Here is a 55,552-nt window from a genome sequence, read left to right as displayed (position 1 = left end):
TTCTACGCGGACAAGGTGGGTTTCAAGGTCGACGTGGACGCGCAGGTCGCGCCCGGCATCCGCATCGTGCAGCTGACGCCGCCCGGTTCGCGCTGTTCGATCTCGCTGGCCGAGGGGCTGCCCGGCGCCCCGGGCCAGTCGCGCGCGGAGCCCGGCACGCTCACCGGGCTCCAGCTGTGCGTCACCGACATCGCGGCGGCGCGCGAGGAGCTGGTGGCGCGGGGCGTCGAGGTCAGCGCGGTGCAGCACGCGGGGGCGGAGGGCTGGGCGGACGGCCCCGGCGACGCGCAGTGGAACTCGTTCATGTTCTTCACGGACCCGGACGGCAACGGGTGGGCGGTGCAGGAGGCGCCGGCGCCGCTGTCGGAACGCTGAGCCGTCCGTCGGCCCCGGGCGTTCACCCACGCTTCACCCATCCGGGTGGGAAGTCGCGACACGGGGGTCTCTTGGCGTGTGCATGCTCGCCTCGCACCGTCAGGATCCCCCTGGGTCACCTCTTCCCACCTCGGAGGTCTCACGTGTCCGGCAGATCGTTCCCCGGCCGCACCCGCGGCAAAGCCGTCGCCTCGGCCCTCGCCCTGGCGGCGGCCGCCACCGGCAGCTGGCTCAGCCTCACCGGCACCTCCCCCGCGCAGGCCGCGGCCCCCGTGCCCACCCCGGACCACACGGTCGTCGTGGTCTTCGAGAACCACGCCTACAGCCAGGTCATCGGCGCGTCCGGCGCGCCCTACATCAACAGCCTCAGAACGGGCGGCGCCAACCTCACGGCCTCGTACGCCGAGACCCACCCCAGCCAGCCCAACTACTTCGCCCTGTTCTCCGGCTCGACGCAGGGCGTCACCGACGACAGCTGCTACTCGCCCGGCTTCTCCTCGGCGCCCAATCTCGCCTCGGAGCTGATCGCCGCCGGAAAGACGTGGGGCAGCTACAACGAGGGCCTGCCCAGCCAGGGCTCGACCACCTGTTCCTCCGGCGACTACGCCCGCAAGCACAACCCGTGGTTCGGGTTCAGCAACGTACCGGCGTCCTCGGCGAAGACCTTCGCCCAGTTCCCCTCGGACTTCTCGACGCTCCCCCAGGTCTCCTTCGTCGTACCGGACCTGTGCAGCGACATGCACGACTGCTCGGTCGCCACGGGCGACACCTGGCTGAAGAACGCACTGGGCGCGTACGCCGCGTGGGCCAGGACCCACAACAGCCTCCTGGTCGTCACCTTCGACGAGGACAACCGGCTCAGCGGCAACAAGATCCCCACGGTCCTCTACGGCCAGCGCGTCACCCCCGGCTCGACGTCCTCGACGACGTACAACCACTACGACCTGCTGCGCACGCTGGAGGACATGCACGGTCTGCCGCACGCGGGCAACGCGGCCGGCGCCAAGGACATCACCGGCGTCTGGACCTCATGACATGTACGTAGCGGACAGCCGCGCCGCCGCTCCGGCGGCGCCGACGTCCGCGGAGCCCGCCGCCCGGCCCCGTGCCGGGCGGCGGCGCGCCGTGGGCCCCACCGTGTTCGCGCTCGGCACGGTCAGTCTGATCACCGATGTGTCGTCCGAGATGGTCACGGCCGTGCTGCCGCTGTACCTCGTCGCGGGGCTCGGCCTCAGCCCGCTCGGCTTCGGCCTCCTGGACGGCGTCTACAACGGGTTCTCGGCGCTGGTCCGGCTGGCCGGCGGGCGCTTCGCGGACAGCGGCGGCGGCCGCCACAAGACGGTCGCGGTCCTCGGCTACGGCCTCTCCGCGCTCTGCAAACCCCTGCTCCTGGTCGCCGCCTCACTCCCCCTCATCGGCGCCGTCCTCGCGGCCGACCGCACCGGCAAGGGCCTGCGCACGGCGCCGCGCGACGCACTGATCTCCCTGTCGAGCGAACCGTCGGCGCGGGGCCGGGCGTTCGGCGTGCACCGGGCGATGGACACGGCGGGCGCGCTGCTCGGTCCCCTGGTGGCGTTCCTGATCCTGCGCCACACCGTGGACGGGTACGACGCGGTGTTCACGGTGAGCTTCTGTGTGGCCGCGCTGGGCGTGGTGGTGCTGGTGCTGTTCGTGCCGGGGGCACGGGCGGGGTCACGGGTCGATGCTCCGGACCCGGCTCCTCGATCGCCAAAGGGGCTGAATCTCCGGCTCGGCCGGGGCCATCTGATCAGGCCGACGACATGCGCGACGCTTCTCGGCCTGGCCACCGTCAGCGACGCCTTCGTCTATCTCATCCTCCAGCGACAACTCGGCGTACCTGAGCGGTGGTTCGCGCTTCTCCCCCTCGGGACGGCGGCGGCGTTCCTGCTGCTGGCCGCACCGCTCGGCCGCCTCTGCGACCGCGTCGGCGCCTGGCCGGTCTTCCTCGGCGGCCACCTGGCCCTGCTCACCGTGTACGCCCTTCTCCTCACCCACGCCCACAGCGCGGCGCTGCCCTACGCCGTGCTGCTGCTCCACGGCACGTTCTACGCGGCGACGGACGGCGTCCTCATGGCGGCGGCCTCCGCCGGGCTCCCCGCGGACCGGCGCTCGTCGGGCCTTGCGGTCGTGCAGACGGGGCAGGCGGCGGCGCGGTTCTGCTGCTCCCTCGGGTTCGGCGCGGCCTGGACGGCGTGGGGCGACCGCACGGCGCTGACGGTCGCGGCGGTCCTGCTCGCGGCGTGCGGCGCGGTGTCGTACGCCCTTCGCCCCTTTCCCCGTACGAAAGCGAACGCATGACGACCGGCCTGACCACCCGCGGCAAGCTGATGATCCTGACCGCGGCGGTGCTCGCCCTGGCCGCCGTGGCGACCGCCGCGGTCCTGCACGCCTCGGCGCGCGCCGACCGCAGGAACCAGGCCCGGCCCGGCGGCCCCGCCGTCACCGCGGGCGCGGTCGGGCTGACGCCCCGCACCCCGCACCTGGTCTTCCGCAACATGGCGTGGGGCCCGCACCGCGACGAGCTCGCGTCGACACCGGGGAGCGCCCCTGGGGGCCCGCGCACGGTGACCGCGAGCAGGGTCAAATGCCTCCGCTTCTCCGCGAGTTCGGGCACCGGCATCTGCCTCCAGGCGGTCCACGGCGCCCTCGCCGACACCTACCGGGCCACGGTCCTCGACGCCCGCCTGCACGAGAAGCGGCACTATCCGGTGCCGGGCATCCCCTCACGCGCCCGGGTGTCACCGAGCGGGCGGTACGCGGCGTGGACGGCGTTCGTCGGCGGCGACAGTTACGCAGGCACGAACTTCTCGACCCGTACGGCGGTCCTCGACACGGCCACCGGGAGACTGACCCCCTCCCTGGAGGCGTACCGGATCGTCAAGGACGGGCACCCGTACCGGGCGGCCGACGCGAACTTCTGGGGCGTCACCTTCACCCCCGACGACCGGCACTTCTACGCGACGCTCGGCACGCACGGCAGTACGTACCTGGTCCGCGGCGACCTGCGCGCCCGCACGGTCACCACCCTCCACCGGAACGTCGAGTGCCCCTCCCTCTCCCCCGACGGCACCCGGATCGCGTACAAGAAGCGGGTCCACGGCCTGCCCGTCGACGCGCCCTGGCGCCTGTACGTACTGGACCTGGCCACGATGCGGGAGACTCCGCTGGCCGAGCCCCGCAGCGTCGACGATCAGGCGGTGTGGAGCGACGACGGCCACCTGACGTACGCGCTGCCCGGCGACTACGGAGCCGACCTGTACACGGTCCCGGCCGACGGCACGGGCGCCCCGCACCGACTCCTGGCCGCCGCGGTGTCCCCCGCCTACCTTTGACCGATGGACATGACCCTGGAAGTGATCCCGCTGCCCGTCTCGGACATCGACCGGGCCAAGGACTTCTACGTGCACAAGGCCGGGTTCCGCTGCGACGTCGACCGCGAGCTGATGCCCGGCTCCCGCATCGTCCAGCTGACCCCGCCCGGCTCGGGCTGCTCGATCATGCTCTCCGCGGGGGTCCCCCTCCGCACGGGCACGCCCGCCCCCGGCACGTACCACGGCCTCCAGCTCGTCGTCAGCGACATCAAGGCCGCCCGCGAAGAACTGACCGGGCGCGGCCTCGACGTCTCGGAACCGGTCAGCTTCGGCGCCGACGACGGCGGCACGTTCATGTACTTCACGGACCCGGACGGCAACGGCTGGGCGATCCAGGAGTACCGGCGACGGGCCACCGTGCCGTTGCGGGACGCGCTGTAGGGGCCCGCGCCGGCCACGGCCCTCGCGGGCCCCTCCCGTCGGCGGTCAGCGCGGTGCCCGGATGCCGTCGATGATGCGGGTCCAGTTGTCGCCGCCGTGCCCGTCCTCGATCGCGCGCCGGTAGTGGGCCCGCACGGCCAGCGGGAGCGCGAGGTCCAGCCCGAGCGCCGTGCTGGTCTCGACGATGTGGTCGGAGGTGGCGCCCATCATGGCGACCGTGCTGAGGTCGCCGGGATGCTCTCCAGCATCCAGCGCGGCGCCGGGGCGCTCCTCACCGGCCCGCAGGATGGCACCGATCGAGTCGGCGGAGGAGAGCAGCTCCGGCAGCACTTCCTGGGCCTTCATCCCCGCGGTACCGAGCATCGCGGTGGCGTGCATCAGTGCCGACAAGGTGGTGAGGAACACCGTGAGTTGGGCTTGGTACATCATCTGGGCGAGGCCCGGGTCCGCACCCAGGTACTTCGGTGCACCGAGCAGCGCCAGCACCGACCGGTGGTTCTCCATCACCTCGCCGGGGCCGCTGTAGTAGACGTGGGCCGCTTCCCTGCCGACCATCGGCGCCGGAACCATGACACCGCCGCTGAGGAAGGCGGCGCCGTGGCCCGCTGCCCAGGATGCCGCTTCGCGGGTGCGGTCGGGGGTGTCGGAACTCAGGTTGACCAGGGTGCGGCCGGTCAGCGATGCGGCGGCGCTGTCCAGGATGTCGTACATCGCCCGGTAGTCGGTGAGGCTGAGGAGGACGAGGTCACTCGCTTCGACCGCCTCTCCTGGCGTCGTCGCGAGCGTCGCTCCGTCGGCGACGACGCCGTCGGCCCGGCCGGCCGTGCGGTTCCAGACGGTGACCGGGTGTCCGGCGGCGAGCAGGGTGCGGGTCATCGCCTGACCCATCGGGCCGAGCCCGATCACGGTGGCGGCGCTGCCTTGTCTGATGGTGTGGTGCTGTTCGTCGTTCACCGCTCCATGCTCGAAGAGCGCCACTACTCTGGGAAGTACCTACTATTTTCTGCGGTACTTACCTTTTAGTAAGGGGACCAGGGATGGCCAAGGCGCCGAGGAACGGGCCGTACATCTGCGGCATCGACGCCGCGCTCGACGTGGTGAGCGGCAAGTGGAAGGGGCTGATCCTCTGGGAACTCGACGCCCATGGCGTACGCCGCTTCGCCGAACTCCGGCGTGGTCTGCCCGGGGTGAGCGAGAAAATGCTGACCCAGCACCTGCGGGAGATGGAGGAGGACGGGCTTGTGCACCGGGAGGTCTACGCCGAGGTGCCGCCACGCGTGGAGTACTCCCTGACCGAGCAGGGGCGAACGCTCAACCAGGCACTCGGGCCGCTCGGCGCCTGGGGCGGCGAACGAATGCGCCGCGAAGGCTTCGCCGTGGTGCAGAGCTGACCGACGAGGCCCCCGAGCAGCGCCGGCCAGGACATCAGACATCTCGGCCGGCGACTCAGGGGCCTCTCTGACCTGCGACTACAGCACCGGCAAGTTCTTCCTCAGCTCGAACGCCGTGACGTCGGAGTGGCGCTCCTGCCACTCCTGCTTCTTGTTGCTCGGGCCTCACAACCAAGGCCCAGGTCATCGACCGGGTCTTTTCGCTGTCCGCTTCCGCTTGGCTCGGCCGTCCGTCCGGTGCCATATCCGTGCCGGTGCTTGATCATCCTGCCGCCCCCGCCAGGGCTCGGCGAGCCTTCCGCCGGAAGGCGTTCCCTTCTCACGACGGCCAGGCATCGGCGACGACAAAGGAGATCACCGTCCCGCCGAAGCGGCTGGGTCCTGAGTGCCACGATTCGGCGATCGCGTCGACGAGCAACAGCCCGCGCCCGTGCGCGTCATCGGCGTCCGGATGCCGGAGCCTCACGTTCGCGGGAAAGCCAGGGTTGTGGACGTCGACCCGAAGCGAGGTCTCCTCACGAAACCACTCCACCCGCACGAGCCACGGTTCATCCGCCCGTCCGTACCGGATGGCATTGGTCACCAGTTCCGAGATCATCAATACGCAGTCGTCGACCGAACAGACCGGGTTGTACGGGGCGATGACCTTACGGAACCATCGCGAGCCCGGGATACGGACTCCGGAGCCGGCTGCAGGATCATCACACCGAGACGCGGCGACTCCTCACACGGGTAGCGGTCGATCATGATCGGTCAAGGGCCCAACCTCTAGTCTTGGGGTCATGACGCGGTTGATCGTCGCAGCAGGAGGCGGAGGCGACGCTGTCGCCGCCGCGATGCTTCACACGGCCCTGTACGGGGAGGGCGACCAGGCGGTGATTTTCACGTACGCGTGGGACCGCCTGCTGGTCGACCCGGTACCGGGCCCCCGGAGAGCCGACGACTTCACCGGCCTCGAACCGCTCACCCCGGCCGTCTGGAAGGTACCGGCGAAGGCCCGTCCGATCGCACCGGCCGGTTCCACACTCCCCCGGCTTGCGGCGGAACTCCCGCACACCCTCGCGCTGATCGACCCGCGGCACGGCGCCGAGGGCATCACGCACCAGCTCGAAGACCTGGTCACCCGCCTCAGGCCGACGTCGATCGATCTCCTCGACGTCGGCGGCGACGTGCTGGCCCGGGGCGATGAACCGACGCTGAAAAGCCCACTCGCCGATTCCCTGGCACTGGCAGCGTGCTGCCAGGTGGACGCCCCCGTACGTCTGCTGGTCGCAGGCCCCGGCCTGGACGGCGAGCTGTCGCACCAGGACCTGCGAGGCATACTCGGCCCGCTCGTCCATACCTTCACCGCGGCGGACACGGATCAGATCAGCCGGGTCCTGGAGTGGCACCCTTCAGAGGCAACAGGCATGCTCGTAGCAGCAGCCCGAGGCGTACGCGGCACCTGCGAGGTCCGAGACGCCGGCCTGCCCATCCCGCTCACCGACGAAAGCCCGACGCTCCACGAGGTCGACCTGGACGCGGCGGTGAACCGCAACGAGTTGGCCCGCGCTCTCATGTCGACCAGCACCCTGGACGAGGCGGAGACGCTGAGCAGCGAGGTCTGCGGCTTCTCCGAAATCGACTACGAGCGGAACAAGGCTCTCCGGCTCAAAGAGCAGCACGCGGTGAAGCTCGACACTGAGTCGGTGCTGTCCCAACTCACCCGGTTCGAGGCCGACGCCCGAACCCGCGGAGTCACCCACACGACGTTCCGCCACCTCACAGAGATCCTGCACCTCAGCGGCGCACACCGTGAAGACCTGCGCCGACTCCTCATCGACAGCCGACCGGAGCAGTACGCGGCTCCCTTGTGGAGCCTGAAGCCATGAGCGCGTAAGGAAGCAATCCGGACCTCAACGCGCAGGACGTCACCGGCGACGGCACAGAGGTAGACGTAGCCCCAACCCACGGAACGGCAACGCCAGGCTCTCGACGCAGGTCCCAAGATCTCCGACAAGACCCAGGGCAAGAGGAAATAGCCCGAGCGGATCAGGAGCCTCTGTCTATCGGCCTCCACAGATGTGGGACCTGAGGTGTGCCTATGTTCACGATGCTCGCTTGCGGGGGCGTGACCACCTGTGCCAGCGGCCTGTGAAGAGTCGCTCAACGACCATCATTAGTGCCAGGCTCGCAGCCACGATGCCGCAGCCCTGAAAGAACAGAGTGTTGAACAATGCCTTCTGAAAGGTTATGGCAACTACAAGGGCACCCACTACAAAACCAAGTGCGCCCACGAGTTGGAGTAGAACGTGGAGCGGTGCAAGTGCGTTGCGAACACTCCCATACGACTGAGGCTGTGATTGCTCCCCATGCACGTGCACTGTCACATGTTGATCGCGCCCAGCCTGGTACACACGCCCGTCGCCCTCGGCATGGCCATACATGCTCCGCCGAGAACCTTCCTCGTCACGCCGACCCGCGGCCTTCGTCATCGTCCTACCTAGCGCTCATCGCTCGCTGATGAACTGGTTCCCGCTTGCCTGGTACACCCGGCCGTGATCACTAGCCTCGGCGTTGAAGGTGATGCTCGTCCGGTGTGACCTGGCTTCCGTGAGTCTGGACAGCAAGCCTTCAAACTCTGTCGCGGCGGCCCTGTCCTCCAGGAAGAGCGTCAGCATGCGCCCCTGCCAGGCGGACTGGAGAGCCTGACGGATGGGTTGGGACTCCGTATCAGGAGCGGCCAGCAGTGCAGAACGAGATGTCTCAAGGTCTCGCTCCAGCTCGGCAGCGGAGTCCGGGCGGAATCGACGCCACAGCTCAACGACGCCTGAGCGAAGTGTCTCCCAGCCGTCTGTTGCCATGGCAGATACGACGGCCGTACCACCTGCGCTGGCCAAGGCAATGAGCGTCGGCTCCACGATCTTCCCTCCGTTTGGGTCCAGTGAACCGATGGTAGCGATCAACTCTCGCATGATTCACGGCAATTCAGGTCCATCGCGGGTCGTTGCTGACGACCGCACACCCTGCACGACGAGATGCATCCACTGGAGCGCACCGCGACCTCGCACAGTGACCTCGCACAGTGACTTGCAGTCAGGGAGGGGAGGAGCGTGCCACATGTGTGCCAGATCCTGTAGGAAACCACCGGGAACACGGGAATCAGCCCAGTGGCCAACCGGACGCCGAGACCGTGCCACCGCAGGTCAGCCTGAAAATGGTCGCTCTAGCATCTAAGCTTCCAAAGCCGATGACTTGCCGGCTGACTCGTAACGATCACGCATCGCAACAGCAGTGGCTAGTGCGCCGATGTGATGCTCTCGCCATGTCCAGCGAAAACACCCCAACTGCCGTCAGCAGTCCGGCCGCAGACGCGGCTTTCACTACAAGCCGCCGGGGCCCAACAGCGAAGATCTTGTCCCTAACCGCGGTGATCGCTGTCGCTGTCGGCGCCGGTCTCGGCTACACCCTTACATCCACCTCTCGGTCCGCAGACGCTTCGACGCCTGACAGGACTCCGGTCATTTCCGGGGTCAGCAAGAAAAGCGTCTGCAAGCTCGTGAGTGGTTCGATGCAGCAACAGCTCAGCATCAACGAGGCATCCCCTACGGCCGAGGAAAAGGGTGGTTCCTCCTGCTATCTGATGTTGACGGAGGACGATGCGGATGACCCAGCTGGGTTCATAGTTGCCTTCTACCCCACCGCAGCGTCTTTGCAGCAGACCGTAGACGGCACCGACGTGATCCCGGAGAAGGCTGAGCCACTTCTGATCGAGGGACGTGCCGCCGCCCGCCAAGTCGTGTACGGCGACGATTGGAAGGCTCAACTCACCGCAGACGTCGGAAATGGAGCGATGCTCTACGTCGAACGGTTTGGCCCCAAGGACTTGGTCTCGGAGCGAGAGCTGCGCCGGTCCGTCGAGGACCTTGCCAAGAGCGTGCTCAAGGGGCAGAACGCATGAAGCCAGCAAGTCGGCCGCTCCCTGGGCGACGTCCGATGGCAGTACGGGCTTGGCCTCACATCCGAACCAGTTGCTTGGATGTGGCTGGTCAGTGGTGACCACGGGTGTCGCCCCCGCGCCTCCGCATGCTCGACCGCGAATGCACAGGGCGTCCAGGCCAGCGCCTAAAAGTAGGTCGGCCTGCGTCGCAGCCGCGACTGAGGCTCCCCCAGAGTGGCCGGATAGGCCACTCACGGCCCACACCGGCCCAGGTTCCTGCCACAACACAGTGGGGCCGCCGGTTCTCGACCGGCGGCCCCACTGGTTCTACTGGGCGCGGCAGCTCCTGAGCTGCGCCTACAGCACCGGCAAGTTCTTCCGGAGCTCGAACGCCGTGACCTCGGAGCGGTACTCTTCCCACTCCTGCTTCTTGTTGCGGAGGAAGAAGTCGTAGACGTGCTCGCCGAGCGTCTCCGCGACCAGTTCCGAGCGTTCCATCAGGGCGATGGCCTCGCCGAGGTTCTGCGGGAGGGGTTCGATGCCCATCGCGCGGCGTTCGGCGTCGGAGAGGGCCCAGACGTCGTCGTCGGCGCCCGGCGGGAGTTCGTAGCCCTCCTCGATGCCCTTGAGGCCGGCGGCGAGGAGGACGGCGTAGGTGAGGTAGGGGTTGGCGCCGGAGTCGATCGAGCGGACCTCCACGCGGGCCGAGCCCGTCTTGCCGGGCTTGTACATCGGCACGCGGATGAGCGCCGAGCGGTTGTTGTGGCCCCAGCAGATGTACGACGGGGCCTCGCCGCCCGCGCCGGCCGTGCGCTCGGAGCCGCCCCAGATGCGCTTGTAGGAGTTGACCCACTGATTGGTGACGGCGGAGATCTCGGCGGCGTGCTTCAGCAGGCCCGCGATGAAGGAGCGGCCGACCTTGGAGAGCTGGTACTCGGCGCCCGACTCGTAGAACGCGTTCCGGTCGCCCTCGAAGAGGGAGAGGTGCGTGTGCATGCCCGAGCCCGGGTACTCCGAGAACGGCTTCGGCATGAAGGTCGCGTTGACCCCCTGCTCCAGCGCGACCTGCTTCATGACCAGGCGGAACGTCATGATGTTGTCGGCCGTGGAGAGCGCGTCGGCGTAGCGGAGGTCGATCTCCTGCTGGCCGGGGGCGCCCTCGTGGTGGCTGAACTCGACCGAGATGCCCATCGATTCGAGCATGGTGATCGCCTGGCGGCGGAAGTCCATGCCCACGTTCTGCGGGGTGTGGTCGAAGTAGCCGGAGTTGTCGGCCGGGGTGGGGCGCGAGCCGTCGAGCGGCTTGTCCCTGAGGAGGAAGAACTCGATCTCGGGGTGGGTGTAGAAGGTGAAGCCGAGGTCGGAGGTCTTGGCCAGGGCGCGCTTGAGGACGTAGCGCGGGTCGGCGAAGGACGGGGAGCCGTCGGGCATCAGGATGTCGCAGAACATGCGGGCCGTGCCGGGGGCCTCCGCGCGCCAGGGCAGGATCTGGAACGTGCCCGGGTCCGGCTTGGCGATCATGTCGGACTCGTAGACCCGGGCGAAGCCCTCGATGGCAGAGCCGTCGAAGCCGATTCCCTCGTCAAACGCCTGTTCCAGCTCGGCGGGGGCCACGGCCACCGACTTGAGGAAGCCCAGCACATCCGTGAACCACAGACGTACGAACCGGATGTCGCGCTCCTCAAGAGTCCGGAGCACGAATTCCTGCTGCTTGTCCATCTTCCGCTTCCACCCATCCTTGCTGGTCAGGCCGCTTGCTCCGGGGACGTCGAAGGGCCCGGTCACATCCCACCACACGCCCGTTTCGTACACGTTGCCGACCATGATCGTCCTTGATCGGCCGGTGTCGTGTTCATAGTGCCTGCTGCACCCCCCATGGCCATAGTGCCTGCAGTACGCCGGACCGACGACAGCACCTCCCACGAAGGCCGTCTCGCCCACTACGATCAGCGGGCTCGCCCGTCTCATCCTTTTCCCAGAAGGACATTCCATGGGTTCCGCCAAGAAGACCTCCGCCGCTCCGCACCAGGACCGCCGGGACCGTATAGAGGAGATGCGCCGTGCCGAGCGCGTTCGCGCCCGGCGCGGCCGGATCCTGATCGTCTCGGTGAGCACGGTCGTCGTCGCGGCCCTGATAGGAGTAGGCGCCTGGGCGGTGACGAAGAGTGACGACGACTCCGGGAAGGCCGACGCGAAGTCCGGCTCGGGGGCGTCCGGGCACTTCTCGTACGACAAGGACGGCGTCGGCACCTGGAGCGGGAAGCTCGCCCGCAACCACGTCACCAAGAAGGTCACCTATCCGATGAACCCGCCGGTCGGCGGCGACCACAACCAGGTGTGGATGAACTGCAACGGCGACGTCTACGGCAAGGCGATCGCGAACGAGAACGCCGTGCACGCCCTGGAGCACGGCTCGGTCTGGGTGACGTACAACGACAAGGCCGCCGACGCCGATGTGAAGGCCCTCGGCGCCAAGGTCAAGCAGACGCCGTACTCGCTGATGAGCCCGGTGCGGGACCAGAAGGACCCGATCATGCTCAGCGCCTGGGGCCATCAGCGCACGGTCAAGAGCGCGTCCGACCCGGCGGTCGCGTCCTTCTTCTCGACGTTCGTGCAGGGCAAGCAGACCCCTGAGCCGGGCGCCGCCTGCACGGGCGGCCTGTCCCAGTGAGGCGCAGGACCGGATGGCTGGTCTCCGTGGCCGCGGCGGTCGCCGTGGCCGCGGGGGCGGTCACCTATGCCGCCGCCGACGGGGACAGCGGGCCCGCCGACCTGAAGGTACCGGCGGCCGAGTCCGCGGACGCCGGGTTCGCGCGGGACATGGCCGTGCACCACCAGCAGGCCGTCGAGATGTCGTACATCGTGCGCGACCGCACCAAGGACGTGGAGGTGCGCCGCCTCGCCTACGACATCGCGCAGACCCAGGCCAACCAGCGCGGGATGCTGCTCGGCTGGCTCGACCTGTGGGAGCTGCCGAAGGTGTCGGCGAAACCGCCGATGGCGTGGATGGGGATGGCGGACGCGCCGGCCGGTGAGGACGGCGCGCTGATGCCCGGCATGGCGACCAACACGCAGCTCGGCCGGCTCGGCAGGGCCGACGGGCGGCAGGCCGAGATCATGTTCCTGCGGCTGATGATCGCCCACCACAAGGGCGGGGTGCACATGGCCGAGGGGTGCCTGAAACGGTGTGCGGTCGGGGCCGAGCGGCGGCTCGCGCGCTCCATGGTGGCCTCGCAGCAGTCGGAGATCGACCTCATGACGGGCATGCTGAAGGACCGGGGCGCGACCCCCTGACAAGCGCCCGCCCCTCCGGCCCTGCGGTCAAAACGGTTGATCTCGACCGGACTTGAGATGTCTTGACGTCTTCTTGAGCGATCCATTCCCCCGGCGTGAACGGTTCCTGGCGAGAGTGGGGCCCTCTGCGTGTGCATTACACGTGCACCTGACCCGGGGGCTCCACGAGCCCCTGGGTCCCATGTGACCAGGGGGTTCCATGAGATCCATCCGCGGCGCACGCCGCACCCGCGCCGGCCTGAGCCTGGCAGCGACACTGCCGCTGCTGGCCGGCGCGATCGCCCTCGCCGCTCCGGCCGCCCAGGCCGACACCGGCCGCACCACCCTCACCGGCACCAAGCCGCTGTGGGCGACGGGCGCGGCCGACAAGGGCGCCACCGCCGACGCCGGCCAGGTCACCGCCCGCGTCTACCTCGCCGGCCGGGACGCCGCCGGGCTCGCCGCGTACGCCAAGGCCGTGTCCGACCCGTCGTCCGCCTCGTACGGCAGGTACCTGAGCGCCAAGGAGGCGCAGGCCCGGTTCGGCGCCACGAAGGCGCAGCTGTCCGAGGTCACGAAGTGGCTCGAATCGTCGGGCCTCACCGTGACCGGCACCGCCGCGCACTACATATCCGTGTCGGGTGACGTGGCCGCCGCCGAGAAGGCGTTCGGCACGCAGCTGCACAACTACGCCAAGGGCAAGCACACCTACCGCGCCCCCTCCGGCGCGGCCTCCGTGCCCGGCTCGCTCGACGGCGCCGTACTGACCGTCACCGGCCTGGACAGTGCCCCGCACAAGGCGGACCACCAGGACGAACTCCCGCCGCCGGACGCGGTGTACCGCAACTCCGGCCCGTTCTCCTCCTACTTCGGCTCGAACGTCGCCACGTCCCTGCCCTCCGCGGGCGGCAAGAAGGTCCCGTACGCCGTCAAGGGGTACACCGGCAAGCAGCTGCGCGCCGCCTACGGTGCGGGCAAGGCCACCGGCAAGGGGGTGCGGGTCGCGATCACCGACGCGTACGCCTCGCCGACCATCGCGCAGGACGCCAGGAAGTACGCGGCCAAGCACGGTGACGCGCCGTACGCGAAGGGGCAGTTGAAGCAGGTCCTCCCCGCGGAGTACACCAGGACCGAGGAGTGCGGCGCGGCCGGCTGGTACGGCGAGGAGACCCTCGACGTCGAGGCCGTGCACGCGGTGGCGCCGAAGGCCGACATCACGTACGTCGGCGGGGCGTCCTGCTACGACGACGATCTGCTCGACTCGCTGAGCAAGGTCGTCGACAACCACCTGGCCGACATCGTCTCCAACTCCTGGGGCGACATCGAGGCCAACCAGACGCCGCAGCTCGCCGCCGCCTACGACCAGGTGTTCCAGCTCGGCGCGATCGAGGGCATCGGCTTCTACTTCTCCTCCGGCGACAACGGCGACGAGGTCGCCAACACCGGTACGAAGCAGGTCGACACGCCCGCGAACTCGGCGTGGGTCACCGCGGTCGGCGGTACGTCGCTGGCCGTCGGCAAGGGTGACACGTACCAGTGGGAGACCGGCTGGGGCACCCTGAAGTCGAACCTCTCGGCGGACGGCAAGAGCTGGACCGACTACCCGGGGGCGTACACCTCAGGTGCGGGCGGCGGCACCAGCAGGACCGTCGCGCAGCCCTTCTACCAGAAGGGCGTCGTGCCGAACTCGCTGGCGCGGGCCAATGGCGGCGTCCACCGCGTCGTCCCGGACATCTCCGCGATCGCCGACCCCAACACCGGTTTCCTGGTGGGCCAGACGCAGACCCTGCCCGACGGTTCCCTCGGCTACGACGAGTACCGCATCGGCGGTACGTCGCTGGCGGCGCCGGTGATCGCGGGTGTGCAGGCGCTCGCGCAGCAGTCGCGGGGCGGGCGGGCCATCGGGTTCGCCAACCCGGCGATCTACGACCGGTACGGGTCGCGGGTCTACCACGACGTGACGGACCACCCGGTCAAGGGTGACCTCGCCGTGGCGCGTGTCGACTTCGCCAACGGGGTCGACGCGTCCGAGGGGCTGCTCACGTCTGTACGCAGCCTGGGTGACGACGCGTCGCTGAAGGCGGTCCGGGGTTATGACGACGTGACGGGGGTCGGGTCGCCGGCGCCGGGTTACGTGTCGTCGTACAGTCGCCGCTGATCCCATCCGGGGGTGCTCGGTGTTCGTCCCGGCCGGGGTCGTGTCCTGCCGGGGCGGGCGCCCTCCGCGTCTTCCCGGGGCCCCGGCTCCGGGCGGCGCGGCGGGTTGCGCCGTTCCCCGCGCCCCTGGGAGGTGCCTTCTCGCCTGCCGGGCGGGGGTGGGAGGCCGCTGCGGCGAGCGTCGTGGCTGAGCGCGCAGTTCCCCGCGCTCCTGAGGGGTGCCACCCCCGCCTGCCGCGCGGAGGCAGCCGGGCCACCGCGCCACACGTCGTGGCTGAGCGCGCCGTTCCCCGCGCCCCTGAGATGCGCACTTCGTGCGGCATCTCAGCGGGGCGCGTCCGTGTCCCCGGATGCCGCGGCGCAGCCGCGCATCCGAGGGGCGCGGGGAACTGCGCGAACGGCCACAGCGCACCCGCAGCAGCCGACGGGGCAACGACCCCGCAGACGAAACCGCGCACCGCGCACGCGCCCCGCTGACAGAGAGACTTGCCGCGCGGAGCACCCCGCAGACAACAGAGCCCCCCGCGCGGAGCGCCCCGCACCCCCCGGACGATCAGCCCCGCCGCTCAGGCGACCCGGGTCATGTCCCCCAGGCCCGTGCCGCCCCGTAGCGGCTCCCCGCGGACGAACCGTTCGACCTCCTCCACCGCGTACACGCCGAGCCGCCGCACCTCGCTGCCCTGGGCGCCGGCGATGTGCGGGGTGACCAGCACGTTGGGCAGGGACAGCAGCGGGTGTCCCGGTGGCAGCGGCTCCGGGTGCGTGACGTCCAGGTACGCCGACAGGCGACCCGTTCCGCACTCGGCGGCCAGCGCCTCCGTGTCCAGGAGCGCGCCCCGCGCCGTGTTGATCAGCACGCCGCCGTCCGGCATCAGCCGGAGCATCTCCGCGTTCAACATGCCCCGCGTCGACGGCAGTTGAGGTGCGTGGACGCTGACGATGCCGCTGCGCCGGCACAACTCGGCGAGCCCGACCCGCTCCACTCCCAGCCGCGCCGCCTCGGCCTCGTCGACGTACGGGTCGCACAGCAGCACCCGGTACCCCGCGCAGTCGCCCCGCAGCGCCTCGATCACCCGGCGCCCGATGCGCGACGCCCCGATGACGCCGACGACCCGCGCGTCCGCGCCGGTCCGCTCGGTGAACCCCGGCCACGCCGTCGCGTACCCCGCGGCGGCGGACAGCGCCCCCTTCGCCGCGAAGGTGATCGCTGCGAGGGTGAAGGCGACGACGGGGCCCGCGTTGGCGTCGGCGGCCGAGGAGACGGTCAGCCCGCGCTCCCACACGGCGTCGGTGACGATCGGGCGTACCGATCCGGCGGCGTGCACCACCGCCCGCAACCGGGGTGCGCCCGCGAGGACTTCGCGGGTGAGCGGTGGGCAGTCCCAGCCGGTGACCAGGATCTCCGTGGTGGCGAGCACCCGCGCGGCATCGGGTCCTTCGAGGGCGCCGGTCAGCGGGGCCGCCGCGAGCCGGGTGCCGCGGCCGAGCCGTTCCCGCAGGTCGGGCGGGAAGACCCGCTCCACCACCTGGGCACCCATGGCCAGTGCCGCGGTCGGTCGGTGTGCCGTCACTCGGGTCCACCCCTCGTTGCTGAATCCGTGTAGTCGGAAAAGTTCTGTAACCGGTTACTCACATGCAGCAGGAGGTTAGGCATCCGTGCCGTCCACGGTCAAGGTAGTGGGCGGCCAGTGCGGTACAGAGGGGTTGACCGTTCGTAGTAACCGTTTTAGATTCCGCCTCACCTTGTTCCAACGACGGAGGGGTTCCCGTGCCCACTGTGGCGAAGGAAAGGCCCGCGACCGGGGCGGTGGAGCCCCCGGAGCGGCCTCGAAACGGGTCAACTGACCACATAATCAGGCGTGACACCGCGTGGAAACGGTTTCAGGGCAGTCGTGTGCTGCTTCTGCTCATGGTTCCGGGCGTCCTGTACTTCCTCGTCTTCCACTACGGCGCCTTCGTCGGCAATGTCGTGGCGTTCAAGGAGTACGACCCGTTCGCCGGGCTGTGGGGCAGCCCGTGGGTCGGCTTCGGCAACTTCAGCCGGATGTTCGCCGACCCGGACTTCTGGCACGCGACGTGGAACACCCTCTACATCGCCGTGCTCCAGCTGGTCTGCTACTTCCCGGTGCCGCTGGCGATCGCGCTGCTGCTGCACAGCCTCACCTCCGACCTGCTGCGCCGCTTCGTGCAGTCCGTCGTCTACCTGCCGCACTTCCTGTCCTGGGTGATCGTCGTCGCCCTGTTCCAGCAAGTCCTCTCCGACACGGGCCTGTTGAACAGCTTCCTCGACGACAGCGGCCTGCACACCGTCGACATCATCGGCAACCCGGACGCGTACCGCCCGCTGGTCGTCGCCGAGGTGATCTGGAAGGACGCGGGCTGGGGCACCATCATCTTCCTGGCCGCCCTGATGCAGGTCGACGAGCAAAGTTACGAGGCCGCCGCGATCGACGGGGCCGGGCCCTGGCGCCGCTTCTGGCACGTCACGCTGCCCTCGATCCGCCCCATCGTCGTCCTGCTGCTGATCATGCGGCTCGGTGACATCCTCTCCGTCGGCTTCGAACAGATGCTGTTGCAGCGGCAGTCGGTGGGCCCGGAGGTCGGCGAGGTCCTCGACACCTTCGTCTTCTGGCAGGGCATCATCGGCGGCGACATCGGCTACGCCACCGCGGCCGGCCTCTTCAAGGGCCTGGTCGGCGCGGCCCTCGTGTTCGTCGCCAACCGGATCGCGCACAAGCTCGGCGAGCAGGGGGTCTACAAGTGAGCCGCACATCGACCGCCCCCGCCCGCCCGGCGTGGATGGAGAAGCCGAAGCCCGTCACCAAGGCCGCCAAGGGCCTGGCCGTGATCTTCCTGCTCTGCCTGGTCCTCGTACCGTTCCTGGTGATCATCTCCACCTCCCTCGCCTCCAACAAGGAAGTGGTGGCGGGGGGCGGCTGGGTGCTGTGGCCGACCGAACCGACCCTGCGCGCCTACGAGACCATCCTCAGCGGCGGCATCGTGACGAAGGCGCTCGGGGTGAGCGTCGGCATCACCGTCATCGGCACGCTGCTCTCCCTGGCGTGCACCGCGTTCCTCGCCTACGCGCTCAGCCGCCCCGGTGTCTTCGGCGGCAAGCCGGTGCTGCTGCTCGTGCTGTTCACGTTCCTCTTCCCGCCCGGCATGATCCCCGCGTTCCTGCTGGTGAAGGGGCTCGGGATGCAGAACATGTACGCGGCGGTCATCGCCCCGTGCCTCATCAACGTCTTCAACCTGGTGGTGCTGCGCGGCTTCTTCCAGGGCATCCCCGAGGAGCTGTACGAGGCGGCGCGGCTCGACGGCGCCGGTGACTGGGCGACGTTCTGGCGGATCGCACTGCCGCTGTCGAAGGCCGCGCTCGCCGTCGTCGGCCTCTTCTACGCGGTCAGCTACTGGAACTCGTGGTTCACCGCCTCGATCTACCTGGAGTCCGACCACTGGCCGCTCTCCCAGGTCCTGCGCACGTACGTCATCGGCGGCGCGCAGATCGCCGACACGGGGCTGAGCGAGGCCGGGATGGTCTCGGCGCCGCAGACGACGCAGATGGCCGTCATGGTGATCGCCGTCGTGCCGATCCTGCTCGTCTACCCCTTCCTGCAGAAGTACTTCACCAAGGGCGTGCTCACCGGCGCCATCAAGAGCTGAGCCGCTCCCGCGCCTCGCTCCTCTCCTCAACCTCCTTTGGCCGAAGGGTTCTTCACCATGTCCGCTTCCTCCATGTCGCGCCGCACCCTGCTGCGCTCCGTCGCCGTCGGCGGCGCCGCGCTCGCCGTACCGTCCCTGCTCACCGGCTGCTCGACGGGGAGCGGCGGGAGCGGCGGCTCCGTCGGCAACAAGGGCACGAAGGCGGCGCCCTGGCCGACGTACGCCGCCGCGCAGGGCCCGGCCCCCGACCTCGCGCCGACCGCCGAGGGGGTCCAGGCCGGCTTCCTCAGGTACCCGGAGAAGCTGGTCGAGGCGGTCGCCGAGAAGCCCGGCACCGGCAAGGAGAAGGTCCGGATCATCTCCATCACGTACGGGACGCCGCCCAAGCCCGCCGCGCGGAACAAGTACTGGGCGGCCCTGAACGAGGCGCTCGGGGTCGAGGTCGAGTTCACGGTGGTGCCGGACGCCGACTTCCGCACCAAGATGGCGACGCTCATGGCCGGTGACGACCTGCCCGACATCATCGCGATCGGCGGCGGCTACACGCTGCCGCGCGAGGCCCAGTTCGTGAAGCAGCGGTGCGCCGACCTGACCGAGTTCCTGTCGGGCGACGCCGCGAAGGACTATCCGCACCTCGCGGCCATACCCACGTACGCCTGGGAGGGAATGGGGCGGATCGCGGGGCGGATCCACGGGGTCCCGGTGGAGCGGCCCAAGCCGCAGGACACCCTCTTCCTCAACAAGGAGGCGTACGCGAAGGCCGGGTTCGAGCAGGGCCTGTCGGCGGCGGACTTCGCGAAGGTCGCCAAGGCCGCGACGGGGCACCGCACGTGGGGGCTCGGCGCCTCCACGACCAGCTACTTCGGCTACAAGACGCACGCCATCTGGCACGGCGCCCCCAACGAATGGCGGATCAAGGGCGGCAAGGCCGAGTACTTCGCCGGCAGCGACGAGTTCAGGTCCTCCCTGGAGTACATGGCGAAGCTGCGCGCGTCCGGCGCGTACTACCCCGAGGCCACCTCGGTCTCGCAGGTCGACCTGAAGACGCAGTTCTACAACGGCACCGCCCTGTCGATGACCGACGGCTTCGGCGCGACGATCTCCAACGCGCAGGGCATCAAGGACGCGTACACCCTGGACGTCGCGCAGCCCTACACCGTGGGCGGCGCCCAGCAGTTCCAGCAGAGCCGCGGCATCTTCGGCTACACCGCGCTGAAGAAGGCTCCCAAGGACCGCGTCAAGCTGCTGCTGCGCGTCCTGGACTGGCTGGCCTCACCGTTCGGTTCGAAGGAGTACGAGCTGCTCCACTACGGCATCGAGGGCACGCACTTCGAGCGGGACAAGGACAACAACCCGATCGCGACCGAGCTCGGGCTCGTCGAGTCGAAGGACAACCTGCCGCTGGTCAAGGTCGCCGACGCGCCCCAGCCGCTGTACTACCCGGGGTACGCGGACCTCACGAAGCGGGTGCACGCCTGGCAGCGGAAGGTCGTGCCGATGATGGTGCCGAACGACCGCTGGGGTCTGCAGTCCGACACGTTCAACCGGCAGGGCGCCACGCTCGACCAGATCATCAACGACGGTGTGACCGCGGTGGTGACCGGCCGCAAGAAGCTCTCCGAATGGGACGGCATCTACAAGAAGTGGCTCGCCCAGGGCGGGAAGAAGGCGCTGGAGGAGTTCGGCGAGGAGTACGCGGCGGCCCACTGACCCGGCTGACCGCCGGGGACGGCGCAGGCGATGATGGTGCGGGACCCGCAGGAGGTTCCGCACCATCGGACTTTCGAAGGAGTCAGAGTGGGCGACCGGGCGACGATCCGCGACGTGGCCGCGCGCGCGGGGGTGTCGGTGGCGACCGTGTCCCGGGTCCTGGCGGGCAACTATCCGACGTCGGCCGCCTCGCGGGCGAAGGTGCTGCGCGCGGCCAAGGACCTGGACTACGTGGCCAACGCGCACGCCCGCGCGCTGGCCGGGGCGGGCCGCAAGACGATCGCCGTGCTCATGCTCGACGTGGTGAGTTCCTTCTACGCGGCTGTGGCGCAGGGCGTCGAGAAAGAGGCCGCGCAGCACGACCGGCTCACCCTGGTCGCGTCGACCGGCGCCGACCCGGCCCGGGAGCTGGCGCTGGTGCAGATGATGCGCGAGCAGGCGGCGGAGGCGGTCGTCCTGGTCGGCGGGGTCGTCGAGGACGCCGCGTACCGGGAGCGGATGGCGCAGTACGCGCAGTCCCTGGCGGCCGCGGGGTCGCGTCTGGTGCTGTGCGGGCGGCCCGCGCCCGCGCCCGACGTGCCCGCGGTGGTGGTGGAGTACGACAACGAGGCGGGCGCCCACGCGATCACCAGCCATCTGCTGGGCGCGGGCCACCGCAGGATCGCGCTGATCGGCTACCAGCCGGGCAACACGACGGGCGAGGCCCGGGTGCGCGGCTATCTGCGGGCGCTGGAGAGCCACGGCGTGCCGGCGGCGGACGCGCTGCTGCACGGCATCGGTTTCGGCCAGCTCAACGGCGACGAGGCCATCCGTGACCTGCTCGTCAAGTGTGACGGCAGGCCGGACTTCACGGCGGTCTTCGCGGGTGACGACCGGGTGGCCGCCGCCGTGGTCAGGGCGCTCGGCGAGTACGGGCTGCGGGTCCCGGACGACATCTCGGTGGTCGGCTACAACGACGACCCGGTGGCCGCCGACATGACCCCTGGCCTGACCACGGTGCACATCCCCGGTGAGGAGCTGGGCCGCACCGCCGTCCGCCTCGCCCTCGGCGGGACGGGCAGGACCGGGCAGCAGCGCCAGCTCCTCGGCACGCACATAGTGATCCGCGACAGTGTGCGCCGCCTCACTCCGTAGGGCCTGGCCTCAGCACAGTGCGGGCTAGCGCTGTACGGGCTGGCGCTGTACGGGCTCCCCCCGCGACTCCGCCGGGACGTGGGAGGCGACCAGGCGGCCCTGGGCGGTGGCCGTGGCGCCCCGGCGGTGGTCCACGGCGTAGGCGAGCGCGGCCACGCCGAGACCGAGGACGGCGAGGACGGCGCCGGTCACGGCCGGGGAGGTGACGCCGAGGCCCGCGGCGAGGGCGAGGCCGCCGATCCAGGCGCCGCCCGCGTTGGCCAGGTTGAACGCCGCCTGGTTGGCGGAGGAGGCCAGCGAGGGCGCGGCGGACGCCTTCTCCATCACCATGAGCTGGAGCGGCGAGCCGGTGGTGAACGCCGCCATGCCGAGCAGCAGCACGGCGAGCGCGGCGCTCCACTCCGCGCGCATGAGCAGCGGGAAGAGGGCCAGGACGACGCCGAGCGAGGCCAGGCCGCCGAAGAGGGTGCCGCGCAGCGAGTGGTCGGCGAGGCGGCCGCCCGCCAGGTTGCCGACGGTGGCGCCGACGCCGAACAGGGCGAGCAGCAATGTCACGCTGCCCTCGGCGAACCCGGCGGCGTCGGTGAGCATCGGCGTGATGTAGCTGTAGGCGGAGAAGAGGGCGCCGAACCCGGCGACGGTCGTACCGAGGGCGAGCCAGACCGGGACCGAGCCGAGCGCCTTGAGCTCGCTGCGGACGCCCACCGCGGAGCCATGGCCGTGGTCGGCGGGGACGAGCGCCGCGAGGGCGGCGATGGCGGCCAGGCCGATGGCGCTGACGGCGAGGAACGTGGCGCGCCAGCCGAGCTGCTGTCCCATGGCGGTGGCGACGGGGACGCCGACGATGTTGGCGACGGTCAGGCCGAGGAACATCAGCGAGACGGAGCGGGCCTTGCGCTCGGGCGCCACGAGGGAGGTGGCGACGACGGCGCCGACGCCGAAGAAGGCGCCGTGCGGCAGGCCGCTGACGAAGCGGGCGAGCAGCAGGGAGTGGTAGTCGGGGGCCACGGCCGAGACGGCGTTGCCGACGACGAAGAGCACCATGAGGCCGATCAGGACCCGGCGGCGCGGCATGCGGGCGGTGACCGCGGCGAGCAGCGGGGCGCCGATGACGACGCCGAGCGCGTACGCGGAGACGAGGTGTCCCCCGGCGGGGATCGAGATGTCCAGGTCGTTCGCGACGTTGGGCAGCAGACCCATGATCACGAACTCGGTCGTGCCGATGCCGAAGGCGCCCACAGCGAGGGCGAGCAGGGCGAGGGGCATGAGGAATCGTCCAAAGAAAGTGGGGGCGGGGCAGGGACCGTACGCGGAGCGGTGACGCCGAGCGGCGACGCGGATAAGTTTACGTACGGAACAAAGTCTCCCGCGCCCAGTATTCCGCGAGGTTAAGACGCCGTGAAACTCAGAAGGCGGATGTCACAGCGCGACGCGGGCCGCGATCGGCAGATGGTCGCTGCCGGTCTCGGGCAGCGTCCACGACGCCTCCGGCTCCACGCCCCTGACCATGATCTGGTCGATCCTGGCCATCGGGAACGCGGCCGGCCAGCTGAACCCGAAGCCGCTGCCCGCGGCGCCCTGGGTGGAGCGCATCTGGGCGGTGACGGCGTTCAGGGCACGGTCGTTCATCGTGCCGTTCAGGTCGCCGAGCAGGATGACCTTGCCGAGCGGCTCGTCGGAGATGGCCTCTCCCAGCGCGGTCGCGCTCTTGTCGCGCTGGCTGGCGGTGAACCCGGAGTTGAGCTTCACGCGCACCGAGGGCATGTGCGCCACGTAGACGGCGACCTTCCCCTCGGGCGTCGCGACGGTGGAGCGCATGGCGCGGGTCCAGCCCAGCTTGATGTCGACGGGCCGGGTGGCGGAGAGCGGGTACTTGCTCCACAGCCCGACGGTGCCCTGGACCGAGTGGTACGGATAGGCACCCGCGAGCGCCTTCTCGTACGTCGGCAGCGCCTGCGCCGTCAGCTCCTCCAGGGCGACGACCTGCGCCCCGGACGCGGCGACGTCCTTCGCGGTGCCGGCCGGGTCGGGGTTGTCGGCGTTGACGTTGTGGGTGGCGACGGTGAGATCACCGCCGCTGCCGTGCTTGTCGGTGAGCAGCCCGCCGAAGACGCTGAGCCAGACGATCACCGGCATGAGCAGCGCGACCAGGGCGGTCGCCGACTTCCGCACCAGGGCCAGGACCAGCAGCACCGGGATGAACAGGCCCAGCCACGGCAGGAACGTCTCCGTCAGGGAGCCGAGGTTGCCGATGGTGTTGGGGATCTGCGCGTGCAGCAGCATGACGAGTGCGAGCAGCACCGCGAGAACCGCGAGGACGACGCCGCGGCGCCACAGCCCCCGGTCGGTACGGAGCCGGCGCCCCAGACGTCGGAGCCGAACGCCCGCCCCGGTGCGCCCGGATCCGTCGCCGTCTCCCCTGTCGTACGCCTGCGCCATACCGTCGTCGCCTCACTGCCGTGCCCGCCGTCCCTGCCCGGAAAACCCTAGGCGATGTTCGGCGGCTTTCTGTCCCGTCACTCCCCGTCGGGCGGGTCTGTGACGGCCGTACGGGCACGAGGACGAGCGGGGCGGCGTCCGGAGTTCCGAACAAGAGGCCCGCAAGGGCTTCCTGTGACGAAACGCTCACATTCAGCTCCGTCGGTCCCCCGGGTTCAAAGACAGGCTCTCAGTCCGGCGAGGGCGAGGTCGACGATCCGCTCGGCGAGATCGTCGGCGAGGGGCGAGTCGGTGCGCATGATGCTGCGCAGCAGCATCGGTCCGGTGAGGAGGTCACCGGCGAGTTCGACATCGGTGCCGGGAGGCAGTTCTCCGTCGGCGACACCGCGCCGCAGTACGTCGTGCATGACGCGCCGGCGCGGGTCGATGACGAGCTCGTGGTACGCGTCCCAGAGCCTGGGCAGGGTCTTCATCTGCGCGAAGACGTTGTGGAGCAGGACCGATCTGCGCATGCTCAGGCCGCGCCTGCGCAGGTGCTCCAGGAGGCAGACCAGGTCGTCGCGCAGGGAGGTGCCGGGCAGTTCGGGGTCGGGCACCTCGATGGAGCGCAGGACCTCGACGAAGAGGGCTTCCTTGCCGTTCCAGCGCCGGTAGATGGTGGCCTTGCCGACACCGGCGGTGCGGGCGATCCGCTCTATGGACAGCTCGGCGAGGGGGACGCCCTCCTCCAGGAGTTTCACCACGCCCTCGACGATGGCCTGCTCCACGGCCTCGCTGCGGGGGCGGCCCCGGGCGGGCGGCTCCGCGCCGGGCGGCGGCGTGGGCGAGCCCGGGGCCCCGTGCCGTCGCGCCTGTCGCTCGGCCCGTTCCGTGTCCACGCCCTCCGCCTTCCGCCACGGCCCCGGAACCCGGCGGTCCGCCTGGTCCCGGGGCGATTGTCTCAGCGCTTCCCGGCTGCCCGCCCGCGCGGGGCGCCGGTCAGTGCTCCGCGCCGATCCTCTCCGGCTCGCCCTGCGGCTCGGTGGGCGCGGCCGGGGTCCGGCCCGGCAGGAACAGGGCCGTGACGACGGCGCTGACCAGTGCGACACCCGCGCCCCACAGGGCGGTGACGTGCATGGCGTGCAGGAAGGAGTCGTTGGCCGCGCCGACCAGGCCCTGGGCCCGCGGCCCGAGCTTCTCGGCGACGCCGAGCGTGGCCTCGATCGAGCCGGCCGCCGTGTCGCGCAGGTTCGGTGGCAGCGCCCCGAGCTTGTCCTCGATGCCGCTTCGGTAGGCGGTGGAGAGCACCGAGCCGAGCACGGCGATCCCGAGCGCGCCGCCGACCTGGCGGAAGGTGTTGCTCAGCGCGGACGCCGAACCGGCCTTCTCGCGCGGCAGCGCCTGCATGATCACGACGCTGGTCGGCGTCATGACGTGCGCCATGCCCGTGCCCATGAGGAAGAAGATGACTTCCAGGAGCCAGATCGGGGTGTCCGCGTCGAGCGCGGTGAAGGCGGCCAGCATGCCCGCGAGCAGGACGAGCCCGCCGGTGGTGGTGGCCCGGACACCGAGCTTGTCGACGACGATCCGGGCGCGCGGCGCGAAGATCAGCTGGGCCGCGGCGAGCGGCAGCATCAGGGCGCCGGTCTGCAGCGGCGTGTATCCGCGCACGCTCTGGGTGTAGAAGACCGAGAAGAAGGTGACGCCCATCAGCGCGAAGAAGACCAGCGCGATGGCGGCGATCGCGGCTGAGAACACCTTGTTCTTGAAGTAGTCGATGTCTATCGACGGGTGGTCGCTGCGCTTCTCGTACAGGACGAACCCGACGAGGACGACGAGTCCGGCGACGATGGTGGCGAGCACCTGGGGGCTGGTGAAGTCGCCCTCGTCGCCGCCCTTGATGATGCCGTAGACGAGCAGGACGAGACCGACCACGGAGAGCACGACGCCGACCAGGTCGATCCGGCCCGGCTTCGGGTCCCTGGAGTCGGGCACGAGCACGATCATCAGGACGACGGCGAGGATCACGATGGGCACGTTCACGAGGAAGACCGAGCCCCACCAGAAGTGGTCCAGGAGCAGTCCGCCGGTGATCGGGCCGATCGCGATGGCGAGGCCGACGCCGCCCGCCCAGATGCCGATGGCCTTGGGCTGCTCCTCGCGCTCGAAGACGTTCATGAGCACGGCGAGCGTGGCCGGCATGACGAAGGCGGCGCCGAGGCCCATCACCGCGCGGAACGCGATGAGCTGGACCGGCGAGCCGGACTCGGCGGCGAGCGCCGAGCCGATGCCGAAGACGACGAGGCCCCCGACGAGGACCTTCTTGCGGCCGAGGCGGTCACCGAGCAGGCCCGCGGTGAAGAGCAGGCCCGCGAAGACGAGGGTGTAGGAGTTGATGGCCCACTCGAGCTCGCTCTGGGTGGCGCCCAGGCCGGTGGGTGCGGGTGTCGAGATCGTCTTGATCGCGACGTTCAGGATGGAGTTGTCGAGGACGACGATCAGCAGGCTCAGCATGAGCACGCCGAGGATCGCCCAACGGCGGCGGTGCACGGCCTCCGGTATACGGGGAGCCGCGGGGACGGCAGGACTGGTCATACGTACGATGCTAGGGGCGTTTCGATACGGCCCCGTCTCGTATTGGAACCCCTGGGCAAATCCTTGCCGAGGCTTTGCCCAGCGGGGGGCCTGGCGCGGAAGCGGCACGCGGTGCCACCATGGAGGCGATCCGGGGACGCCGTCAGGGCGCCTCGAGACGAATTGAAGGAGCCGTTGCGATGACGCAACTCCAGGCTGCCCAGAAGCCGGCCGACAGCAGCAACCCCAAGGCGCTGTACGGAGGCAAGGGCACCCGCCGCATCACCGTCCGCGATCTCTCCCTCGCCAAGGAGCGGGGCGAGAAGTGGCCGATGCTGACCGCGTACGACGCGATGACGGCGTCGGTCTTCGACGAGGCCGGCATCCCCGTGATGCTGGTCGGCGACTCGGCGGGCAACTGTCATCTCGGGTACGACACCACGGTCCCGGTCACCCTGGACCAGCTCACCATGCTCTCGGCCGCGGTCGTCCGCGGCACCAGCCGCGCGCTGATCGTCGGCGACCTGCCCTTCGGCTCCTACCAGGAGGGCCCGGTACAGGCGCTGCGCTCGGCGATGCGGCTGGTGAAGGAGGCGGGCGTCGGAGCGGTCAAGCTGGAGGGCGGTGAGCGCTCCCACGAGCAGATCAAGCTCCTCGTCGACGCGGGCATCCCGGTCATGGCCCACATCGGCCTCACCCCGCAGTCCGTCAACACGCAGGGCTACCGGGTGCAGGGGCGCGGCGAGGAGGCGGCGCAGCAGCTGCTGCGCGACGCGAAGTCGGTCCAGGACGCGGGCGCGTTCGCCGTCGTCCTCGAACTGGTCCCGGCGGAGCTGGCCGCGGAGGTCACCCGCGTCCTGCACATCCCGACGGTCGGCATCGGCGCGGGGGCGGCCACGGACGCGCAGGTTCTGGTCTGGACGGACGCGCTCGGACTGACCGGCGGCAAGATGCCGCGCTTCGTCAAGCAGTACGCGAATCTGCGTTCCGTCATGTCCGACGCGGCCAAGGCGTTTGCGGAGGACGTGGTCGGCGGAACGTTCCCCCTGGAGGAGCACGCCGTGCACTGACCCGGTGCGCCTCCCTGAGCCACAGCGGCACCAACGCGGCCCGTCGATCTTCCCCCGTCGACGGGCCGCGGCCGTTCTCCCGTCAATCTGTCGGCGATATATCGGCAGCGGCGCTCCGCTGTCGGCCCGCTGTCGGTGACTTGTCGGTGGCGGCTGCCACCTTGGTCGGCATGACGCGAATCGACAAGAACCCCGACCCCGGCACGGACGGCCGCCCGGTGGCCGTGTCCGTGCGGGGACTGCTCAAGCACTACGGCTCGACCAAAGCCCTGGACGGCGTGGACCTGGACGTGCACGAGGGCACCGTGATGGGGGTCCTCGGCCCGAACGGCGCCGGCAAGACCACCCTCGTCCGCTGCCTGTCCACCCTGATCGTCCCCGACTCCGGCACCGCGGTCGTCGCCGGCTACGACGTGGTGAAGCAGCCCCGGCAGCTGCGCCGCGTGATAGGTCTCACCGGCCAGTACGCCTCGGTCGACGAGAAGCTCTCCGGCCGCGAGAACCTGTACATGATCGGGCGGCTGCTCGACCTGTCCAGGAAGGAGGCGAGGGCTCGCGCCGACGCGCTCCTGGAGCGGTTCTCCCTCACGGACGCCGCGGGCCGCCCCGCCAAGACGTACTCCGGCGGCATGCGCCGCCGCCTCGACCTCGCGGCGTCGATGATCGGCCGCCCGCACGTCCTCTACCTGGACGAGCCGACGACCGGCCTCGACCCCCGTACCCGCAACGAGGTGTGGGACGAGGTCAAGGCCATGGTGCGGGACGGCGTGACCGTGCTCCTCACCACCCAGTACATGGAGGAGGCCGAGCAGCTGGCCTCCGAGCTCACCGTCATCGACCGCGGCAGGGTCATCGCGAACGGCGGCATCGAGGAGCTGAAGGCGAAGGTCGGCGGCCGCACCCTGCGGATCCGCCCGGCCGACCCGCTGGAGCTGCGCCCCCTCGCCCACGCCCTGGACGACATGGGCCTGACCGGCCTCGCCACGTCCGCCGTCGACACCGAGTCGGGCACCGTACTGGTCCCGATCCTCAGCGACGAACAGCTCACCGCCGTCGTCGGCGCGGTCACCGCGCGCGGCATCACGATCGGCTCGATCGTCACCGAACTGCCCAGCCTGGACGAGGTGTTCCTCTCCATCACCGGCGAGAAGGCGTCCGCCCCGCAGGACGCCCGCCCCGAGCTCGAGGAGGTCGCCGTATGAGTACGACCACCCTGTCCCCCGCGACGGTCACCACCATCCACGTCGACGCCGACCCCCGGATCGGGCTCCGCGACCACGTGCGCCACACCACCGCCCTGATCCGCCGCAACCTGCTGTGGATCAAGCAGGACCCGGAGTCGATGTTCGACGCCGTGCTGATGCCGGTCGTCTTCACGCTGCTGTTCGTGTACGTCTTCGGCGGCTCGATCGGCCAGTCGCTCGGCGGCGGTCAGGACGCCTACGTCCAGTACGTGATCCCCGGCATGGTCGCGATGATGAGCATGAACATCGCGCAGGGCGTCGGCACCGGATTCAACGAGGACTTCCACAAGGGGATCATGGACCGCTTCCGGTCCCTGCCCATCGGGCGGGCCTCGGTCCTGATCGCCAAGATCTCGGTGGAGCTGCTGCGCCTGCTGGTCGCCACCACGGTCCTGATGATCGTCGCGGTCCTCGTCGGCTTCGACATCGAGAACTGGGCCGGTCTGTTCGGAGCGGTCGGTCTGGCCGCGCTGTTCGGCTCCGGGATCATGTGGATCTTCCTGGTCCTCGGCGTGACCATGAAGAACGCCCAGTCCGTGCAGGCCATGGGCTTCCTGGTGATGATGCCGCTGCAGTTCGGCTCCTCGATCTTCGCGCCGACCCGGTCGATGCCGGGCTGGCTGCAGAACTTCACCGAGTACAACCCGATGTCCGGCCTCGCGGACGCGGCCCGCGGCCTGATGGTCGGCGGCCCGGTCGCCCACGGCCTGTGGGTCACGCTCGCCTGGACCGCCGGTCTGACGCTGATCATGGCGCCCGTCGCGATCCGCAAGTTCACCAAGAAGAGCTGAATCGGGGGGCGGGTGCGCCGGCCGGTTCGCGTCACAGCAGGGCGGTGGCCTCCTCCACGGAGAGGCCGCCGCCCTCGGCGTACGCCCGCTCGTACGCGTCGTCGTCGAGCGGCGCCCGCACCGCCGCCTCGGTGTCCGACCGCCACAGGCGCTCCATCGAGGACCGGTGGTGCCCGGCGGGCAGCGCGGCGTCGGACGCGCCGACGAGCCGCGCGGCGAGGTCCGCGTCGCCGGGGCCGCCGCGCTGCACGACCCCGCGCGCCGCGGTGAGCAGGTGCAGCGCCGCCAGATTCGGCGTGATCACCGAGGCCAGCGGGTCCCTCGCGAGTGCCAGGGCCTTCGCCGCACCCGCCACGGCGTGCTCGGTACGACCGTCGATGGCGTCGAGCATCGCTTCCATCCCGGCGCTCATGCCGAAGAAGAAGACGATCTCCGCCACCTTGAACTCGCTGTTCAGCGCCGCGAGGTGCTCCCGCGCCTCGGCGGTGCGGCCGGTGCTCGCGAGCCGGCCGACGAGGAACATCCGGGCGGCGGGCCGGGCCTCGTTCGTGTGCCGCCTGCTGGTGTGGAGGGCCTCGCGCAGCAGCTGTTCGCCGCGCTCGCCCTCGCCCTGCTCGATGTACACCTGGCCGAGCCTGACCTGGAGGATCGTGGCCTGCGCGTGGGCGCCCATGCTCTCGGCGACGCCCCGGGCGCGGGTGTAGTCCGCGGCGGACTCCGCGTACCTGCCGAGCTTCTCGTGGTTCTCGCCGCGCGCGGACAGCGCCTCGGCGACGCCCCATTCGTCGCCGAGCCGGGTGAACAGGGCCAGGGCCTCGTCGGCGTCCTCGCAGCCGCGGGCCGCCGTGACGCCGCTGTTGGCCAGCATGTTGGCCCGCAGCTGGAGGACGAGCGCGAGTTCCCACTCGTAGCCGAGGGCGCGGCAAGTGCGCACGGTCACGTCGGTGAGGTCATGCATGAGGTCGAGATCGCCGGTCAGCAAGACCGCGAAGTACCAGATGTTTCCCGGCGGGCGGCAGGCCTGAGGCAGGTCGGCACGGTAGGACTCGCGGATGACGCGCAGCCTCGCCTGCCCCTCGGGCGACTGCCACCTGGCCATCTCCATGTCCATGTAGCCGAGGCCGGCGATGTGGACCTGGCGGCGGGCCTCCTCCAGCAGTTCGCCGGTGAGCGGCGGCGGGGTGTCGGTGCAGCGCTGGTACACCGGCGGGGCGGGGCGCGCCGGTCCCGCGAACGGGTCGGGGCCGAGCGCCGCGGTCTCCCGCGTCCAGGAGCGGGCCTCGCCGCGCAGGTCGCGCATCTGCCAGAACCAGGCCAGCGACAGGACGAGGCTGAGCGCCTCCTGCTCGTCGCGGGCCGCGACGGCGTGGCGCAGGGCGGTGCGCAGGTTCTCGTAGTCACGCTCGATGCGGGCGACGGCCGCGCGCTGCCCGTGGCCGCGCAGCAACGGGTCGGTGGTGCGGGCGAGTTCACGGAAGTACGTGAGGTGGGCCCGTTCGGCGCCGGCGCGGTCACCGGCCTCGTCGAGGCGGTCGCCCGCGTACTCGGCGACGGTCTCCAGGAGCCGGTAGCGCATCGCCCCGTCGTCGCCGTCGGGCGCGGCGACGACGAGCGACTTGTCGACGAGGGAGGCGAGCACCTCCAGCGTGTCGGGGCCGCACACGGCCTCCGCGGCGGCCAGGTCGCAGCCGCCGCTGAAGACGGAGAGACGGGCGAGGACGGAGCGCTCGGGCGCCTCAAGGAGGTCCCAGGACCAGTCGACGACGGCCCGCAGCGTCTGTTGACGGGGCAGCGCGGTGCGGGCGCCGGAGGTCAGCAGCCGGAACCGGTCGTCGAGCCGGTCGGCGATCTGGCGCGGGGTGAGCATCCGCAGCCGGGCGGCGGCCAGCTCGATGGCGAGCGGCAGCCCGTCCAGGCGGCGGCAGATCTCCTCGACGGCCGCGGCGGTCTCGGCGGAGTGCCCGACGGTGAACCCGGGCCGCACCGCGGCGCCCCGCTCCCCGAAGAGACGCAGCGCGTACGGCTCGGGCAGCGGCTCGACCGCGTACAGCAACTCGCCCGGTACACCGAGGGGTTCGCGGCTGGTGGCGAGCACGGTGACGCCGGGGCAGCGGGCCAGCAGATGCTCGGCGAGGGCGGCGGCGGCGCCGATGACGTGTTCGCAGTTGTCGAGGATGACCAGCATCCGGCGGTCCGCGCAGTGCTCGACGAGCCGGACGAGCGGATCGTCGCCCTGCCGCTCGCCGACGAGGCGCAGCTCCTCCGCGCCGGCGCCGCGCAGCACCGTCTCGCGCGCGCCGATCGCGCTGACCACGGCCTCCGGTACGGCGTCCGGGTCTCCGACGGGGGCGAGTTCGGCCAGCCAGACGCCGTCCGGCGCCGAGCCGGCCAGCCCTTCCGCCGCCTCCTGCGACAGGCGGGTCTTGCCGGCGCCGCCCGGCCCCAGCAGCGTGACCAGGCGGACGCGGCCGAGCTCCGCCCGGATGGCGCCGATGTCGTCGCCGCGCCCCACGAACGAGGTGAGGCGGGCCCTGAGGTTGCCGGGCTCCGGGGCCGGGTCGCCCGGCCGGGGCCCGGCGCTCCCGGGCAGGGCGGCGGGCTCCAGCAACTCCTCGTGCAGGGCGCGCAGTCCGGGCCCCGGGTCCGTGCCGAGCCGGTCCGCGATCCCGCGCCGCACCTCCTCGTAGGCGGCCAGCGCCTCGGCCGTCCGGCCCGCCTCGCGCAGCGCCCGCAGCCGCAGCGCCTGGAGCGGTTCGTCCAGCGGGTGGGCGTCGCACAGGGCGGTCAGCTCCGCCAGCGCCTCCTCGGCCTCGCCGAGCGCGAGCCGGGCGGCGAGCCGGGTGCGGCGCGCGTCGAGGTGGCGGGTGTCCCAGCGGGCGGCGTCGGCGGTGCGGTCGGGGAGGTCGGCGAGGGCGGGCCCGCGCCACAGGGCGAGCGCCTCGTCGAGCAGGTCGGCGGCCTTCGCCGGATCGCCGTCCGTGAGGGCGCGGGCGCCGTCGGCGGTGAGCCGCTCGAACCGGAACAGGTCGATGTCGTCGCCCGAGGCGGTGAGCCGGTACCCGCCGTCCACGGAGACGATCGCGTCGGCGCCGAGCGCCCGCCGCAGCCGCCCCACGAGGGCCTGGAGCGCGCCCGGCGCGTCGGCCGGTGGCTCGGCGCCCCACACCTCGTCGACGAGCAGGCCGGTCGGCACGGGCCGGCCGGGCCGCAGGGCGAGCACGGTGAGCAGGGCGCGCAGCCGCGCCCCGCCGACGGGGACGGCCGTGCCGTCGTCGGAGAGTGCCTGAGTGGTGCCGAGGATGCGGTAGCGCACGGGCCCCATTGTCCCCGCTGTCCCGCGGACGGGACGCCGGGGACGCGGCGGACCCGCTCCGGCGCCCGGAACTACGGGCGCACCGCTCCACGTTCCCCGTGCGGGGCGGGTACGTTCGGTGACGCCCCAGACCAGCGACCCCCGGGAGCTCCGCCCCATGACCACCGCCACATCCCGACGCGGCGACAGCCGGATCAGCCCCGTCTTCCTCGGCATCGTCGCGGTCGCGGCCGTGTCCGGCTGGGCGGTGTGGACGGACTACGCCTCACAGCCCGGCTTCGCCGTGTTCCTCTTCGTGACGGCGGCGTGGATCGTCTCGCTGTGCCTGCACGAGTACGCCCACGCGCGCACGGCCCTGCACAGCGGCGACCTCTCGATCGGCGAGAAGGGCTATCTGACCCTCAACCCGCTGAAGTACACCCATGCCCTGCTCAGCATCGTGCTCCCCGTCATCTTCGTGATCATGGGCGGGATCGGTCTGCCGGGCGGCGCGGTCTTCATCGAGCGGGGCCGTATCCAGGGCCGCTGGAGGCACAGCCTCATCTCGGCGGCGGGCCCGCTGACGAACGTGCTGTTCGCGGTCGTCTGCACGGCCCCGTTCTGGCTGCACGCGCTGGACGGGGTGCCGGACACGTTCCGCTACGCGCTCGGGTTCCTGGCGCTGTTGCAGGTGACGGCCGCGATCCTGAACTTCCTGCCGGTGCCGGGACTCGACGGGTACGGGGTGATCGAGCCCTGGCTGTCGTACAAGGTCAGGCGGCAGGTGGAGCCGTTCGCGCCGTTCGGTCTGCTGGCCGTCTTCGCCGTCCTGTGGCTCCCCACGGTCAACGAGTACTTCTTCGACGCGGTGGACGCGGTGCTGCGCGGGCTCGGCGTGAACGAGTGGGACACGTACTGGGGGCGCCAGTTCTACCAGTTCTGGGACGGCACCCCGCAGATCCAGACCTTCACACAGCCGTAGTCGTGCCCGGCCGCCGCGCCCGCTCGGCCTTGGCCCTGCGCACGTAGAACCACGTCATGTTCGACGTGATGCCCGCGATGAGGACCCACACGATCCCGAGGAGGCTGCCCTCGACGAAGGAGACCACCGCCGCCGCGACGGCGAGGACGCAGACGACGAGGGCGAAGAGTGCGATGCGGGGCATGGGGTCGGCTCCAATACGGCACGGCTCGGTGTTCGCCGACCAGTGTCCCCCATGCCCCACTGACGCAGGAAGGCGCCCTGAAGGTCACGGAAAGTTCTCAGAGGTCCGTGATGCGCAGCCCCGCGTGTGCCTTGTAGCGGCGGTTGACCGAGATGAGGTTCGCGACCAGGGACTCGATCTGGTGGGCGTTGCGCAGGCGGCCCGCGAAGACGCCGCGCATGCCGGGGATGCGGCCGGCCAGCGCCTGGACGAGGTCGGTGTCGGCGCGGGCCTCGCCCAGCACCATCACGTCGGTGTCGATCTCCTCGATCTCCGGGTCGGCGAGCAGCACGGCCGACAGGTGGTGGAAGGCGGCCGTCACCCGGGAGTCCGGCAGCAGGGCGGCGGCCTGCTCGGCGGCGCTGCCCTCCTCGGGCTTGAGCGCGTACGCGCCCTTCTTGTCGAAGCCGAGCGGGTTGACGCAGTCGATGACGAGCTTGCCCGCGAGCTCCTCGCGCAGCGCCTCCAGGGTCGCCCCGTGCCCCTCCCAGGGCACGGCGACGATCACGATGTCGCTGCGCCGGGCGCACTCGGCGTTGTCGGCGCCCTCGATGCCCTCGCCCAGCTCGTCGGCGGCGGCCGCGGCGCGGTCGGCGGCGCGGGAGCCGATGATCACCTTCTGGCCGGCGCGGGCGAACCGGTAGGCGAGGCCCTTGCCCTGCGGCCCGGTGCCGCCGAGCACGCCGACGACGTGCCCGGACACGTCGGGCAGGTCCCAGGGGTCCTTGGCCGGGGCCTTCGGGGCGTTCGCTGCCTTGTCCTGCGCATTGTCACTGGAAGTCATGGAGCGACCTTACTCAGCGCTCCGGCGCCGGTGAGCGCGGCCACGGGGACGCGGCGGAGGGAGATCGTCCCATACGCGCCGGAGGCCGCGCACCTCCTCCTGAGCCCGACGGACCGCGCCCGTGAGGCGACCCGTTCGGGCGGTCTTCCCGCGAACGGCCCAGGCGCAGGCGTCACTTGAGGCACCATGCGGCTCCATGGACGCCGTACGAGTAGCACTGCTGCGCGAGGTCCTCGCCGGGACCGAGTGGCCCGCCGCCACCCGTCGCTTCGCCGGGGCGCTGCGCTCCTCGGTGTCGGCGCACGGCGGCGGGCTGCTCCTGGTGGGCTCGGCGGCGTACGAGCCGTGGCATCTGGCGGCGCATCTGGTGGACGAGGCGGCCTGGTCGGGCACGCCCGAGCTGGCGCCGACCCTCGTCCGGCACGCGGCGCGCCCCGACGACCCGGCGCATCTGGCCGTCGGGCTCGGCCGGCTCGCTGCGGCCCGGCGCGGCGAGACGCTGCTCGTGGTGGCGCCGGACGCGGTGGGCGCGCCGCTCCTCGAACGGGTGCATGACGCCCGTCGGGCCGGCGCGACGGTCCTCGCCCTCGACGCCGGGCCCGCGGGCAACGGGGATCTGCACGCGATGGCCCACGACAACCTGACCGTGCCCGGCGACACCGACCTCGACCTCGACACGGTGCAGCACCTGGTCAGCGCGGCGGCCGGGGAGAACGGCGGGCACACGGCGCGCGGCCGGCGCGGCTTCCGTGACCGCCTCTCCCGGCTGGCGGACCATCTGACGGCGCCGCCACCGCCGCGCTGGTGACGGCCCGGACGGCCAGGGTGCTACGCCCCGTCGTCCTCGCCGCGGGCCGACGCGTCGTGCCACCGCGGGTCGTTCTCCCACTGGAGGTCCTTCTCGCGTGCGGTGGCCATCGCCCGCTCCGCCTCCCCGCGGGTCGCGTACGGTCCGAACCGGTCCTTGGCGGGGCACTCGGGCCCCTCCTCGACCTTGTGGTGCTCCAGGCAGTAGAACCACTCGCCCGGCTTCCCGACGGTCCGCTTCTTGAACAGGGCCACGGCCGACTCCTCTCCTCAGAACGCTCAGGGCCATGGTCCCCCACGGCCGCTCGTTACACTCGCTGGCATGTCTGGCCAGTCGACGCAGTCGTCACCCACCGTCCTCGTACCGGGGGAGCAGTCCCCCGTCCGTTCCGTGCCCGGGAACATCCGGCGCCCCGAGTACGTCGGCAAGCCCGCGCCGACCCCGTACAAGGGTCCGGAGGTCCAGACCCCGGAGACGGTCGAGGCGATGCGCGTCGCGGGCCGGATCGCCGCGCGGGCGATGGCCGAGGCCGCGAAGGCGATCGCGCCGGGCGTCACCACCGACGAGCTGGACCGGATCGCGCACGAGTACATGTGCGACCACGGTGCCTACCCTTCGACGCTCGGATATCGCGGCTTCCCCAAATCGCTGTGCACAAGCATCAACGAGGTGATCTGCCACGGCATCCCCGACTCCACGGTGCTGCGCGACGGCGACATCATCAACCTCGACGTGACGGCGTACATCGGCGGCGTGCACGGCGACAACAACGCCACGTACCTGGTGGGCGAGGTCGACGAGGAGTCGCGGCTGCTCGTCGAGCGGACCCGGGAGTCCCTGGAGCGGGCGATCAAGGCCGTGAAGCCGGGGCGCCAGCTCAACATCATCGGCCGTGTCATCGAGTCGTACGCCAAGCGCTTCGGGTACGGCGTGGTGCGTGACTTCACCGGGCACGGCATCAACTCGTCGTTCCACTCGGGGCTCATCGTCCCGCACTACGACAGCCCGCACGCGACGACCGTGATCCAGCCCGGCATGACCTTCACGATCGAGCCGATGCTGACGCTCGGCACGTACGAGTACGACATGTGGGCCGACGGCTGGACCGTCGTCACCAAGGACCGCAAGCGGACCGCTCAGTTCGAGCACACGCTGGTGGTCACGGAGACGGGCACGGAGATCCTGACGCTGCCGTAGCCGCACCCGCCACCGCCCCTCGCAGGAGCCCGTCCCGACCCGGGGCGGGCTCCTCGCGTACGCCGTCCGGGGTTCCGCCGGTCAGGAAACCGGGTACGTTTTTACCGACACGATGTCGGGAACGCTGCTATCTTAGGTAAGGCTAAGCTACCTAGAACCTGCCGGCGGAGGCCCCATGGACCCCTCGTTCTCCACTCTGATCCGCACCGCCTCGCACGAGCAGCACACCGAGGCCGAGACGTCGACGTTCATGGGCGACCTGCTCGGCGGCGCCCTCGGAGTGGACGCCTTCGCGCGCTACACGGAGCAACTGTGGTTCGTCTACGCGGCACTTGAGAGCGGAGCGGAGCGGCTGGCGGACGACCCCGTCGCGGGCCCCTTCATACAGCCGGAGCTGCTGCGCCTGCCGGCGCTGGAGCGCGACCTCACGCATCTGCGGGGCCCCGGCTGGCGCGAGGAGGCGTCGGCGCTGCCGGCCACGGCGGCGTACGCGGCGCGGGTCGCGGAGTGCGCCGCGTCCTGGCCGGCCGGTTACGTGGCCCACCACTACACGCGCTACCTGGGCGACCTCTCCGGCGGCCAGATCATCCGGGACAGGGCGGAGCGGGCGTGGGGCTTCGCGCGCAAGGGCGACGGCGTGCGGTTCTACGTGTTCGAGGAGGTCGGCAATCCGGCCGCGTTCAAGCGGCGGTACCGCGAGTCGCTCGACGCCATCGCCGTGGACGAGCTGGAGAAGCAGCGCGTGGTGGCGGAGTGCAAGGCCGCCTTCGCGCTGAACACGGCGGTGTTCCGGGCGCTCGGCGAGGAGTTCTCCGCCGCCGCGTAGGCACGCTCACGCCAGCAGCCGCACCCGGCCGCCCACCTCGACGAAACCCTCCGGCTGCGGCGCCGTCAGGAGCTGGGAGCCGCGGCCCTGGCGGATGTTGAGGGCCCGGTCCAGGCGGGCCGTCAGGAGGAGCGCGGCCGCACCCGTCGCCTCGTCCTCCTCGATGCCGTCGTCGCGGCCGGGGAAGGCGCGGGCCCTGATGCGGCCCGCCGCCTCGTCCTCCCAGGCCCACGCGTACAGCCACTCCCCCGGCGGTGGCACCGCCAGCGCGTCCACCTCGGCGGCCGATCCGTACTCGCGCAGCGTGCGCGGCGGAGCCCACTCGGGGCGCGCCTCGACCCAGCTGAACTCCCCGTCGAGGCGGGCCCCGACGATGCCCGCGGGCACCACCAGTTCGGCCACGTCGAGCAGCCAGGCGGCGCCGACGCAGGGGTGCCCGGCGAAGGGCAGGCGCAGCGTCGGCGTGTAGATGTCGATGACGCCGCGCTCCGGGTCGTCGACGAAGACGGTCTCGCTGAAGCCCGATGCGGCCGCGAAAGCCTGCCGTTCCTCCCGGCCCGGGAGGCGGGATCCGTCCCGTACGACGCCGAGCGCGTTGCCGTGACGGCCGTCGGGTCCGCAGAAGACATGCAGTACGTCGTGGTCCACGGGGGAAGTGAAGCATGCTCAGGGCGTTTCGACGGACTCCGCTTGACCACCCTTTGACCGTTCCCTGGGTCGCCCGAGGGTCGTCCGTATCCCTGCCGCGATTAGGCGGTTCGTGTGAGAGGTGAATCACGGGACGAGCGGGTAGCAGTAAGGCAAGCCTCATATAAGTTAGGGCCGCCTTTGTACCAGCTGTGTACTTCCTTGGAGCCCGCATGCGAGCCGTACGTCTCTCCGCCGCCACCGCCGTCGCCACGGTGGCAGCCCTGACCGTCGTCACGGGGTGCACCGAGAAGAGCGACGCCAAGGGCGGGTCCGGCGCCGTCGAGGTGACCGCCACCGACGACGGCTGCAAGGTGTCGAAGACCCGGTTCCCGTCCGGGCACGTCGAGTTGGCCGTGGAGAACAAGGGCTCGCGCGTCACCGAGGTCGAGATCCTCTTCCCCGACGACCGCATCGTCTCCGAGCGCGAGAACATCGGCCCCGGCACGAAGCACACCCTGACCGCCGAGGTGAAGAGCGGTGCCTACCGCATCGCCTGCATCCCCGGCATGAAGGGCAAGGGCCACCGCCAGGACGTGACGGCGACCGGCGGCAAGGCCGCGAAGCGCGACCCGCGCCTCGACGCCGCCGTCGCCGCGTACCGCCAGTACGCGCAGGAGCAGGCCGACGAGACGCTGCCGAAGGTGAAGACCTTCACGGACGCGGTCCGCGACGGCGACGTGCAGGCGGCCAGGAAGGCGTACGCGCCCTCGCGCATCGGCTGGGAGCGCACCGAGCCGGTCGCCGAGTCGTTCGGCACCATCGACCCGAAGGTCGACGTGCGCGAGGACGGGCTGGAGGAGGGCCAGGACCCGAAGACGGACTGGACCGGCTGGCACCGCCTGGAGAAGGCGCTGTGGCAGGAGAAGAAGATCGGCGCGCGGGAGAAGCAGCTGGCCGGTCTGCTCGATACGGACCTCAAGAGCTGGCAGCAACGCGTCGGCAAGGCCGAGATCACCCCGACCTCGATGGCCAACGGCGCCAAGGAGCTGCTCGACGAGGTCGCCACCGGCAAGGTCACCGGCGAGGAGGAGCGCTACTCGCACACCGACCTCGTCGACTTCAAGGCCAACGTCGAGGGCGCCGAGAAGGCGTACGGCCTGCTGAAGCCGGTCGCCCGGGAGAACGACGCGGCGCTGACCAAGGAGCTCGACAAGCAGTTCGCGGCGCTCGACAAGCTCCTCGACACCTACCGCGAGGACCCGAAATCGTACGAGTTCACCTCCTACGACAAGGTCGGCAAGGCCGACCGCAAGGAGCTGTCCGACGCGGTCAACGCGCTCGCGGAGCCGCTGTCGAAGCTGGCCGCCGCGGTCGTCAAGTAGGCGCCGCATGAACGCGGAACAGGCACAGAACAACGCGGAACAGGCAGCGAACACAGAGGACGTCGCCATGACGGAGAACTCCCCTGCCCCGTCCCGGCGTGCACTGCTCACGGTCGGCGGCGCCGGGCTCGCGCTCGGCGCGGCCGCCGCGGGAGGCGCCGTCGCGCTGACCCGGTCCGACAGCGACACCATGGAGCCGGCGGCCGAGTCGGGCGGGGCGGTGCCGTTCCACGGCGCGCACCAGGCCGGCATCGCGACGCCCGTGCAGGACCGGCTGCACTTCGCGGCGTTCGACGTGAAGACGGACGACCGCGAGGAGTTCGTCCAGCTCCTGAAGGACTGGACGAAGGCCGCCGCGCTGATGACCGAGGGACGCCCGGTCGGTGAGGGCGCGTACGGCGGCCTCGCCGAGGCACCGCCGGACGACACCGGCGAGGCGCTCGGCCTCGATGCGGCGCGGCTCACGCTGACGATCGGCTTCGGGCCCTCCCTCTTCGACACGTACGGGAAGACGTTCGGGATCTCCGGGCGGCGGCCCGAGGCGCTCGTGGAGCTGCCGAAGTTCCCCGGGGACAACCTCGACAAGGCCCGCAGCGGTGGCGATCTGTGCGTGCAGGCCTGCGCCGACGATCCGCAGGTCGCCGTGCACGCCATCCGCAACCTGGCCCGCATCGGCTTCGGCAAGGTCGCCATCCGCTGGTCGCAGCTGGGCTTCGGCAAGACGTCGTCGACGACGCCGGACGCGCAGACCCCGCGCAACCTGATGGGCTTCAAGGACGGCACCCGCAACATCGCGGGGACGGAGACCGACCGGCTCGACCAGCACGTGTGGGTCTCCGACGAGGGGTGGATGAAGGGCGGCTCGTATCTCGTCGCCCGGCGCATCCGCATGAACATCGAGACGTGGGACCGCACGTCGCTCCAGGAGCAGGAGGACGTGTTCGGCCGCGACAAGGGCGTGGGCGCGCCGGTCGGCAAGGCCGGGGAGCGCGACGAGCCGTTCCTGAAGGCGATGAAACCGGACGCGCACGTGCGGCTCGCGCACCCCGACTCCAACCACGGGGCGACGATCCTGCGGCGCGGCTACTCGTTCACCGACGGCACCGACGGCCTGGGCCGGCTTGACGCCGGGCTGTTCTTCCTCGCGTACCAGAAGGACGTGCGTACGGGGTTCGTCCCGGTGCAGCGGAGCCTGGCGGGGAGCGACGCGCTCAACGAGTACATCCAGCACGTGGGTTCGGCGGTGTTCGCGGTCCCGCCGGGGGTGCGGGACGGCAAGGACTGGTGGGGCCGCGGCCTCTTCGAGAGTGGGGCCTGAGGAATGTTCGCGAACTATCTGATCGGGCTGCGCGAGGGGCTGGAAGCGAGCCTCATCGTCTGCATCCTCATCGCGTACCTGGTGAAGACGGGCCGCAGGGACGCCCTGCGGCCCGTGTGGCTGGGCGTCGGCGCCGCCGTGCTGCTGGCGCTGGCGTTCGGCGCGGCCCTGGAGTTCGGCTCGCAGGAGATGACGTTCAAGGCGCAGGAGGCGCTCGGCGGTTCGCTGTCGGTCGTCGCCGTGGGCCTGGTGACGTGGATGGTGTTCTGGATGCGGCGCACCGCCCGGCATCTCAAGAGCGAGTTGCACGGCAAGCTGGACACGGCGCTGCGGGCGGGCACGGCCGCGCTGGTCGTCACCGCGTTCCTCGCCGTCGGCCGGGAGGGCCTGGAGACGTCGCTGTTCGTGTGGACGGCGGTGCACGCCACCGGCAACGGCACGATGGAACCGGTGGCCGGCGCGCTGCTCGGCCTGGCCACGGCGGTGCTGCTCGGCTGGCTGTTCTACCGCGGTGCCCTGCGCATCAATCTGGCGAAGTTCTTCACGTGGACCGGCGCCATGCTGGTCGTCGTGGCCGCGGGCGTCCTGGCGTACGGCTTCCACGACTTGCAGGAGGCCGACTTCATCGGCGGCCTGAACCACCTGGCGTTCGACATCAGCGGCACGATCGCCCCCGACGGCTGGCTCGGCACGCTCCTGAAGGGCGTCCTCAACTTCCAGCCGGACCCGACCGTCCTCCAAGTCGTCGTCTGGCTCGCGTACTTGATCCCGACGCTGGCGATCTTCCTCGCCCCGCCGGGGCTGCTCTCCCGCAGGGGCGCGGCGTTGGGCGCTTCTTCTTCCCGGTAGGGTTCGGCCCCGGGAAGGGGAAGGTGAGAACAACGTCATGAGCGAGGTCAGGATCGGGCTCGGCAGGCCCGCCGCCGCGGCGGCAGCGGCGGTCGTGCTGTCCCTCACGGCGAGCGGCTGCGTGACCGTGCACGGGGAGCTCGAAGTCGTGCCCACGACCACGAAGGCGCAGGCCGCACGCGCCCTGGACACCTTCGTCGCCGCCTACAACAAGGCGGACAAGACCTACGAGCGGACCGCCGACGCCGCGTACGTCACCGGGGCGCTCGGCGCGATCGACGCGGCCAAGCTGAAGGCGGGCCGCACGGTGAACCCGGGCGGCAACCCGAAGTACACGCCGCTGAAGCTCACCGACTCGCACTTCACCGTCCCGAAGAAGGCCGGCTGGCCGCGCTGGTTCGTCACGGACAGCGCCAACAACCGGGTCGCCGGGTCGCGCTGGGTCATGGTCTTCACCCGCGACTCGGTCGACGAGCCGTGGGCGGTCTCCTATCTGACGCTGTTCCGCGGCGACACCCTCCCCGGCTTCGAGAAGGACCAGGACGGCTGGGCCGAGGCCGTCACCCCGGATGCCGAGGGGCTCGCGATGCGGCCGGGCGACCTGAGCGAGAAGTACACCGGGTACCTCAGGGACGGCGGCGCCGGGTTCGCGGCGGGGCCGTACACCTCCGAGTGGCGCGCGACGCGCAAGAAGAACGAGTCGCGCCCCGGCCTCTCCACCCAGTTCATCGACGAACCGCTCACGTCCGGCGACTACGCGCCCGTCGCGCTGCGCACCGAGGACGGCGGGGCGCTCGTCTTCTTCACGACGCGGCGCTACGAGAAGCAGACCGCGTTCGCCGGCAGCGATCTGCCCGCGATCAGCCCGAGCGTGAAGGCGCTGATGACGGGGGACGCGAAGCAGGCGGCGACGTACGGGTACGTGTCGAACCAGACGGCGCTCGTCCCTGCGGGGGGCTCCGCCGGGGGTGGGGTCCGGGTGCTGAACCGGGTCGAGGGGATCACCCACGCCGAGGGGTCCTGACCGGGTCCTGACCGGGTCCTGCGCCGCCGCGCGGGGCTGTCATGGGGGCCACGGGGCTCCGCCCCGGACCCCGCTCCTCAAACGCCGGAGGGGCTGGAGTGGGGTGCCGGAGGGGCTTGATCGATGAGGTGGGCTTGATTCGTGGCGTGCCCGAGTGGTTTACGGCCACGCCGACTCGTAGTCCGGCTCCGCTCCCGCGTGGCGGGCGCACGCGTCGGTGAGCGCCTCCAGCAGGGTCAGCGGGTCCGGCAGCGGGTGCTCGGGGCCGCGCAGCCACGTCACCGAGCGGCCGGCGGGGAGCCGGGCCGGCGGGACCAGGACGTAGGAGCCGCGGCAGTGCCAGCGCATGCCCGGGTGCTCGTCCATGGTCTCGGGGTGGCAGTCCAGCTCGCAGGGCCACCACTCGTCCTCGTCCTCGGGCGTGCCGCGCGTCGCCGTGAAGAAGAGCATGCGGTCGCCGCCGGACTCGGCGACGGGGCCCACGTCGATGCCCCTGGACAGCAGCCGCTCCAGCGCCTCGCGGCCGGCCTCCAGCGGTACGTCCAGGACGTCGTGGACCATGCCGGTCGCGGTGATGAAGTTGGCCTGCGGCTGGTGCCGGGCCCAGCGCTCGACCTGGGCGCGGTCGGTCGTGGACTGGGTCTGCCAGGCGAAGGAGACGGGGTGCCGGCCGGGCGTCGGACAGCCGACGCGGTTGCAGGAACATCGGTAGTCGGCGGGGTGGGCGGCCGGGGCGAGCGGCAGCCCGGCGGCGGCAGCGGCGAGCAGCAGGGATTCGCGATCCTCGTCGGCCCGGGTCTCCTTGGGGCCTCTGGCCGACTTCAGCCACTGGGCGAACCTGCCCAGGCCCGAGCGTGCGCTGTCACCGTGCTCCGCGCCCATCTATCCCCTTGCCACACCATCGCCGTCGAGCCGGGTGCCGGATGGACCCCGGGCCCCCATGGTCCCACCATCCCGCCTCCGGAGAGGCCACAGGGTGTCATTGCCCTATTTACACCTAATTGCGGGCCTACCGTGGGCACCATGGTCACTCTTGCCGCCAGGACCGTGCCGGTCGTCGGCCTCACCGGCGCCCTCTCCCTGGCCGTTCTGGCCTTCGCGCCCCCGCTGCGAGGGGGCGGCGGGCCGGTCGTGGTGGAGTCCCTGCCCCGCATCACGTACACCGCGCACCGCGGCGGCGCCCTGGAGGTGCCGGAGAACAGCATGTCGGGGCTGGCGGCGGCGTTCGCGCGGGGCACCGCGCCGGTTCTCGACTTCGATACGCGGATGCTGCGCGACGGCACTCTGGTGGTGATGCACGACCCGACGCTGGACCGGACGACCTACTCGGCGGGGCCGGTCGACGCGCTGGACCGGGCGCAGTGGCGGAGCGTGCTGCTGCGGCCCGCGCCGTCGCTGCCGGGCATCTGGCTCCCGGAGCGGCCGCCGACGGTCGCGGAGGTGCTCGACCGGTTCGGCGGCCGGACCGTGCTGATGCTGGAGGCCAAGGACCCGGCGAGCCTCGTCGGGCTCGCCCGGCTGATCCGGGACCGCGGCCTGACCCGCTCGGTGCTGGTCAACTCCAACAGCCCGGTCGTCGCCGAGCGCGCGCACCGGCTCGGCCTGATCGCCCAACTGTGGCGCTCGGCACAGCAGATGAGAGCCGACCGGCCCGAGCTCTGGGCCCGGTACGTCGACGTGCTGGACATGGATTACGCGGCGCGCGACGCGGATCTGGTGCGGGCCGTCCGCTCGGGGGTCCCGCGCGTGTGGGCGCACACCGTGAACACGCCGCGGGACCGGGACCGGGTACTGCGGCTCGGCTGCGACGGGGTCATCACCAACGCGCCGGGCCTGCTCACGGCTACGCCGGTGACTTCTTCGGGCGGGCGCTGATCCCGTAGAGGGCGTACTCGACGAGCTTGTCGGCGTACGCGTGGTCGAGCGGGCCGGTGCACTGGAGCCAGCGCTGGGCGACCGGCGAGACGAACAGGTCGCGGGCGACGGCCGGGTCGACCTCCGCGCGGATCTCGCCCGCGTCCTGGGCGGCGCGCAGCCGGGCGGCGTACAGATCGAGCCCGGGCATGAGGAGCCTGGTGATGAACGCCTCGGCGAACTCGTGGTCGGCGACCCCCTCGGCGGCGAGCGCGCGGGCCGGGGCCTCGAAGCGGGGGTCCTTGAGCTCGTCGATGGTGGCGCGCAGCACCAGCTTGAGGTCGGTCTCCAGATCGCCGGTGTCGGGCAGGCCGGTCGCGGCGACGGGGACGGGGTACTTCTCGGCGGCGGTCCTGGCGTTCTGCTCGTTGAGGTCGAGGAACGCCTCCATGAGGACCTCGGCCTTCGACCCCCACCAGCGGTAGATCGTCTGCTTGCCGACGCCGGCGCGGGCGGCGATGCCCTCGATGGTCGTACGGGGGTAGCCGATCTCGCCGACCAGGGCGAGGGCGGCGTCGTAGATCGCACGGCGCGAGCGCTCGCTGCGGCGGGCCGAGTCGGGGGCCGTCTTTTTCGGGGCGCGGCTGGACGTGTCAGACATGGTTCGAATGTAGCAGCGGCGAGGCGAGACGTACCGTCTTGGACTGGGGCGGAAGGGGCGGGAGGGGCGTGACCGGCGGCGCCGGCCGTGGGGCGTGATCCGGTCCGCGAACCACCCGTTCGGTGCACATCCCCGAGGGCTCCTCCGACCGCACCATGGGCCCAACAGACCCTGCGGTTGTGAGGAGCCCTCATTGCGTAATCCGCACTCCGGCCCACGGTGCGCCACACCCCGGCGCTACCTCATGTGCCCACCGGCGCACTTCAAGGTCACCTACTCGATCAACCCGTGGATGGACCCGGCGAAACCCGTCGACGTCCCGCTCGCCGTCGCCCAGTGGGAGGTGCTGCGCGACCGGTACCGCGCGCTCGGCCACACCGTGGAGGTGCTCGACCCGCGGCCCGGACTGCCCGACATGGTCTTCGCGGCCAACGGGGCGACCGTGGTCGACGGGCGGGTGCTCGGGGCGCGGTTCGCCCACCCGGAGCGGGAGGCGGAGGCCGCCGCCCACCTCGACTGGTTCCGTGCCCACGGGTACGCCGAGGTGCACGAGCCCGTGCACGTCAACGAGGGCGAGGGGGACTTCGCCGTCACCGCCTCCTATGTGCTGGCGGGGCGCGGGTTCCGGGCGTCGCCGCTGTCGCACGGGGAGGCGCAGGAGGTCTTCGGGCGGCCGGTCATCGGGCTCGATCTGGTGAACCCGCGCTTCTACCACCTGGACACCGCGCTCGCCGTCCTCGACGACAGCGCGGACGACGTCATGTACTACCCGGCCGCGTTCTCGGCGGGGAGCCAGGACGTACTGCGCCGGCTCTTCCCCGACGCCCTGATCGCCGACGAGCCCGACGCGGTCGCCTTCGGCCTGAACTCGGTGTCGGACGGGCGGAACGTGGTGATCCCGCAGGGCGCCGTCGGCCTCTTCGGGCCGCTCAGGGAACGCGGGTTCGTGCCCGTCGCCATGGACCTGTCGGAGCTGCTGAAGGGGGGCGGGAGCGTGAAGTGCTGCACGCTCGAACTCCGCTAGCGGGGCCGTCCCTCCGGCCCGTGCCACGAATCGCCCCAGTCCGTGTCACGGGCCTCCTTGTACAGCGCCCCGTGCTTCTTCGTCACCGTCGTCCGGGTCAGGCCGCCCTCGGCTCCGCACAGGTCCAGGAGTACCTGGCCCTTGCGGAGCTGGGGACGGCGGATCACCCGGGCCTCGGCGGGCGCCGGGGGGAAGCGGGTGGCGGCGACGTAGGAGAACTTCTCGTCCTCGTACGCCAGCGATCCGCCCTTGACCTGCCGGTGCAGGGAGGAGCGGCTGACCCGGGCCGAGAAGTGGCACCAGTCCTCGCCCGGCGCGATCGGGCAGGGGGCGCTGTGCGGGCAGGGGGCCGCGACGTGGAAGCCGGCGGCGATCAGCCGGTCGCGGACCTCGATGATCCGGGTGTAGCCGTCGGGGGTGCCGGGTTCGACGACGACGACGGCGCCGCGCTCCGGGTGCGCCGCCCGCACCGCCGCGTCGACGACCGCCGCCCGGTCGGCGTCGGTGAGCTCCTTCAGCACGTACGAGATGGTGACCAGCTCGGCCGCGGGCAGCTCCTGCGCCGTCCCGATACGGGCCCGGCCCCACCACACTGACTTCGCCAACTGCCCGTCGGCTGCGGCCAGTTCGCGGCCGAGCGCCAGGGCGGGTTCCGACCAGTCCAGGACCGTGGTCGGGCGGGACCCGGGCAGCGCCGCGCGGGCCGCCCACACCGCCGCGCCCGTCCCGCCGCCGATGTCCACGTGGCCGCCGGGCGACCAGCCGGCCGGGGCCGCGTCGCGGAGGGCGTCGAGCGCGGAGCGGACCGCCTCGAACGTGGCCGGCATCCGGTAGGCCGCGTACGCCGCGACATCCGCCCGGTCGCGCAGGATCGGCGCCCCGGTCGGGGTCGTGCCCCGGTAGTTCGCGATGAGCCGCTCCACGGCGCGGGCCGCCTGCGTGGGCGGGAGACCGTCGAGGAGGCCGGCGAGGGCCGAGCGCAGGGTGTCGGCGGGTTCGGTGGGGTCGGTCGGGGCGTTCACCCGGTTGATTTTAGAGGGCGCGGCCCTACCCTTAGGACCCCGGCGGGCCCGTCACCGCGCGGGCCAGGTGGGTCGCGGCGGCGGCGCGGGGGGCGCTGTCGGCGGGGCGGCGGCGCGGGTGGACCGTGTTGGCGAGCAGGACCAGGAACGTGTCCGTCTCCGGGTCCATGACGAGGGACGTGCCCGTGAAACCGGTGTGTCCGGCCGCCCCGGCGCCCGCCAGCTCGCCCATGAACGACGCGTCGTCGACGCGGAAGCCGAGCCCCGGCGCCGCCAGCATCAGGTCGACGAAGTCGGGGCCGAGGATGCGGGCGGTGCCGTACGAGCCGCCGTTGAGCAGCGTGCGGCAGAGCACCGCCAGGTCGTGCGCCGTGGAGAAGAGACCCGCGTGGCCCGCGACGCCGCCGAGCGCCCAGGCGTTCTCGTCGTGCACCTCGCCGCGCAGCATGCCGCGGTCGGCCTTGGCCCAGGGGCGGCGCTGGTCCTCGGTGGCGGCGGCGCCGGGCCGCGGCCCGTACGACGTGGCGGTCATGCCGAGGGGGCGGGTGATGCCCTCGCGGACGAGCACGTCGAGCGGGCGGCCGGTGAGGCGCTCCAGGAGCTGCTGGAGCAGCAGCATGTTCAGGTCGGAGTAGCGGTACTCCCCCGGCTTCGACGACGGGGCCTCGGCGCGCAGCAGGGCGAGCCGGGCGGCCGCGTCCGGGGCCTCGTACAGCGGGAGTTCGGGGCGCAGGCCCGAGGTGTGGGTGAGGAGCCGGCGGACGGTGAGCCCGGCTTGCGCGGCGGCGGTGAACTCGGGGAGGTACGCGCCGATCCGCGCGTCGATGCCGAGGGTGCCGCGCTCGATCTGCTGCACGGCGGCGACCGTGGTGAACAGTTTGGTCAGCGAGGCGAGGTCGAAGGGCGTGTCGAGGGTCATGGGGACGCGGGCGGCGGCCGGGAGTTCGACGCCCCGGTCCGTGGTCCCGTCGTACGCCGTGTACCGCAGCGCCCAGCCGCAGGCGGCCTCGGCGGCGATCACCGGGCCGCGCCCGGCGAGCAGCACGGCCCCCGCGCACCAGGGGCGCGGGCCGTCGGGGAGCGTACGCACCCCGTGGACGAGGCGGGCGACCTGCCCGGTGTCCAGGCCGGCCCGCTCGGGGGTGCCGGGCCGCAGTCGTGGGGAGCTCAGCGCCCCGTCACCTCCCCCGTCGCCCTGGCCGCGAGCTGCCAGGGGCGGCACAGTGCCAGGAAGGCGACGACCGCCGCCAGGCCGCAGACGAGCTGCACCAGGGCCATCGGTACGGCCGTGCGCTCGCCCGCGATGCCGACGAGCGGCGAGGCGACCGCGCCGATCAGGAAGGAGGAGGTGCCGAGCAGGGCGGACGCGGAGCCGGCGGCGTGCGGGGTGCGCAGCAGCGCGAGGGCGTTGGTGTTGGGGGTGGCAAGGCCCATCGAGGCCATCAGCACGAAGAGTCCGGCGGAGACGGGTACGACGCCGAGCTCCTGCGGGGCGCCGAAGACACCCGTGGCGACGAGGAGCAGGAAGGCGGCGGCGACGACGATCAGCGAGAGGCCGACGGTGAGGACCTTGTCGAGGCTGACGCGGCCGACGAGGACCTTGCCGTTGAGCTGGCCGACGGCGATCAGGCCGATCGAGTTGAGCCCGAAGAGCAGGCTGAACGTCTGGGGCGAGGCCCCGTAGATCTCCTGGATCACGAACGGGGAGGCGCTGATGTACGCGAACAGCGCGGCGAACGCGAAGCCGCCCGCGACCATGTACCCGGTGAAGACGCGGTCGGCGAGCAGGGACCGCATGGTGCGCAGCGCTTCGACGGTGCCGCCGGAGTGCCGCCGCTCGGGCGGCAGCGTCTCGGGCAGGAACCTGCCGACGAGCGCGGTGAGGGCGATGCCGATGAAGGTGAGCACGACGAAGACGCCGCGCCAGTCGGTGACGCGCAGGATCTGCCCGCCGATGAGGGGCGCGACGACCGGGGCGACGCCGGATATCAGCATCAGGGTGGAGAAGAAGCGGGCCATCGCGACGCCGTCGTAGAGGTCGCGCACGACGGCCCGGGCGATCACGATGCCGGCCGCGCCCGCCAGGCCCTGGAGCAGGCGGAAGGCGACGAGCAACGCGGCGTCCGGCGCGAAGGCGCAGATCGCGGTGGCGGCGACGTACACGAACAGGCCGATCATGAGCGGTCTGCGGCGGCCCCACTTGTCGCTCATCGGGCCGACCACGAGCTGGCCGAGGGCCATGCCGGTCAGGCAGGCGGTGAGGGTGAGCTGGGCGGTGGCGGCGGAGGTGTGCAGGGCACCGGTGACCTCGGGCAGCGCCGGGAGGTACATGTCCATCGACAGCGGCGGTACCGCCGTCAGGCCGCCGAGCACCAGGGTGACGAGGAGGCCGGTGCGAACGGCCGCCCTGGGTACGGGGATCGGGGTCCCGGCCCGGGCGGGCGGCGCCTGCTCGGCGACGTTCCTGGTGCTCCCGGTACTTCCGCTCTCCGCCATCCCGTTGCCCCTCGTTCCCTTTCGTCTCTCCCGGCCGTACGTGCGATTACCTATGCTCTCAGCTCGGCGCAGTGGTCGTAACCAACAACTGAGGTGGCAGTGATGGCTGGGGAACGCGTGCGGTGGGGGATTCTTGCGACGGGTGGGATCGCCGCGTCGTTCACGGCGACGCTGCTGGATCTGCCGGATGCCGAGGTGGTGGCGGTGGCGTCCCGGAGCGAGACGTCGGCGAAGGCGTTCGCGGAGCGGTTCGGGATCGACCGGGCCTACGGCGACTGGGCCTCCCTCGCGGCCGACGAGGACGTCGACGTGGTCTACGTGGCCACGCCGCACGCCGCGCACCGGGAGGCGGCCGGGCTCTGTCTGGAGGCGGGGCGCGCGGTGCTGTGCGAGAAGGCGTTCACGCTGAACGCGCGCGAGGCCGCGGAGCTGGTGACGCTCGCGCGCTCGCGCGGCCTCTTCCTGATGGAGGCCATGTGGATGTACTGCCATCCGATGGTCCGGCGCCTCAAGGCCCTGGTCGACGACGGGGCGATCGGCGAAGTCCGCACCGTGCAGGCCGACTTCGGGCTGGCCGGCCCGTTCCCGCCCGCGCACCGGCTGCGGGACCCGGCCCAGGGGGGCGGTGCGACCCTGGATCTCGGGGTGTACCCGGTGTCGTTCGCGCAGCTGCTGCTCGGCGAACCGTCCGGGGTGAGCGCGCGGGCGGAGCTCTCCCCGGAGGGCGTGGACCTGCAGACCGGGATGCTGCTGTCCTGGGCGGGCGGGGCGCAGGCCGTGCTGCACTGCGCGATCAATTCCGGTACGGGGGTGACGGCGTCCGTGACGGGCTCCGCGGGCCGGATCGACGTGCCCGCCGGGTTCTTCTATCCGGAGCGGTTCGTCCTGCACCGGGACGGCCGTGACCCCGAGGAGTTCATGGCCGTGCCCGAGGACGGGCCGCGCGACTCGATGCGGCACGAGGCGCTGGAGGTCATGGGGCGGCTGCGGGCCGGGGACACGGAGTCGCCGCTGGTGCCGTTGGAGTCGTCGCTCGCGGTGATGCGGACCCTGGACGCGGTGCGCTCCGCTGTGGGGGTCAGGTATCCCGGGGAGCGGTGACGGGGGTTCGTTTTCGGGTGCGGGTCCGGTGGGGCTTCTCGCGCAGTTCCCCGCGCCCCTGGGGCATGCGGCTCCGCCGCGTGGGCGCGACCAGCCACGACGAGAGCCGCACCCGGCGTCGATACCGGTCAGGCCGGGCGCAGCCCCTGGTCGCCGACCTCGGTGACGAAGGACGCCGCCGTCGTGATGCCGGCCCCCGGGACGGTGACCGCCGAGACCGTCTTGAAGTCGGCCCGCGCCTCGGACTCCCCGAGCCCCACGGTCACATAGCCCCGCCGCCCGTTGAAGAACTTCATGTGCGGATTGGCCCTGGTGTACGTCTCCCAGGTGGCGGGCCGCTCCGCCCCGTCCTTGCCGGAGGCGATGGAGGTGGCGACGATCTCGGTGCCGAGGGTGCGCGACGCCGGGTCGGCGAAGTCGGCCTTGATGTCGAAGGCGTACCCGACGTGGACGTCACCGGTGAGGACCATGAGGTTCTCGACGCGGGCCGCCTTGGCCCCGGCGAGCACCCGGTCCCGGGAGGCCCGGTAGCCGTCCCACGAGTCCATCGACAGCTTCGCGTCGGCGTTCAGGTCGAGCCTGCGCTCGGAGAAGGTGACCTGCTGCGGCACGACGTTCCACAGGGCGCGCGAGCGGCGCCAGCCGTCGATGAGCCACCGCTCCTGCGTGGCGCCCGTGATGGTGCGCGCCGGGTCGTCGGACTCGGGCCCGGGCGCGTGGGCGGTGTCGCCGTAGGCCTGGTTGGAGCGGTACTGGCGGGTGTCGAGGATGTCGAACTGGGCGAGCCGGCCCCAGACGAGGCGGCGGTAGAGCTGGGCGTCGGGCCCGGTCGGCAGCTGGGGGCGGCGCAGCGGCTGGTTCTCCCAGTACGCGCGGTAGGCGCTGGCGCGGCGCAGCAGGAACTCGGCCGGCGGGTCGTCGTTCTCGGAGATGTCGTCGGCGTAGTTGTTCTCGGTCTCGTGGTCGTCCCAGGTGACGACGAAGGGGTGCGCGGCGTGCGCGGCCCGCAGGTCGGGGTCCGACTTGTAGAGGGCGTAGCGCAGCCGGTAGTCCTCCAGGGTCACGGTCTCCCGGGCGAAGACGCCGGGCAGGACGCGGTCGCTGTACTTGCGGGCGCCGCCCGCGGAGTCGACCGCGTACTCGTAGAGGTAGTCACCGAGGTGGAAGACGACGTCGACGTCGTCCTCGGCGAGGTGCTTGTACGCGGTGAAGTAGCCGTCGTGGTACGCCTGGCAGGAGACGGCGGCCAGCGTCAGCTGCGACACGTGGCCCAAGGCGGCGGGCGCGGTGCGCGTACGGCCGGTCTCGCTGACCCAGCCGCCGACGCGGAAGCGGTAGTAGTAGACGCGGCCCGGCGCGAGGTGTTCGACCTCGACGTGCACGGAGTGGTCGAACTCGGGGTGCGCGGTGGCGGTGCCACGTCGGGCGACGCGCCTGAAGTGTTCGTCGTGTGCGAGTTCCCAGCGCACGTCGACGCGCTGGGCGGGCAGGCCGCCGCCGGCCTCGTACGGTTTCGGGGCGAGCCGGGTCCAGAGCAGTACGGATCCGGGCAGCGGGTCGCCGGAGGCGACGCCGAGGGTGAACGGGTCGCTGGTGACCTTGCGGGCGTCCAGTTCGGCGGCGGCCGCGGCACCGGCGGTGGGGAGGTTGGTGGCGAAGGCGAGCGCGGCGGCGGCGCCGGTGACGGTGAGGAACCTGCGGCGGCCCAGGTGCTGGGCCGCGGCGCGGAGATCAGGTGTGTGCTGCGGAACGTATGACATGGAGCCCCTCCCCTGACTGCGGATGTCGTCCGCCGTCCTGTCGTGTGCTGTCCTGTCGTGTGCTGTCCTGTCGTGTGCTGTCAGGGGAATTCGAGCGGGCCGGGACGACGCTTGCCTGTCGCGTACACAACAGCCACATGGCGGATCGGTGATCTCCGGGTGCCCGCGCCGCCCGTACGCTGCGGCCCCATGGACGATCAGCGAACCGCGGGGACACCCACCGCACAGACGACCACCGCAGGACCGAGGAGCGCCGTGGTCACCGGCGCCGGCTCCGGCATCGGCCGGGCCGTCGCCCTGGAACTGCTGCGCCGTGGCTGGCGCGTGGCGCTCGCCGGGCGCCGCACCGAGGCCCTGGCGGAGACGGCGGGGCTCGCGCCGGACGGCGACTCCCTCACCGTCCGCACGGACGTGTCGAGCCCCGGGGACGTGACGGCGCTGTTCGGCGCCGTGCGCGACCGGTTCGGCCGCCTCGACCTGCTCTTCAACAACGCGGGGACGTTCGGCCCCGGCGGCGTGCCCGTCGAGGAGTTGGCGTACGACGCGTGGCGGCAGGTGGTCGACACCAACCTGAACGGGGCCTTCCTGTGCGCGCAGGCGGCGTTCCGGCTGATGAAGGAGCAGGACCCGCAGGGCGGGCGGATCATCAACAACGGCTCCATCTCGGCGCACACGCCCCGGCCGCGTTCGATCGCGTACACGGCGACGAAGCACGCCCTGACGGGTCTGACCAAGTCGCTCTCGCTGGACGGCCGTCCGTACCGCATCGCCTGCGGGCAGATCGACATCGGCAACGCGGCGACCGACATGACCGAGCGCATGCAGGCCGGGATCCCGCAGGCCAACGGCGAGCTGGCGGCGGAGCCGGTGATGGACGTGGCGGACGTGGCCCGCACGGTGCGGCACATGGCCGAGCTGCCGCTGGAGGCCAATGTGCAGTTCGCGACGGTTCTTGCCACGAACATGCCGTTCATCGGCCGCGGATAAGCCTTTCGAGCCGGCCTTTCGGGGCCGGCCTTGCGGAGCCACTTGCTTGAGATCTAAATCTCCACAAGCGGAATAGTTCCTGCCCCCTCAATACCGGACACCGCGCCCGTATGCTCGGCTCCTCTCCACGAGAAATTCACATTTGGAGTGCATCTTGCGCATACGTTCCGCGGCTCCGGCCGCCCTCGCCGCAGCCGCCCTCGCGGGCTCGCTGCTCGCCGCGTCCCCGGCCTCCGCCGCCGCGCACCAGGGCGGGCTGCACCTCGGCTACATCCAGTACGACAGCCCCGGCTCCGACCGCGGCAGCAACAGCTCGCTGAACGCGGAGTGGGTGAACATCCACAACAACTCCCGCGCCGCCGTCCAGCTCAAGGGCTACAAGCTGAAGGACACGACCGGCTACACGTACACCTTCGGCAGCTACAAGATCGGCGCCGGCAAGACGGTCAAGGTCCGCACCGGCAAGGGCACCAACGCCGCCGGCGTCCGGTACTGGGGCCGTGGCTCGTACGTCTGGAACAACACCGGCGACAAGGCCCGCCTGATCAAGCCGAGCGGCGCGCAGCTCGACTCCTGCTCCTGGAGCCGTCTCGGCTCGGGCGGGGTCAGCTGCCACTGAGCCACCACGAGGGGGGGAGGAAGGGGCATCCGCGCCGTGCGCGCGGGTGCCCCTTCCGCATGCACGCCCCTGCCTGGCCGGTGCCGCTCCTGCCTGGCCGGTGCCGCTCCTGCCTGGCTGGTGCCGCTGTGAAAATTCGGGTGCGGACGCCCGGGGCCGGGTGAGAATGCCCGCATGACCGATGACGACGTGCTGCGCTACACCGCCTTCACCACCAGCCCCGCCGGAGGCAACCCGGCCGGGATCGTGCTCGACGCCTCCGCCCTCGGCGACGACGCCATGCTGAAGATCGCCGCCGATCTGGGCTACAGCGAATCCGCGTTCGTGACGCCCGGCCCGCCCGGGAGCGGCGAACGGGCCCACACCGTGCGCTACTTCAGCCCCAAGGCCGAGGTCCCGTTCTGCGGCCACGCCACCGTCGCCACCGCGGTCGCCCTCGCGGAGCGCCGGGGCACCGGCGACTACCTGTTCCACACCCCGGCCGGCGAGGTCCCGGTCACCGTCGACCGGTCCGGCGACGTGCTGCGCGCGACCCTCACGAGCGTGGAGCCCCGCATCGAGGAGGTCAGCGGCGAGGACCTCACCGAGGCGCTGGCCGCCCTCGACTGGCCGGCCGCCGACCTCGACGCGGCCCTGCCGCCCCGCATCGCCTACGCCGGGGCCCGGCACCTCGTCCTCGCCGCGGCCACCCGCCAGCGCCTCGCCGACCTCGACTACGACTTCGACCGGCTCGCCGCGCTGATGCACCGGCTCGACCTGACGACCGTCCAACTGGTCTGGCGGGAAGCCGAGTTCACCTTCCACGTACGGGACCCGTTCCCCGTGGGCGGCGTCGTCGAGGACCCCGCCACCGGCGCGGCCGCCGCGGCGTTCGGGGCGTACCTGCGCGAGCTGGGCCTGGTCCCGGCGGCCGCCGCGCTCACCCTGTACCAGGGCGCCGACATGGGCCGCCCCGGCGAGCTGGCGGTGACGCTGCGGGAGGGCGACCCTCGGGTGCGGGTGAGCGGCACCGCCGTACCGATCCCGTAGGGACCGTGCCCCGGGGCTTCCGGCCCGGGCTCGTCCTGCCCGGTCAGGTCCGGGCCGGTCAGGTCCGGGCCTGACCGGGCAGGACGAGCCCGGTCAGGCCCGGCCCAGGATCTGCTCGATCTGCGCCAACCCCGCCCGGGTCCGCAGCCCATGGGCGAGCGCTCCCACCTTCTCCTCCGCCCTCTCCAACAC

51 protein-coding genes and 2 pseudogenes (1 of these 53 cut by a window edge) are annotated in these 55,552 nt (G+C 71.4%); 32 read left to right on the top strand and 21 right to left on the bottom strand.

What is annotated here, in order from left to right:
- The 5 genes from ACZ45E_RS32620 to ACZ45E_RS32600 form a co-directional block, all read left to right on the top strand.
- On the top strand, positions 1–375 hold the 3' portion of the coding sequence (locus ACZ45E_RS32620) for a VOC family protein (RefSeq protein ID WP_468227799.1). 60 nt of this gene lie to the left of the window's left edge; 375 of the gene's 435 nt are visible here — the last part of the coding sequence; the start codon falls outside the window, past its left edge; the stop codon is at positions 373–375.
- Positions 376–518: 143 nt separating this feature from the next.
- Complete coding sequence (locus ACZ45E_RS32615) at positions 519–1,409, top strand: alkaline phosphatase family protein (RefSeq protein ID WP_468227796.1); 891 nt, start codon at positions 519–521, stop codon at positions 1,407–1,409.
- Between the two features lies 1 nt (position 1,410).
- A complete protein-coding gene (locus tag ACZ45E_RS32610) occupies positions 1,411–2,694 on the top strand; it encodes an MFS transporter (RefSeq protein WP_468227793.1) in 1,284 nt (427 codons plus the stop codon).
- Entirely contained in the window at positions 2,691–3,728 is a 1,038-nt protein-coding gene (locus ACZ45E_RS32605; RefSeq protein WP_468227792.1) for a TolB family protein, read from the top strand. The genes ACZ45E_RS32610 and ACZ45E_RS32605 overlap by 4 nt, the downstream gene beginning before the upstream one ends.
- A gap of 3 nt (positions 3,729–3,731) precedes the next feature.
- On the top strand, positions 3,732–4,148 hold the full coding sequence (locus ACZ45E_RS32600) for a VOC family protein (RefSeq protein ID WP_468227789.1): 417 nt from the start codon (positions 3,732–3,734) through the stop codon (positions 4,146–4,148).
- Between the two features lie 45 nt (positions 4,149–4,193).
- Here the strand turns inward: ACZ45E_RS32600 and ACZ45E_RS32595 are convergent, their stop codons facing one another.
- Positions 4,194–5,102 carry an NAD(P)-dependent oxidoreductase gene (locus ACZ45E_RS32595; protein WP_468227786.1) on the bottom strand — a complete coding sequence of 303 codons (909 nt, stop codon included), beginning with the start codon at positions 5,100–5,102 and terminating at the stop codon, positions 4,194–4,196.
- Positions 5,103–5,185: 83 nt separating this feature from the next.
- On the opposite strand from ACZ45E_RS32595, the gene ACZ45E_RS32590 reads away from it, so the two are divergent.
- Entirely contained in the window at positions 5,186–5,539 is a 354-nt protein-coding gene (locus ACZ45E_RS32590) for a winged helix-turn-helix transcriptional regulator (RefSeq protein ID WP_468227783.1), read from the top strand.
- Between the two features lie 78 nt (positions 5,540–5,617).
- On the opposite strand, the pseudogene ACZ45E_RS32585 reads toward ACZ45E_RS32590, so the two are convergent.
- Together ACZ45E_RS32585 and ACZ45E_RS32580 are read right to left on the bottom strand one after the other, a co-directional pair.
- Positions 5,618–5,695, bottom strand: a pseudogene (locus ACZ45E_RS32585) (glutamine synthetase); the annotation flags it as partial.
- Positions 5,696–5,858: 163 nt separating this feature from the next.
- A pseudogene (locus tag ACZ45E_RS32580) lies at positions 5,859–6,241 on the bottom strand (ATP-binding protein).
- A gap of 80 nt (positions 6,242–6,321) precedes the next feature.
- On the opposite strand from ACZ45E_RS32580, the gene ACZ45E_RS32575 reads away from it, so the two are divergent.
- The gene (locus ACZ45E_RS32575; RefSeq protein WP_468227782.1) at positions 6,322–7,410 is read left to right on the top strand and encodes a DUF1152 domain-containing protein; all 1,089 of its coding nucleotides are present in this window, start codon (positions 6,322–6,324) and stop codon (positions 7,408–7,410) included.
- A 618-nt stretch (positions 7,411–8,028) separates the two neighbouring features.
- Here ACZ45E_RS32575 and ACZ45E_RS32570 read toward each other — a convergent pair.
- Positions 8,029–8,484, bottom strand: coding sequence for a hypothetical protein (locus ACZ45E_RS32570; RefSeq protein WP_468227779.1), 456 nt, complete (start codon positions 8,482–8,484; stop codon positions 8,029–8,031).
- 359 nt (positions 8,485–8,843) lie between these two features.
- On the opposite strand from ACZ45E_RS32570, the gene ACZ45E_RS32565 reads away from it, so the two are divergent.
- Positions 8,844–9,479, top strand: a complete 636-nt coding sequence (locus ACZ45E_RS32565; protein ID WP_468227776.1) for a hypothetical protein — start codon at positions 8,844–8,846, stop codon at positions 9,477–9,479.
- A gap of 336 nt (positions 9,480–9,815) precedes the next feature.
- On the opposite strand, the gene ACZ45E_RS32560 is transcribed toward ACZ45E_RS32565, so the two are convergent.
- On the bottom strand, positions 9,816–11,177 hold the full coding sequence (locus tag ACZ45E_RS32560; protein WP_468227984.1) for a glutamine synthetase family protein: 1,362 nt from the start codon (positions 11,175–11,177) through the stop codon (positions 9,816–9,818).
- 271 nt (positions 11,178–11,448) lie between these two features.
- Here ACZ45E_RS32560 and ACZ45E_RS32555 point away from each other — a divergent pair, with 271 nt between their 5' ends.
- The 3 genes from ACZ45E_RS32555 (at position 11,449) to ACZ45E_RS32545 (ending at position 14,889) form a co-directional block, all read left to right on the top strand.
- Positions 11,449–12,129, top strand: coding sequence for a DUF3105 domain-containing protein (locus ACZ45E_RS32555; RefSeq protein WP_468227774.1), 681 nt, complete (start codon positions 11,449–11,451; stop codon positions 12,127–12,129).
- Positions 12,126–12,752 carry a DUF305 domain-containing protein gene (locus ACZ45E_RS32550; RefSeq protein ID WP_468227771.1) on the top strand — a complete coding sequence of 209 codons (627 nt, stop codon included), beginning with the start codon at positions 12,126–12,128 and terminating at the stop codon, positions 12,750–12,752. Before ACZ45E_RS32555 ends, ACZ45E_RS32550 begins: the two co-directional genes overlap by 4 nt.
- 199 nt (positions 12,753–12,951) lie before the next feature.
- A complete protein-coding gene (locus ACZ45E_RS32545) occupies positions 12,952–14,889 on the top strand; it encodes a S53 family peptidase (RefSeq protein ID WP_468227768.1) in 1,938 nt (645 codons plus the stop codon).
- A gap of 565 nt (positions 14,890–15,454) precedes the next feature.
- On the opposite strand, the gene ACZ45E_RS32540 is transcribed toward ACZ45E_RS32545, so the two are convergent.
- Positions 15,455–16,426, bottom strand: coding sequence for a hydroxyacid dehydrogenase (locus tag ACZ45E_RS32540; RefSeq protein ID WP_468227981.1), 972 nt, complete (start codon positions 16,424–16,426; stop codon positions 15,455–15,457).
- Positions 16,427–16,797: 371 nt separating this feature from the next.
- Here ACZ45E_RS32540 and ACZ45E_RS32535 point away from each other — a divergent pair, with 371 nt between their 5' ends.
- The 4 genes from ACZ45E_RS32535 to ACZ45E_RS32520 all read left to right on the top strand — a co-directional run bounded on the left by ACZ45E_RS32535 (position 16,798) and on the right by ACZ45E_RS32520 (position 21,395).
- Positions 16,798–17,652 carry an ABC transporter permease gene (locus ACZ45E_RS32535; protein WP_468227979.1) on the top strand — a complete coding sequence of 285 codons (855 nt, stop codon included), beginning with the start codon at positions 16,798–16,800 and terminating at the stop codon, positions 17,650–17,652.
- A gap of 35 nt (positions 17,653–17,687) precedes the next feature.
- On the top strand, positions 17,688–18,551 hold the full coding sequence (locus ACZ45E_RS32530) for a carbohydrate ABC transporter permease (RefSeq protein ID WP_468227977.1): 864 nt from the start codon (positions 17,688–17,690) through the stop codon (positions 18,549–18,551).
- A gap of 57 nt (positions 18,552–18,608) precedes the next feature.
- Positions 18,609–20,261: an extracellular solute-binding protein gene (locus ACZ45E_RS32525; protein ID WP_468227764.1), complete on the top strand. Its 1,653-nt coding sequence runs from the start codon at positions 18,609–18,611 to the stop codon at positions 20,259–20,261.
- An 87-nt stretch (positions 20,262–20,348) separates the two neighbouring features.
- Positions 20,349–21,395, top strand: a complete 1,047-nt coding sequence (locus tag ACZ45E_RS32520; protein WP_468227762.1) for a LacI family DNA-binding transcriptional regulator — start codon at positions 20,349–20,351, stop codon at positions 21,393–21,395.
- A gap of 24 nt (positions 21,396–21,419) precedes the next feature.
- On the opposite strand, the gene ACZ45E_RS32515 is transcribed toward ACZ45E_RS32520, so the two are convergent.
- The 4 genes from ACZ45E_RS32515 to ACZ45E_RS32500 all read right to left on the bottom strand — a co-directional run bounded on the left by ACZ45E_RS32515 (position 21,420) and on the right by ACZ45E_RS32500 (position 26,408).
- On the bottom strand, positions 21,420–22,661 hold the full coding sequence (locus ACZ45E_RS32515) for an MFS transporter (RefSeq protein ID WP_468227760.1): 1,242 nt from the start codon (positions 22,659–22,661) through the stop codon (positions 21,420–21,422).
- A gap of 153 nt (positions 22,662–22,814) precedes the next feature.
- Entirely contained in the window at positions 22,815–23,834 is a 1,020-nt protein-coding gene (locus ACZ45E_RS32510) for an endonuclease/exonuclease/phosphatase family protein (RefSeq protein WP_468227757.1), read from the bottom strand.
- A 215-nt stretch (positions 23,835–24,049) separates the two neighbouring features.
- On the bottom strand, positions 24,050–24,712 hold the full coding sequence (locus ACZ45E_RS32505; RefSeq protein WP_468227755.1) for a TetR/AcrR family transcriptional regulator: 663 nt from the start codon (positions 24,710–24,712) through the stop codon (positions 24,050–24,052).
- Positions 24,713–24,812: 100 nt separating this feature from the next.
- Positions 24,813–26,408, bottom strand: coding sequence for an MFS transporter (locus tag ACZ45E_RS32500; RefSeq protein WP_468227752.1), 1,596 nt, complete (start codon positions 26,406–26,408; stop codon positions 24,813–24,815).
- A gap of 179 nt (positions 26,409–26,587) precedes the next feature.
- Here ACZ45E_RS32500 and panB point away from each other — a divergent pair, with 179 nt between their 5' ends.
- The 3 genes from panB to ACZ45E_RS32485 all read left to right on the top strand — a co-directional run bounded on the left by panB (position 26,588) and on the right by ACZ45E_RS32485 (position 29,492).
- Positions 26,588–27,457, top strand: a complete 870-nt coding sequence (gene panB / locus ACZ45E_RS32495; protein ID WP_468227749.1) for a 3-methyl-2-oxobutanoate hydroxymethyltransferase — start codon at positions 26,588–26,590, stop codon at positions 27,455–27,457.
- Between the two features lie 170 nt (positions 27,458–27,627).
- A complete protein-coding gene (locus ACZ45E_RS32490; RefSeq protein WP_468227747.1) occupies positions 27,628–28,659 on the top strand; it encodes an ATP-binding cassette domain-containing protein in 1,032 nt (343 codons plus the stop codon).
- Positions 28,656–29,492, top strand: coding sequence for an ABC transporter permease (locus tag ACZ45E_RS32485; protein WP_468227744.1), 837 nt, complete (start codon positions 28,656–28,658; stop codon positions 29,490–29,492). Before ACZ45E_RS32490 ends, ACZ45E_RS32485 begins: the two co-directional genes overlap by 4 nt.
- Before the next feature lie 31 nt (positions 29,493–29,523).
- Here the strand turns inward: ACZ45E_RS32485 and ACZ45E_RS32480 are convergent, their stop codons facing one another.
- A complete protein-coding gene (locus tag ACZ45E_RS32480) occupies positions 29,524–32,814 on the bottom strand; it encodes an AfsR/SARP family transcriptional regulator (RefSeq protein WP_468227742.1) in 3,291 nt (1,096 codons plus the stop codon).
- A gap of 148 nt (positions 32,815–32,962) precedes the next feature.
- Here ACZ45E_RS32480 and ACZ45E_RS32475 point away from each other — a divergent pair, with 148 nt between their 5' ends.
- A complete protein-coding gene (locus tag ACZ45E_RS32475) occupies positions 32,963–33,766 on the top strand; it encodes a site-2 protease family protein (protein ID WP_468227739.1) in 804 nt (267 codons plus the stop codon).
- Here ACZ45E_RS32475 and ACZ45E_RS32470 read toward each other — a convergent pair.
- Entirely contained in the window at positions 33,753–33,950 is a 198-nt protein-coding gene (locus ACZ45E_RS32470) for a hypothetical protein (RefSeq protein WP_468227736.1), read from the bottom strand. The genes ACZ45E_RS32475 and ACZ45E_RS32470 overlap by 14 nt on opposite strands.
- A gap of 97 nt (positions 33,951–34,047) precedes the next feature.
- Positions 34,048–34,773: an NADPH-dependent F420 reductase gene (npdG, locus tag ACZ45E_RS32465; RefSeq protein ID WP_468227734.1), complete on the bottom strand. Its 726-nt coding sequence runs from the start codon at positions 34,771–34,773 to the stop codon at positions 34,048–34,050.
- Positions 34,774–34,969: 196 nt separating this feature from the next.
- On the opposite strand from npdG, the gene ACZ45E_RS32460 reads away from it, so the two are divergent.
- Entirely contained in the window at positions 34,970–35,581 is a 612-nt protein-coding gene (locus tag ACZ45E_RS32460) for a hypothetical protein (protein WP_468227731.1), read from the top strand.
- Between the two features lie 20 nt (positions 35,582–35,601).
- Here the strand turns inward: ACZ45E_RS32460 and ACZ45E_RS32455 are convergent, their stop codons facing one another.
- Positions 35,602–35,835, bottom strand: coding sequence for a hypothetical protein (locus tag ACZ45E_RS32455; protein ID WP_468227728.1), 234 nt, complete (start codon positions 35,833–35,835; stop codon positions 35,602–35,604).
- Positions 35,836–35,902: 67 nt separating this feature from the next.
- Here ACZ45E_RS32455 and map point away from each other — a divergent pair, with 67 nt between their 5' ends.
- Together map and ACZ45E_RS32445 are read left to right on the top strand one after the other, a co-directional pair.
- A complete protein-coding gene (gene map / locus ACZ45E_RS32450) occupies positions 35,903–36,778 on the top strand; it encodes a type I methionyl aminopeptidase (protein ID WP_468227724.1) in 876 nt (291 codons plus the stop codon).
- A gap of 175 nt (positions 36,779–36,953) precedes the next feature.
- A complete protein-coding gene (locus tag ACZ45E_RS32445; protein WP_468227721.1) occupies positions 36,954–37,604 on the top strand; it encodes a biliverdin-producing heme oxygenase in 651 nt (216 codons plus the stop codon).
- Positions 37,605–37,610: 6 nt separating this feature from the next.
- Here the strand turns inward: ACZ45E_RS32445 and ACZ45E_RS32440 are convergent, their stop codons facing one another.
- The gene (locus tag ACZ45E_RS32440; RefSeq protein ID WP_468227719.1) at positions 37,611–38,252 is read right to left on the bottom strand and encodes a PhzF family phenazine biosynthesis protein; all 642 of its coding nucleotides are present in this window, start codon (positions 38,250–38,252) and stop codon (positions 37,611–37,613) included.
- Between the two features lie 212 nt (positions 38,253–38,464).
- Here ACZ45E_RS32440 and efeO point away from each other — a divergent pair, with 212 nt between their 5' ends.
- From efeO to ACZ45E_RS32420, 4 genes are all read left to right on the top strand, one after another.
- Positions 38,465–39,616 carry an iron uptake system protein EfeO gene (gene efeO, locus ACZ45E_RS32435; protein WP_468227716.1) on the top strand — a complete coding sequence of 384 codons (1,152 nt, stop codon included), beginning with the start codon at positions 38,465–38,467 and terminating at the stop codon, positions 39,614–39,616.
- 67 nt (positions 39,617–39,683) lie between these two features.
- On the top strand, positions 39,684–40,934 hold the full coding sequence (efeB, locus tag ACZ45E_RS32430) for an iron uptake transporter deferrochelatase/peroxidase subunit (RefSeq protein ID WP_468227975.1): 1,251 nt from the start codon (positions 39,684–39,686) through the stop codon (positions 40,932–40,934).
- Between the two features lie 3 nt (positions 40,935–40,937).
- On the top strand, positions 40,938–41,783 hold the full coding sequence (gene efeU, locus ACZ45E_RS32425) for an iron uptake transporter permease EfeU (protein ID WP_468227713.1): 846 nt from the start codon (positions 40,938–40,940) through the stop codon (positions 41,781–41,783).
- A 37-nt stretch (positions 41,784–41,820) separates the two neighbouring features.
- Positions 41,821–42,807 carry an SCO2278 family lipoprotein gene (locus ACZ45E_RS32420; RefSeq protein ID WP_468227710.1) on the top strand — a complete coding sequence of 329 codons (987 nt, stop codon included), beginning with the start codon at positions 41,821–41,823 and terminating at the stop codon, positions 42,805–42,807.
- A 159-nt stretch (positions 42,808–42,966) separates the two neighbouring features.
- Here ACZ45E_RS32420 and ACZ45E_RS32415 read toward each other — a convergent pair whose 3' ends face one another.
- A complete protein-coding gene (locus ACZ45E_RS32415; RefSeq protein ID WP_468227708.1) occupies positions 42,967–43,689 on the bottom strand; it encodes a bifunctional DNA primase/polymerase in 723 nt (240 codons plus the stop codon).
- 141 nt (positions 43,690–43,830) lie between these two features.
- Here ACZ45E_RS32415 and ACZ45E_RS32410 point away from each other — a divergent pair, with 141 nt between their 5' ends.
- Positions 43,831–44,682 carry a glycerophosphodiester phosphodiesterase gene (locus ACZ45E_RS32410; RefSeq protein ID WP_468227705.1) on the top strand — a complete coding sequence of 284 codons (852 nt, stop codon included), beginning with the start codon at positions 43,831–43,833 and terminating at the stop codon, positions 44,680–44,682.
- Here ACZ45E_RS32410 and ACZ45E_RS32405 read toward each other — a convergent pair.
- Entirely contained in the window at positions 44,651–45,322 is a 672-nt protein-coding gene (locus tag ACZ45E_RS32405; RefSeq protein WP_468227702.1) for a TetR/AcrR family transcriptional regulator, read from the bottom strand. The two genes, ACZ45E_RS32410 and ACZ45E_RS32405, sit on opposite strands and share 32 nt — an antisense overlap.
- A 193-nt stretch (positions 45,323–45,515) precedes the next feature.
- Here ACZ45E_RS32405 and ddaH point away from each other — a divergent pair, with 193 nt between their 5' ends.
- Complete coding sequence (gene ddaH / locus ACZ45E_RS32400; RefSeq protein WP_468227699.1) at positions 45,516–46,346, top strand: dimethylargininase; 831 nt, start codon at positions 45,516–45,518, stop codon at positions 46,344–46,346.
- Here ddaH and ACZ45E_RS32395 read toward each other — a convergent pair.
- Genes ACZ45E_RS32395 through ACZ45E_RS32385 form a run of 3 tightly spaced genes read right to left on the bottom strand, consistent with a single transcriptional unit; the run spans position 46,343 to position 49,864 of the window.
- A complete protein-coding gene (locus tag ACZ45E_RS32395; protein WP_468227696.1) occupies positions 46,343–47,368 on the bottom strand; it encodes a small ribosomal subunit Rsm22 family protein in 1,026 nt (341 codons plus the stop codon). The two genes, ddaH and ACZ45E_RS32395, sit on opposite strands and share 4 nt — an antisense overlap.
- Positions 47,369–47,399: 31 nt before the next feature.
- Positions 47,400–48,590 (bottom strand): serine hydrolase domain-containing protein, encoded by a 1,191-nt coding sequence (locus ACZ45E_RS32390; protein ID WP_468227693.1) that lies wholly within the window; start codon positions 48,588–48,590, stop codon positions 47,400–47,402.
- The gene (locus tag ACZ45E_RS32385) at positions 48,536–49,864 is read right to left on the bottom strand and encodes a multidrug effflux MFS transporter (protein WP_468227691.1); all 1,329 of its coding nucleotides are present in this window, start codon (positions 49,862–49,864) and stop codon (positions 48,536–48,538) included. The genes ACZ45E_RS32390 and ACZ45E_RS32385 overlap by 55 nt, the downstream gene beginning before the upstream one ends.
- A gap of 102 nt (positions 49,865–49,966) precedes the next feature.
- On the opposite strand from ACZ45E_RS32385, the gene ACZ45E_RS32380 reads away from it, so the two are divergent.
- A complete protein-coding gene (locus ACZ45E_RS32380; protein ID WP_468227688.1) occupies positions 49,967–50,965 on the top strand; it encodes a Gfo/Idh/MocA family protein in 999 nt (332 codons plus the stop codon).
- A gap of 128 nt (positions 50,966–51,093) precedes the next feature.
- Here the strand turns inward: ACZ45E_RS32380 and ACZ45E_RS32375 are convergent, their stop codons facing one another.
- Entirely contained in the window at positions 51,094–52,725 is a 1,632-nt protein-coding gene (locus tag ACZ45E_RS32375; RefSeq protein ID WP_468227685.1) for an alkaline phosphatase D family protein, read from the bottom strand.
- A 189-nt stretch (positions 52,726–52,914) separates the two neighbouring features.
- Between ACZ45E_RS32375 and ACZ45E_RS32370 the strand changes: the two genes are divergently transcribed.
- The 3 genes from ACZ45E_RS32370 to ACZ45E_RS32360 all read left to right on the top strand — a co-directional run bounded on the left by ACZ45E_RS32370 (position 52,915) and on the right by ACZ45E_RS32360 (position 55,360).
- A complete protein-coding gene (locus ACZ45E_RS32370; protein ID WP_468227682.1) occupies positions 52,915–53,712 on the top strand; it encodes an SDR family oxidoreductase in 798 nt (265 codons plus the stop codon).
- Positions 53,713–53,866: 154 nt separating this feature from the next.
- Positions 53,867–54,331, top strand: a complete 465-nt coding sequence (locus ACZ45E_RS32365) for a lamin tail domain-containing protein (RefSeq protein ID WP_468227680.1) — start codon at positions 53,867–53,869, stop codon at positions 54,329–54,331.
- Between the two features lie 174 nt (positions 54,332–54,505).
- Entirely contained in the window at positions 54,506–55,360 is an 855-nt protein-coding gene (locus ACZ45E_RS32360) for a PhzF family phenazine biosynthesis protein (RefSeq protein WP_468227677.1), read from the top strand.
- Positions 55,361–55,552: the final 192 nt, after the last annotated feature.

The organism is Streptomyces sp. NPDC030991 (assembly GCF_055571235.1).
Note: the sequence above shows the minus strand (reverse complement) of the source record. Positions and strands in the feature narration are given on the sequence as shown.

Bases quoted from the DNA above. Each gene is read 5' to 3' on its own strand.
- ACZ45E_RS32605 (WP_468227792.1), top strand. From the start codon at position 2,691: ATGACGACCGGCCTGACCACCCGCGGCAAGCTGATGATCCTGACCGCG.
- map (WP_468227724.1), top strand. From the start codon at position 35,903: ATGTCTGGCCAGTCGACGCAGTCGTCACCCACCGTCCTCGTACCGGGG.
- ACZ45E_RS32590 (WP_468227783.1), top strand. From the start codon at position 5,186: ATGGCCAAGGCGCCGAGGAACGGGCCGTACATCTGCGGCATCGACGCC.
- ACZ45E_RS32540 (WP_468227981.1), bottom strand. From the start codon at position 16,426: ATGGGTGCCCAGGTGGTGGAGCGGGTCTTCCCGCCCGACCTGCGGGAA.
- ACZ45E_RS32385 (WP_468227691.1), bottom strand. From the start codon at position 49,864: ATGGCGGAGAGCGGAAGTACCGGGAGCACCAGGAACGTCGCCGAGCAG.
- npdG (WP_468227734.1), bottom strand. From the start codon at position 34,773: ATGACTTCCAGTGACAATGCGCAGGACAAGGCAGCGAACGCCCCGAAG.
- ACZ45E_RS32360 (WP_468227677.1), top strand. From the start codon at position 54,506: ATGACCGATGACGACGTGCTGCGCTACACCGCCTTCACCACCAGCCCC.
- ACZ45E_RS32575 (WP_468227782.1), top strand. From the start codon at position 6,322: ATGACGCGGTTGATCGTCGCAGCAGGAGGCGGAGGCGACGCTGTCGCC.
- ACZ45E_RS32380 (WP_468227688.1), top strand. From the start codon at position 49,967: ATGGCTGGGGAACGCGTGCGGTGGGGGATTCTTGCGACGGGTGGGATC.
- efeO (WP_468227716.1), top strand. From the start codon at position 38,465: ATGCGAGCCGTACGTCTCTCCGCCGCCACCGCCGTCGCCACGGTGGCA.
- ACZ45E_RS32545 (WP_468227768.1), top strand. From the start codon at position 12,952: ATGAGATCCATCCGCGGCGCACGCCGCACCCGCGCCGGCCTGAGCCTG.
- efeU (WP_468227713.1), top strand. From the start codon at position 40,938: ATGTTCGCGAACTATCTGATCGGGCTGCGCGAGGGGCTGGAAGCGAGC.
- ACZ45E_RS32555 (WP_468227774.1), top strand. From the start codon at position 11,449: ATGGGTTCCGCCAAGAAGACCTCCGCCGCTCCGCACCAGGACCGCCGG.
- ACZ45E_RS32515 (WP_468227760.1), bottom strand. From the start codon at position 22,661: ATGCCCCTCGCCCTGCTCGCCCTCGCTGTGGGCGCCTTCGGCATCGGC.
- ACZ45E_RS32610 (WP_468227793.1), top strand. From the start codon at position 1,411: ATGTACGTAGCGGACAGCCGCGCCGCCGCTCCGGCGGCGCCGACGTCC.
- panB (WP_468227749.1), top strand. From the start codon at position 26,588: ATGACGCAACTCCAGGCTGCCCAGAAGCCGGCCGACAGCAGCAACCCC.
- ACZ45E_RS32370 (WP_468227682.1), top strand. From the start codon at position 52,915: ATGGACGATCAGCGAACCGCGGGGACACCCACCGCACAGACGACCACC.
- ACZ45E_RS32415 (WP_468227708.1), bottom strand. From the start codon at position 43,689: ATGGGCGCGGAGCACGGTGACAGCGCACGCTCGGGCCTGGGCAGGTTC.
- ACZ45E_RS32530 (WP_468227977.1), top strand. From the start codon at position 17,688: ATGGAGAAGCCGAAGCCCGTCACCAAGGCCGCCAAGGGCCTGGCCGTG.
- ACZ45E_RS32420 (WP_468227710.1), top strand. From the start codon at position 41,821: ATGAGCGAGGTCAGGATCGGGCTCGGCAGGCCCGCCGCCGCGGCGGCA.
- ACZ45E_RS32470 (WP_468227736.1), bottom strand. From the start codon at position 33,950: ATGCCCCGCATCGCACTCTTCGCCCTCGTCGTCTGCGTCCTCGCCGTC.
- ACZ45E_RS32460 (WP_468227731.1), top strand. From the start codon at position 34,970: ATGGACGCCGTACGAGTAGCACTGCTGCGCGAGGTCCTCGCCGGGACC.
- efeB (WP_468227975.1), top strand. From the start codon at position 39,684: ATGACGGAGAACTCCCCTGCCCCGTCCCGGCGTGCACTGCTCACGGTC.
- ACZ45E_RS32480 (WP_468227742.1), bottom strand. From the start codon at position 32,814: ATGGGGCCCGTGCGCTACCGCATCCTCGGCACCACTCAGGCACTCTCC.
- ACZ45E_RS32535 (WP_468227979.1), top strand. From the start codon at position 16,798: ATGGTTCCGGGCGTCCTGTACTTCCTCGTCTTCCACTACGGCGCCTTC.
- ACZ45E_RS32405 (WP_468227702.1), bottom strand. From the start codon at position 45,322: ATGTCTGACACGTCCAGCCGCGCCCCGAAAAAGACGGCCCCCGACTCG.
- ACZ45E_RS32525 (WP_468227764.1), top strand. From the start codon at position 18,609: ATGTCCGCTTCCTCCATGTCGCGCCGCACCCTGCTGCGCTCCGTCGCC.
- ACZ45E_RS32600 (WP_468227789.1), top strand. From the start codon at position 3,732: ATGGACATGACCCTGGAAGTGATCCCGCTGCCCGTCTCGGACATCGAC.
- ACZ45E_RS32565 (WP_468227776.1), top strand. From the start codon at position 8,844: ATGTCCAGCGAAAACACCCCAACTGCCGTCAGCAGTCCGGCCGCAGAC.
- ACZ45E_RS32445 (WP_468227721.1), top strand. From the start codon at position 36,954: ATGGACCCCTCGTTCTCCACTCTGATCCGCACCGCCTCGCACGAGCAG.
- ACZ45E_RS32560 (WP_468227984.1), bottom strand. From the start codon at position 11,177: ATGGACAAGCAGCAGGAATTCGTGCTCCGGACTCTTGAGGAGCGCGAC.
- ACZ45E_RS32410 (WP_468227705.1), top strand. From the start codon at position 43,831: ATGGTCACTCTTGCCGCCAGGACCGTGCCGGTCGTCGGCCTCACCGGC.
- ACZ45E_RS32500 (WP_468227752.1), bottom strand. From the start codon at position 26,408: ATGACCAGTCCTGCCGTCCCCGCGGCTCCCCGTATACCGGAGGCCGTG.
- ACZ45E_RS32375 (WP_468227685.1), bottom strand. From the start codon at position 52,725: ATGTCATACGTTCCGCAGCACACACCTGATCTCCGCGCCGCGGCCCAG.
- ACZ45E_RS32510 (WP_468227757.1), bottom strand. From the start codon at position 23,834: ATGGCGCAGGCGTACGACAGGGGAGACGGCGACGGATCCGGGCGCACC.
- ACZ45E_RS32490 (WP_468227747.1), top strand. From the start codon at position 27,628: ATGACGCGAATCGACAAGAACCCCGACCCCGGCACGGACGGCCGCCCG.
- ACZ45E_RS32485 (WP_468227744.1), top strand. From the start codon at position 28,656: ATGAGTACGACCACCCTGTCCCCCGCGACGGTCACCACCATCCACGTC.
- ACZ45E_RS32475 (WP_468227739.1), top strand. From the start codon at position 32,963: ATGACCACCGCCACATCCCGACGCGGCGACAGCCGGATCAGCCCCGTC.